The sequence below is a fragment of the Pseudomonas sp. WC2 genome, assembly GCF_050586545.1.
GTDB lineage: Bacteria > Pseudomonadota > Gammaproteobacteria > Pseudomonadales > Pseudomonadaceae > Aquipseudomonas.
In genome coordinates this window covers 55898-112594 of sequence record NZ_JBOBDR010000014.1, presented here as the reverse complement: position 1 = coordinate 112594, position 56697 = coordinate 55898, and the positions used below count along the sequence as shown (strand labels likewise).

General features: G+C 59.2%; 55 protein-coding genes (2 of these 55 only partly in view). 22 read left to right on the top strand and 33 right to left on the bottom strand.

Annotated features, from left to right (window positions below; genetic code table 11):
* The 5 genes in view from ACQ4OE_RS18360 to ACQ4OE_RS18340 are tightly spaced (at most 11 nt apart) and all read right to left on the bottom strand, a layout consistent with a single transcriptional unit that may run on beyond the window.
* Window positions 1-1343: the start of a pilus assembly protein gene (locus ACQ4OE_RS18360; RefSeq protein ID WP_430947469.1), read on the bottom strand. 1741 nt of this gene lie to the left of the window's left edge; 1343 of the gene's 3084 nt are visible here — the first part of the coding sequence; its start codon is at window positions 1341-1343; the stop codon falls past the left edge of the window.
* The gene (locus tag ACQ4OE_RS18355) at window positions 1330-1809 is read right to left on the bottom strand and encodes a PilX N-terminal domain-containing pilus assembly protein (protein ID WP_122592788.1); all 480 of its coding nucleotides are present in this window, start codon (window positions 1807-1809) and stop codon (window positions 1330-1332) included. Before ACQ4OE_RS18355 ends, ACQ4OE_RS18360 begins: the two co-directional genes overlap by 14 nt.
* An 11-nt stretch (window positions 1810-1820) precedes the next feature.
* Window positions 1821-2534: a prepilin-type N-terminal cleavage/methylation domain-containing protein gene (locus ACQ4OE_RS18350; RefSeq protein ID WP_430947468.1), complete on the bottom strand. Its 714-nt coding sequence runs from the start codon at window positions 2532-2534 to the stop codon at window positions 1821-1823.
* On the bottom strand, window positions 2531-2980 hold the full coding sequence (gene pilV, locus ACQ4OE_RS18345; protein WP_122592786.1) for a type IV pilus modification protein PilV: 450 nt from the start codon (window positions 2978-2980) through the stop codon (window positions 2531-2533). Before pilV ends, ACQ4OE_RS18350 begins: the two co-directional genes overlap by 4 nt.
* Complete coding sequence (locus tag ACQ4OE_RS18340) at window positions 2977-3450, bottom strand: GspH/FimT family pseudopilin (RefSeq protein ID WP_122592785.1); 474 nt, start codon at window positions 3448-3450, stop codon at window positions 2977-2979. Before ACQ4OE_RS18340 ends, pilV begins: the two co-directional genes overlap by 4 nt.
* Before the next feature lie 130 nt (window positions 3451-3580).
* Here ACQ4OE_RS18340 and ACQ4OE_RS18335 point away from each other — a divergent pair, with 130 nt between their 5' ends.
* A complete protein-coding gene (locus ACQ4OE_RS18335) occupies window positions 3581-4135 on the top strand; it encodes a GspH/FimT family pseudopilin (RefSeq protein WP_430947467.1) in 555 nt (184 codons plus the stop codon).
* Here ACQ4OE_RS18335 and ispH read toward each other — a convergent pair.
* From ispH to ribF, 5 genes are all read right to left on the bottom strand, one after another.
* On the bottom strand, window positions 4107-5051 hold the full coding sequence (gene ispH, locus ACQ4OE_RS18330; RefSeq protein WP_007959549.1) for a 4-hydroxy-3-methylbut-2-enyl diphosphate reductase: 945 nt from the start codon (window positions 5049-5051) through the stop codon (window positions 4107-4109). The two genes, ACQ4OE_RS18335 and ispH, sit on opposite strands and share 29 nt — an antisense overlap.
* Window positions 5052-5186: 135 nt before the next feature.
* Complete coding sequence (gene fkpB, locus ACQ4OE_RS18325; protein WP_430947504.1) at window positions 5187-5624, bottom strand: FKBP-type peptidyl-prolyl cis-trans isomerase; 438 nt, start codon at window positions 5622-5624, stop codon at window positions 5187-5189.
* 7 nt (window positions 5625-5631) lie between these two features.
* Window positions 5632-6144, bottom strand: coding sequence for a signal peptidase II (gene lspA, locus ACQ4OE_RS18320; RefSeq protein ID WP_430947466.1), 513 nt, complete (start codon window positions 6142-6144; stop codon window positions 5632-5634).
* Window positions 6137-8968, bottom strand: coding sequence for an isoleucine--tRNA ligase (ileS, locus tag ACQ4OE_RS18315; RefSeq protein ID WP_430947465.1), 2832 nt, complete (start codon window positions 8966-8968; stop codon window positions 6137-6139). Before ileS ends, lspA begins: the two co-directional genes overlap by 8 nt.
* Before the next feature lie 13 nt (window positions 8969-8981).
* Window positions 8982-9920: a bifunctional riboflavin kinase/FAD synthetase gene (gene ribF / locus ACQ4OE_RS18310; RefSeq protein WP_430947464.1), complete on the bottom strand. Its 939-nt coding sequence runs from the start codon at window positions 9918-9920 to the stop codon at window positions 8982-8984.
* On the opposite strand from ribF, the gene ACQ4OE_RS18305 reads away from it, so the two are divergent.
* The gene (locus ACQ4OE_RS18305; protein WP_430947508.1) at window positions 9828-10100 is read left to right on the top strand and encodes a hypothetical protein; all 273 of its coding nucleotides are present in this window, start codon (window positions 9828-9830) and stop codon (window positions 10098-10100) included. The genes ribF and ACQ4OE_RS18305 overlap by 93 nt on opposite strands.
* On the opposite strand, the gene murJ is transcribed toward ACQ4OE_RS18305, so the two are convergent.
* Entirely contained in the window at window positions 10050-11588 is a 1539-nt protein-coding gene (murJ, locus tag ACQ4OE_RS18300) for a murein biosynthesis integral membrane protein MurJ (RefSeq protein WP_122592778.1), read from the bottom strand. The two genes, ACQ4OE_RS18305 and murJ, sit on opposite strands and share 51 nt — an antisense overlap.
* Window positions 11589-11840: 252 nt before the next feature.
* Between murJ and rpsT the strand changes: the two genes are divergently transcribed.
* The gene (gene rpsT, locus ACQ4OE_RS18295; protein WP_003228351.1) at window positions 11841-12113 is read left to right on the top strand and encodes a 30S ribosomal protein S20; all 273 of its coding nucleotides are present in this window, start codon (window positions 11841-11843) and stop codon (window positions 12111-12113) included.
* 121 nt (window positions 12114-12234) lie between these two features.
* On the opposite strand, the gene ACQ4OE_RS18290 is transcribed toward rpsT, so the two are convergent.
* The 5 genes from ACQ4OE_RS18290 to rplU all read right to left on the bottom strand — a co-directional run bounded on the left by ACQ4OE_RS18290 (window position 12235) and on the right by rplU (window position 15978).
* Window positions 12235-12702: a CreA family protein gene (locus ACQ4OE_RS18290; RefSeq protein WP_007909822.1), complete on the bottom strand. Its 468-nt coding sequence runs from the start codon at window positions 12700-12702 to the stop codon at window positions 12235-12237.
* Window positions 12703-12712: 10 nt separating this feature from the next.
* Window positions 12713-13831, bottom strand: a complete 1119-nt coding sequence (gene proB, locus ACQ4OE_RS18285; protein WP_430947463.1) for a glutamate 5-kinase — start codon at window positions 13829-13831, stop codon at window positions 12713-12715.
* Between the two features lie 123 nt (window positions 13832-13954).
* The gene (gene cgtA / locus ACQ4OE_RS18280) at window positions 13955-15178 is read right to left on the bottom strand and encodes an Obg family GTPase CgtA (RefSeq protein ID WP_064392401.1); all 1224 of its coding nucleotides are present in this window, start codon (window positions 15176-15178) and stop codon (window positions 13955-13957) included.
* 193 nt (window positions 15179-15371) lie between these two features.
* Window positions 15372-15629, bottom strand: a complete 258-nt coding sequence (gene rpmA / locus ACQ4OE_RS18275; protein ID WP_007909818.1) for a 50S ribosomal protein L27 — start codon at window positions 15627-15629, stop codon at window positions 15372-15374.
* 34 nt (window positions 15630-15663) lie between these two features.
* Window positions 15664-15978: a 50S ribosomal protein L21 gene (rplU, locus tag ACQ4OE_RS18270; protein WP_003176051.1), complete on the bottom strand. Its 315-nt coding sequence runs from the start codon at window positions 15976-15978 to the stop codon at window positions 15664-15666.
* A 239-nt stretch (window positions 15979-16217) separates the two neighbouring features.
* Between rplU and ACQ4OE_RS18265 the strand changes: the two genes are divergently transcribed.
* From ACQ4OE_RS18265 to ACQ4OE_RS18255, 3 genes are all read left to right on the top strand, one after another.
* Window positions 16218-17186 (top strand): polyprenyl synthetase family protein, encoded by a 969-nt coding sequence (locus ACQ4OE_RS18265; RefSeq protein WP_034153846.1) that lies wholly within the window; start codon window positions 16218-16220, stop codon window positions 17184-17186.
* A gap of 125 nt (window positions 17187-17311) precedes the next feature.
* Window positions 17312-17653, top strand: coding sequence for a zinc ribbon domain-containing protein YjdM (locus ACQ4OE_RS18260; RefSeq protein WP_053123983.1), 342 nt, complete (start codon window positions 17312-17314; stop codon window positions 17651-17653).
* A 207-nt stretch (window positions 17654-17860) separates the two neighbouring features.
* On the top strand, window positions 17861-18118 hold the full coding sequence (locus ACQ4OE_RS18255; RefSeq protein WP_008078558.1) for a PA4570 family protein: 258 nt from the start codon (window positions 17861-17863) through the stop codon (window positions 18116-18118).
* A gap of 131 nt (window positions 18119-18249) precedes the next feature.
* Here ACQ4OE_RS18255 and ACQ4OE_RS18250 read toward each other — a convergent pair whose 3' ends face one another.
* The 3 genes from ACQ4OE_RS18250 to ACQ4OE_RS18240 all read right to left on the bottom strand — a co-directional run bounded on the left by ACQ4OE_RS18250 (window position 18250) and on the right by ACQ4OE_RS18240 (window position 19918).
* Entirely contained in the window at window positions 18250-18867 is a 618-nt protein-coding gene (locus ACQ4OE_RS18250; protein WP_008078561.1) for an FKBP-type peptidyl-prolyl cis-trans isomerase, read from the bottom strand.
* A gap of 122 nt (window positions 18868-18989) precedes the next feature.
* On the bottom strand, window positions 18990-19295 hold the full coding sequence (locus ACQ4OE_RS18245) for a DUF6482 family protein (RefSeq protein WP_430947462.1): 306 nt from the start codon (window positions 19293-19295) through the stop codon (window positions 18990-18992).
* Between the two features lie 134 nt (window positions 19296-19429).
* A complete protein-coding gene (locus tag ACQ4OE_RS18240; RefSeq protein ID WP_016773116.1) occupies window positions 19430-19918 on the bottom strand; it encodes a TIGR00645 family protein in 489 nt (162 codons plus the stop codon).
* 160 nt (window positions 19919-20078) lie between these two features.
* On the opposite strand from ACQ4OE_RS18240, the gene ACQ4OE_RS18235 reads away from it, so the two are divergent.
* The gene (locus ACQ4OE_RS18235) at window positions 20079-21908 is read left to right on the top strand and encodes a hypothetical protein (protein WP_430947461.1); all 1830 of its coding nucleotides are present in this window, start codon (window positions 20079-20081) and stop codon (window positions 21906-21908) included.
* On the opposite strand, the gene ACQ4OE_RS18230 is transcribed toward ACQ4OE_RS18235, so the two are convergent.
* Both ACQ4OE_RS18230 and ACQ4OE_RS18225 read right to left on the bottom strand, forming a co-directional pair.
* Window positions 21905-22225, bottom strand: a complete 321-nt coding sequence (locus tag ACQ4OE_RS18230; RefSeq protein WP_122592773.1) for a hypothetical protein — start codon at window positions 22223-22225, stop codon at window positions 21905-21907. The genes ACQ4OE_RS18235 and ACQ4OE_RS18230 overlap by 4 nt on opposite strands.
* A 312-nt stretch (window positions 22226-22537) precedes the next feature.
* On the bottom strand, window positions 22538-24976 hold the full coding sequence (locus tag ACQ4OE_RS18225) for a Lon protease family protein (protein ID WP_430947460.1): 2439 nt from the start codon (window positions 24974-24976) through the stop codon (window positions 22538-22540).
* A 301-nt stretch (window positions 24977-25277) separates the two neighbouring features.
* Here ACQ4OE_RS18225 and ACQ4OE_RS18220 point away from each other — a divergent pair, with 301 nt between their 5' ends.
* The 4 genes from ACQ4OE_RS18220 (at window position 25278) to ACQ4OE_RS18205 (ending at window position 28794) form a co-directional block, all read left to right on the top strand.
* Window positions 25278-25766, top strand: coding sequence for a DUF3015 domain-containing protein (locus ACQ4OE_RS18220; protein WP_007909797.1), 489 nt, complete (start codon window positions 25278-25280; stop codon window positions 25764-25766).
* A gap of 96 nt (window positions 25767-25862) precedes the next feature.
* Window positions 25863-27716 (top strand): DUF4105 domain-containing protein, encoded by a 1854-nt coding sequence (locus tag ACQ4OE_RS18215; RefSeq protein WP_430947459.1) that lies wholly within the window; start codon window positions 25863-25865, stop codon window positions 27714-27716.
* A gap of 156 nt (window positions 27717-27872) precedes the next feature.
* Window positions 27873-28229 carry a hypothetical protein gene (locus ACQ4OE_RS18210; protein ID WP_430947458.1) on the top strand — a complete coding sequence of 119 codons (357 nt, stop codon included), beginning with the start codon at window positions 27873-27875 and terminating at the stop codon, window positions 28227-28229.
* Between the two features lie 70 nt (window positions 28230-28299).
* On the top strand, window positions 28300-28794 hold the full coding sequence (locus ACQ4OE_RS18205; RefSeq protein WP_430947457.1) for a GreA/GreB family elongation factor: 495 nt from the start codon (window positions 28300-28302) through the stop codon (window positions 28792-28794).
* Here the strand turns inward: ACQ4OE_RS18205 and gdhA are convergent.
* Entirely contained in the window at window positions 28791-30128 is a 1338-nt protein-coding gene (gene gdhA / locus ACQ4OE_RS18200; RefSeq protein WP_430947456.1) for an NADP-specific glutamate dehydrogenase, read from the bottom strand. The genes ACQ4OE_RS18205 and gdhA overlap by 4 nt on opposite strands.
* A gap of 349 nt (window positions 30129-30477) precedes the next feature.
* On the bottom strand, window positions 30478-32142 hold the full coding sequence (gene ettA / locus ACQ4OE_RS18195; RefSeq protein ID WP_110720271.1) for an energy-dependent translational throttle protein EttA: 1665 nt from the start codon (window positions 32140-32142) through the stop codon (window positions 30478-30480).
* Between the two features lie 285 nt (window positions 32143-32427).
* Between ettA and morA the strand changes: the two genes are divergently transcribed.
* The 5 genes from morA to ACQ4OE_RS18170 all read left to right on the top strand — a co-directional run bounded on the left by morA (window position 32428) and on the right by ACQ4OE_RS18170 (window position 40825).
* Window positions 32428-36276 (top strand): cyclic di-GMP receptor MorA, encoded by a 3849-nt coding sequence (gene morA / locus ACQ4OE_RS18190; protein ID WP_122592766.1) that lies wholly within the window; start codon window positions 32428-32430, stop codon window positions 36274-36276.
* A 210-nt stretch (window positions 36277-36486) separates the two neighbouring features.
* Window positions 36487-37740 (top strand): serine hydroxymethyltransferase, encoded by a 1254-nt coding sequence (glyA, locus tag ACQ4OE_RS18185; protein ID WP_007909785.1) that lies wholly within the window; start codon window positions 36487-36489, stop codon window positions 37738-37740.
* A 280-nt stretch (window positions 37741-38020) separates the two neighbouring features.
* The gene (locus ACQ4OE_RS18180) at window positions 38021-39334 is read left to right on the top strand and encodes a C4-dicarboxylate transporter DctA (protein WP_122592765.1); all 1314 of its coding nucleotides are present in this window, start codon (window positions 38021-38023) and stop codon (window positions 39332-39334) included.
* 49 nt (window positions 39335-39383) lie between these two features.
* Entirely contained in the window at window positions 39384-40094 is a 711-nt protein-coding gene (locus ACQ4OE_RS18175; protein ID WP_430947455.1) for a FadR/GntR family transcriptional regulator, read from the top strand.
* Between the two features lie 20 nt (window positions 40095-40114).
* Complete coding sequence (locus ACQ4OE_RS18170; protein WP_430947454.1) at window positions 40115-40825, top strand: GntR family transcriptional regulator; 711 nt, start codon at window positions 40115-40117, stop codon at window positions 40823-40825.
* A gap of 113 nt (window positions 40826-40938) precedes the next feature.
* Here the strand turns inward: ACQ4OE_RS18170 and yjiA are convergent, their stop codons facing one another.
* The 3 genes from yjiA to ACQ4OE_RS18155 form a co-directional block, all read right to left on the bottom strand.
* Window positions 40939-41916 carry a GTPase gene (yjiA, locus tag ACQ4OE_RS18165; RefSeq protein WP_430947453.1) on the bottom strand — a complete coding sequence of 326 codons (978 nt, stop codon included), beginning with the start codon at window positions 41914-41916 and terminating at the stop codon, window positions 40939-40941.
* Window positions 41917-42081: 165 nt separating this feature from the next.
* Window positions 42082-42279 carry a YbdD/YjiX family protein gene (locus ACQ4OE_RS18160; RefSeq protein ID WP_003228401.1) on the bottom strand — a complete coding sequence of 66 codons (198 nt, stop codon included), beginning with the start codon at window positions 42277-42279 and terminating at the stop codon, window positions 42082-42084.
* A gap of 15 nt (window positions 42280-42294) precedes the next feature.
* Window positions 42295-44361 carry a carbon starvation CstA family protein gene (locus ACQ4OE_RS18155; RefSeq protein ID WP_430947452.1) on the bottom strand — a complete coding sequence of 689 codons (2067 nt, stop codon included), beginning with the start codon at window positions 44359-44361 and terminating at the stop codon, window positions 42295-42297.
* A 159-nt stretch (window positions 44362-44520) separates the two neighbouring features.
* Between ACQ4OE_RS18155 and ACQ4OE_RS18150 the strand changes: the two genes are divergently transcribed.
* Window positions 44521-44889, top strand: a complete 369-nt coding sequence (locus ACQ4OE_RS18150; RefSeq protein WP_122592760.1) for a PilZ domain-containing protein — start codon at window positions 44521-44523, stop codon at window positions 44887-44889.
* A 116-nt stretch (window positions 44890-45005) separates the two neighbouring features.
* On the opposite strand, the gene radA is transcribed toward ACQ4OE_RS18150, so the two are convergent.
* Entirely contained in the window at window positions 45006-46373 is a 1368-nt protein-coding gene (gene radA, locus ACQ4OE_RS18145) for a DNA repair protein RadA (protein ID WP_007909773.1), read from the bottom strand.
* Window positions 46374-47027: 654 nt separating this feature from the next.
* Between radA and mscL the strand changes: the two genes are divergently transcribed.
* Entirely contained in the window at window positions 47028-47441 is a 414-nt protein-coding gene (mscL, locus tag ACQ4OE_RS18140) for a large-conductance mechanosensitive channel protein MscL (protein ID WP_122592759.1), read from the top strand.
* Between the two features lie 46 nt (window positions 47442-47487).
* Here mscL and ACQ4OE_RS18135 read toward each other — a convergent pair whose 3' ends face one another.
* Window positions 47488-48264, bottom strand: coding sequence for a ferredoxin--NADP reductase (locus ACQ4OE_RS18135; RefSeq protein WP_430947451.1), 777 nt, complete (start codon window positions 48262-48264; stop codon window positions 47488-47490).
* A gap of 323 nt (window positions 48265-48587) precedes the next feature.
* Between ACQ4OE_RS18135 and ACQ4OE_RS18130 the strand changes: the two genes are divergently transcribed.
* Window positions 48588-49301 (top strand): autoinducer binding domain-containing protein, encoded by a 714-nt coding sequence (locus ACQ4OE_RS18130; RefSeq protein WP_430947450.1) that lies wholly within the window; start codon window positions 48588-48590, stop codon window positions 49299-49301.
* A 171-nt stretch (window positions 49302-49472) separates the two neighbouring features.
* Window positions 49473-50597 carry a methyltransferase gene (locus ACQ4OE_RS18125; RefSeq protein WP_430947449.1) on the top strand — a complete coding sequence of 375 codons (1125 nt, stop codon included), beginning with the start codon at window positions 49473-49475 and terminating at the stop codon, window positions 50595-50597.
* Between the two features lie 71 nt (window positions 50598-50668).
* Here ACQ4OE_RS18125 and ACQ4OE_RS18120 read toward each other — a convergent pair whose 3' ends face one another.
* From ACQ4OE_RS18120 to ACQ4OE_RS18110, 3 genes are all read right to left on the bottom strand, one after another.
* Window positions 50669-50836 carry a DUF2474 domain-containing protein gene (locus tag ACQ4OE_RS18120; protein ID WP_095048725.1) on the bottom strand — a complete coding sequence of 56 codons (168 nt, stop codon included), beginning with the start codon at window positions 50834-50836 and terminating at the stop codon, window positions 50669-50671.
* Window positions 50837-50923: 87 nt separating this feature from the next.
* Window positions 50924-51931 (bottom strand): cytochrome d ubiquinol oxidase subunit II, encoded by a 1008-nt coding sequence (gene cydB, locus ACQ4OE_RS18115; protein ID WP_122592754.1) that lies wholly within the window; start codon window positions 51929-51931, stop codon window positions 50924-50926.
* A gap of 3 nt (window positions 51932-51934) precedes the next feature.
* The gene (locus tag ACQ4OE_RS18110; protein ID WP_430947448.1) at window positions 51935-53383 is read right to left on the bottom strand and encodes a cytochrome ubiquinol oxidase subunit I; all 1449 of its coding nucleotides are present in this window, start codon (window positions 53381-53383) and stop codon (window positions 51935-51937) included.
* 459 nt (window positions 53384-53842) lie between these two features.
* On the opposite strand from ACQ4OE_RS18110, the gene ACQ4OE_RS18105 reads away from it, so the two are divergent.
* Window positions 53843-55081 carry an MFS transporter gene (locus ACQ4OE_RS18105; protein WP_122592752.1) on the top strand — a complete coding sequence of 413 codons (1239 nt, stop codon included), beginning with the start codon at window positions 53843-53845 and terminating at the stop codon, window positions 55079-55081.
* A 5-nt stretch (window positions 55082-55086) separates the two neighbouring features.
* Here the strand turns inward: ACQ4OE_RS18105 and ACQ4OE_RS18100 are convergent, their stop codons facing one another.
* Both ACQ4OE_RS18100 and ACQ4OE_RS18095 read right to left on the bottom strand, forming a co-directional pair.
* The gene (locus tag ACQ4OE_RS18100; RefSeq protein WP_430947447.1) at window positions 55087-55638 is read right to left on the bottom strand and encodes a DJ-1 family glyoxalase III; all 552 of its coding nucleotides are present in this window, start codon (window positions 55636-55638) and stop codon (window positions 55087-55089) included.
* A 66-nt stretch (window positions 55639-55704) separates the two neighbouring features.
* Window positions 55705-56088, bottom strand: a complete 384-nt coding sequence (locus ACQ4OE_RS18095; protein WP_240999194.1) for a DUF4879 domain-containing protein — start codon at window positions 56086-56088, stop codon at window positions 55705-55707.
* A gap of 281 nt (window positions 56089-56369) precedes the next feature.
* Here ACQ4OE_RS18095 and ACQ4OE_RS18090 point away from each other — a divergent pair, with 281 nt between their 5' ends.
* Window positions 56370-56697, top strand: partial view of an NCS2 family permease gene (locus tag ACQ4OE_RS18090; RefSeq protein ID WP_122592749.1) — the 5' portion only. 968 nt of this gene lie beyond the right edge of the window; 328 of the gene's 1296 nt are visible here — the first part of the coding sequence; its start codon is at window positions 56370-56372; its stop codon lies beyond the right edge, outside the window.

The window sequence follows — 56697 nt, the reverse complement described above, 5'->3', positions numbered from 1 at the left end:
GATTTGATCGTGCCGCGCCAATCCTTCGGGTCGTAACTGGTCTGAAAGTAACTGGTGCCGCTGGCCAGGGTGGTGCCGCTGGCGACTCCGCTGCCGCCGGAACCAGCCTTGGAGGTAATATCACTCAACGCCGAAGACAGCGCGGCATTGAGCCCGGTACTGTCCGTCGCCTGGTAATACTTGCCCTGCCCATAAGCAGCGGCGTCCGAGAGCATGTCGTTGGCCGCCGTGAAGCCCACGGTGTAGGTGTTCATGTTCTGCTTGGGAAAATCCACCGCATTCCAGCTCTTGCCGGCCGCATCGGTGCCGGTCGAACGCATGTCGATATCGAAGGCGAACTTGGCGATGTCGTCCAGATACAGCGTGTCGCCCTCACCGTCACCATTGAGATTGTTGCCGTCATTGTTGATGCCGTCCCAGTTCGGCAAACGACTGCCGCCCAGCGGATCGTTGGTGGGAAAAGTTCGATCAAAAGTGGGCAGGCCGTCGGTGATGACCACGCCGTAGTTCTTCTGACAGCGGTACTGGATCGGGCTGGTGTAAGTCGCGGGCGTAGTGTTGTAGTACGGCGCCATGCCGCGCATGTAACGGGTGATCTCGTAATAGGTTTCCGCCAATGGCGTATTGGCCACGGCGCTCAACCCGTTGATCGCTGCAATCAGCGCGTTGTAGTTGGTGTCGGCCTGACCCTGCGTCACGCTGCCGGACAGTGGCGCCAGATCGCTGATAGAACGGGCGATATACCCGCCGTTGCCGGAATTGTTGCTGGTGACCGGATTGAATGTCGACAGTCCGATACGCAAGGTGCGGTTGCTGGCGACCAGCGCCGTCGACACGTTACGCGCCACGTTGATGCGGTAGTCATTGGGGATCGCCCCGGTGGTGAAATCGCGGGTGCCATTGTTGATGGCCAGGCTGACCACGTAGGCAATGTAATCGCCCGAATAACGTGTGTTGCCGCTGCCGACCGGGTCCGGAAGTTTCAGGCACAGCGGTGCCAGACTGTTGTTGTAGAACGCGTAGGCGCCACCGGAACATCCCGAGGTCGGCAGACTTGAGAGGAATATCGAATCACCGGTGATCACAGATGAGCTCAGGCACAAGCCGAGCAACGCATTGCACTGCCGCGCCGGCGTACGATCCGCCGTCGGATCGAAACCGGACGCATAGATGATGCTGTTCATGCTCCCCGAATCATCGATCAGCAACATCACGTTCGGCGGCACCGCTGCGGCACTCAACAAGGGCGAATCCGATGGCGTGAACGCATACGCTGGCGCGGCCAGATAAAAACTCAGCAACAGGCCGATCAGCAGCGATCCGCAGCGCTCAATACTTCGCATATACACTCTCCACCACACTGCGCGAAGTGCCGACGATGCCGACCGCGGTGACCCGATACAGCGTCGCCGAGGTATTGCTCGGCACGTTCACTGCCGTGAGCGTAGTGCCGATGTTCTGCACACCATAGAAACCGTTGCCCGTCGCGATCCACGTCACGCCCGACGTTGAGTTGAGCCCCGCCGCACTGACCACCGTCGACTCCGCCGGCGGCGCGCATTGCGTCGTGCCGCTGCACACTGGCAGCGTGTAAGTATCGAGTTGCACCGCGCTCTCACCTACCCGCAATGCTGCTTCCGCCGTCTGGAACGACTGATTGCGCAGGCTCACGCTGCCGGCCATTTTTTCCTGCAGGTTGGCGCTCTGCATCGACGACAGCCCAACCAACGTCAGCAACAACAAAAACACCAGGCTGACCAACAGCACCATGCCGCGCTGAGCCCGCCGTTCATGAAGAGAGATCCGCATCACCCCGGCCCTCACTGCAAGCGGTTGCGCAAAGCGGCAACCACGTTGAAGGTTTGCGTGGCGACCCGGCTATTGGGATCGAGAAGAGTCAGGCTCAGGCGCACACTGCGAATACGTGCCGGATCGCTAGGGTTGGCGCTGTAAGTCGTGGCGGCTACATCCGTCGCGGAACTGGCCAGGCCGAACGTGACGTTGAATGCGCTAACGTTGTTCACCAGCACTTGCTGGGTCGGCGTGCCGCTGCCGGTGCCCATGAGAATCTGGTTGTTGCTGAAGCTGTAGACCAGACGCCGGATCGGGAACGCAATCTGCCCCGTCGTCGCGGCGCGTAAACCGGTGTAGGCCGTGGCGCTGTTGCGGCAATCGGACACCACGGTCCAGGTCGGCGTGCCACCACCGCTGCCGATATCGGCGGTGACCAAGGTCAATTTGAGACCGGCATTGTCCCAGCTGATCGGGAGGATCTGCGCAGCATTGAAATCCCCTCCCGCGCTGGCATCGGAAATGGTGCCGAGGCAACCGAACATGCCGACCATGCGGATTTCCTGAATCATTTTACTCAACACAAATCGGGCGTCTTCCTGCATCGCCGCGGCACTGTTCTGGCTGGCGTAAGTGTTTTTCGCCGCGATAAAAATCTGTACGACCCCCAGCACGACGACCAACCCAAGCGCCAAGGCGATAAGTAATTCGATCAGGCCGAAACCACGGTGATGGCGCTTCATGGCGTGGCCACCGGATCGACCGCCGCGCGGCTGCTGAGGACAAAACTGCGTGGCGCACTGGCGGTATTGGCCGCCCGAGCGTCGCTCCAGTTGATGGTGATGGTGTAGACCCGCTGATTCAGCGTGATGCTGCCGGTGGCGGTCGGGCCGCCGAAACTGGTGATGTTGGTGGTGAAGTCGTAGAGATCCTGATCGCGGGTGACGCTCAAATTGCCCGAGGTCGGCGGCGTGACGGTGTAGTCGGCGCCTGAGTTGGCACGAATGCGGTCCATCATGTCGTAGGCAATGAAACTGGCCTGACTGGTCATCCGCGAGCTGTCGGTGTACTTCAGCGCGTTCAGTTGCACTGCCGCCGCACCCAACAGGCCGACCGTCAGAATCAGCAACGCGACCAGCACCTCGATCAGCGTCATGCCCTCCTGTGCGTATTTACTCCCTGCCCTCATCCGCAACTTCCACCCCATTGAATTCGTCCGTTCAAACACACGTTCAGCGTCCTGCTTTGCGTGCCCAGCGTGTAACTGATAACCACCGCCGTGGCCGGTGCCGCCAGACCTCCAAGATTGTTGAAATCCAGCGCGGTCACTCCAGAGGTTAGCGTCAGAGTCGCGCCGCTGCTCATCGCTGGAACAACCCGCAATACATTGGCCGGAGTGCCAGTACTGTCGTAGACCGCCAATTCGCCGGTCCACACGCTGCCACCGGCGCTCGGTCGCAGGCGCAGGGTCGTGCCGCGATCGATGGCTTCGAGCCGGACGTAATTGATCGCGCGCCGCAGGTCGCCCATTTCGGTATCGGCTCTGCTGCTTTGTATGGATCGGGTAAACGACGGCACCGCCAAGGTGATCAGGATGACGAAAATCGCCAAGGCGATCAGCAACTCGATCAGCGTGAAACCTTTTGTACGAAGATCCATCGATGCCCTCCGTTGCCGTCGGCTATACCTGCCTCTACAAACCTAGAACATTCATCCGGCCTGTGTCGGTTGATTTGCCCTGCCCGGCGCACGGATTGCGCCGCGCTTCACGCTCCAGGGAGGAGTTTTCATGCCGCAACAAGGTTTCAGCCTGATAGAACTGCTTATGGGACTGGCGATTGGCGCAATTGTTCTGCTGCTGGTCAGTCCGGCGTTTGCCACGCTCAGAGAATCGAACCAGCGTGATCACGCCGCGCAGTCGTTGCTCGACGGCATTCGCAATGCGCGATCACTGGCGATCACGCGCAATCAGAGCGTAGTGATTCACGGCATCAATGGCGACTGGGGCCAGGGCTGGCGGATCATTCTGGATATCAGCGGCAACGGGGCGAAAGACAGCAGCAATCCGCTGCTGGTGGAGCACGCAAGCGAGGCGAAGGTGCCGGTGGTCGGCAATTGGCTGGTGAGTCGTTACATCAGATTCAGCAGTCTGGGACAACCGCTGATGCCCGGGCGGGCGTTTCAGGCAGGGACATTACATATCTGTTCGGCTCACGAGCCGGTCAGCCAACGCCAGATAGTGCTGGCGGCGACCGGTCGTGTGCGCCTGAGCAGCAAAAGCGCTGAACAGGCGTTGTGTCAGAAAGGCAAAAACGTCAGATCGAACGCACGCGCAGCTCTTTAGGCATGGAGAACGTGATGTTCTCTTCACGCCCGGCCAGCTCATCGGCACCGGTAGCGCCCCAGGCCTGCAATTGCTGAATCACGCCACGGACCAGCACTTCCGGCGCGGAGGCACCGGCGGTGATGCCGATACGCTCGACCCCATCGAACCAGCTCTTTTGCAGGTCTTCGGCGCCGTCGATCAGGTAGGCCGGCGTAGCCATGCGTTCTGCCAGTTCACGCAAGCGGTTGGAGTTGGAGCTGTTCGGGCTGCCGACGACCAAAACCACATCGCACTCGTCAGCCAGTTGCTTGACCGCGTCCTGGCGATTTTGCGTGGCGTAGCAGATGTCGTCCTTGCGTGGACCACCGATGGCCGGGAAGCGCGTGCGCAAGGCATCGATGACGCGACTGGTGTCGTCCATCGACAGCGTGGTCTGGGTGACGAAGGCGAGTTTGTCCGGGTTGTGGACCTGCAACTCGGCGACGTCTTTCTCGTCTTCGACAAGGTAGATCGCACCGCCATTGCTGGCGTCGTACTGGCCCATGGTGCCTTCGACTTCCGGGTGACCGGCGTGGCCGATCAGGATGCATTCACGACCGTCGCGGCTGTATTTCGCCACTTCGATGTGCACCTTGGTGACCAGCGGGCAAGTGGCGTCGAAGACTTTCAGGCCACGGCCGGCGGCTTCAGTACGCACGGCTTGAGAAACGCCGTGAGCGCTGAAGATCACGATGACGTCGTCCGGCACCTGATCCAGTTCTTCGACGAAAATCGCCCCGCGACTGCGCAGGTCTTCGACGACGAACTTGTTGTGCACCACTTCATGACGCACATAGATAGGCGGCCCGAAAACTTCCAGGGCGCGGTTGACGATTTCGATCGCCCGGTCCACGCCGGCGCAGAAGCCACGGGGGTTGGCGAGTTTGATTTGCATGCTGTGCCTCGTGTCTTGCGCGCGAAAACAATGAAAAACCACTGTAGGAGTGAGCCTGCTCGCGATCGCGGAGTGCCAGGCAACATAAATACTGAATGTCAGGCACTCATCGCGAGCAAGCTCGCTCCCACATTTTTACAGCGCTTTGACGGAAATGATTTCCACGTCAAAGGTCAGCGTCTTGCCCGACAGCGGGTGGTTGAAGTCGATGGTCACTTGCGTGTCATCGAACTCTTTCACCACACCTGGCAGCTCAGTATTGGCCGCATCGTTGAAGATCACCAGCAAACCCGGCGACAGCTCCATATCGACGAACTGCGAACGTGGAATGATCTGCACGTTCTGTGGGTTCGGCTGGCCGAAGGCGTTTTCCGGCTCGACGGTCAGCGTACGCTTGTCGCCAGCCTTGAAGCCGAACAGCGCTGCTTCGAAACCCGGCAGCAGGTTGCCGTCGCCGACCCTGAAGGTTGCCGGGGCTTTGTCGAACGTACTGTCGACCGTGTCGCCGTTCTCCAGGCGCAATGCAAAGTGCAAAGTGACTTCCGTGTTCTGGCCGATGCGTTGCTCAGCCAATACCTGTTCAGTCATGAACGGCCTCTTCGGTTTTCTTGGTTTTGAACATGTCCAGTGCCAGCATCACCGCGCCAACGGTAATCGCGCTGTCGGCAAAGTTGAATGCCGGGAAATAATGGCGGTTCTGCCAGTGCACCAGAATGAAGTCGATCACATGGCCCAGGGCAATGCGGTCATACAGATTGCCCAGCGCGCCCCCCAGCACCAGCGCCAAAGCGACGGCCAGCCAGGTTTCGTTGCGGCCCAGGCGCTTGAGCCAGACCACCAGCACCGCGCTGACCACAATTGCGATCAGGGCAAACAGCCAACGCTGCCAGCCGGAGCTGTCAGCCAAAAAGCTGAAGGCAGCGCCGGTGTTGTAGGCCAGGGTCCAGCTGAAATAATCGGGAATGATCACGATCTGCTGGAACATCTCGAGCTTGCCTTCGAAGTAGAACTTGCTGGCCTGGTCTATGACCAGAACCAGCAAACTCAACCAGAGCCAGCTCAACCGTCCGAAACGGCCAACGGCATTAGGCATAGTGGCGAACCTCGCCAGCGCCGCTGATGTTGTCGACGCAACGACCGCAGATTTCCGGATGCTCCGGGTTCACGCCGACGTCTTCACGGCAGTGCCGGCAACGGGCGCACTTCGGGAAGGCCGATTTGACGATCTTCAGCTTCAGGCCGCTGACTTCAGTGGCAACCGCGTCGGCCGGAGCCTGTACGAACGGCGCAACGCTGGCGGTCGAAGTGATCAATACAAAGCGCAGTTCGTTGCTCAGCTTGGCCAGATCGGCGCTCAGGGCGTCTTCGGCGTACAGCGTCACTTCGGCTTGCAGGTTGCCACCGACGGCTTTGGCCGCACGCTGGATTTCCATTTCTTTGTTGACCGCTACTTTGACCGCCATCACGCGTTCCCAGTAGTCGCGGCCCAGTTCTACGTCGGCCGGCAGTTCGGTCAAACCTTCGTACCAGGTGTTGAGCATCACCGATTCGTTACGCTCGCCCGGCAGGTATTCCCACAGTTCGTCGGCAGTGAAGGCGAGGATCGGCGCGATCCAGCGCACCAGCGCTTCGGAGATGTGGAACAGCGCGGTTTGCGCCGAACGGCGCGCCTTACTGTTGGCGCCAGTGGTGTACTGACGGTCCTTGATGATGTCGAGGTAGAAACCGCCCAGCTCCTGCACGCAGAAGTTGTGGATCTTCGAGTAGACGTTCCAGAAACGGTATTCGCCGTAGTGCTCTTGCAGCTCGCGTTGCAGCAGCAAGGTGCGGTCGACCGCCCAACGATCGAGCGCGAGCATTTCTTCCGCCGGCAGGATGTCGGTGGCCGGGTTGAAACCGCTCAGGTTCGAAAGCAGGAAACGCGCGGTGTTACGGATACGACGATAGGCGTCCGCACTGCGTTGCAGGATCTGATCGGAAACTGCCATTTCACCCGAGTAGTCAGTCGAAGCGACCCACAGACGCATGATGTCGGCGCCCAGGGTGTCGTTGACTTTCTGCGGGGCGATCACATTGCCCAGCGATTTGGACATCTTGCGGCCGGCTTCGTCGACGGTGAAACCGTGGGTCAGCAGTTCGCGGTACGGCGCGTGATTGTCGATGGCGCAACCGGTCAGCAGCGACGAGTGGAACCAGCCACGGTGTTGGTCAGAACCTTCCAGGTACAGATCGGCGCGCGGGCCGCTCTCGTGACCCATCGGGTGCGAACCGCGCAGGACGTGCCAGTGCGTGGTGCCCGAGTCGAACCAGACGTCGAGGGTGTCGCTGATCTTGTCGTACAGCGGCGCTTCGTCGCCGAGCAGTTCGGCAGCGTCCATCTTGAACCAGGCTTCGATGCCTTCGACTTCAACGCGCTTGGCCACTTCTTCCATCAGTTCAACGGTGCGTGGGTGCAGTTCGCCGCTTTCCTTGTTAAGGAAGAACGGGATCGGCACGCCCCAGTTGCGCTGACGCGAGATGCACCAGTCCGGACGGTTGGCGATCATCGAGTGCAGACGCGCCTGGCCCCAGGCCGGGACGAATTTGGTGTCTTCGATGGCTTTGAGCGAACGCACACGCAGGGTGTCGCCGCTGGTTGGCTCTTTGTCCATGCCGATGAACCACTGCGCAGTGGCGCGGTAGATCAGCGGGGTCTTGTGGCGCCAGCAGTGCATGTAGCTGTGTTCGATGACGGTGGTGTGCATCAGCGCACCGACTTCGGTCAGCTTGTCGACGATGGCCGGGTTGGCCTTCCAGATGAATTGGCCGCCGAAAAATTCCAGCGACGGCACGTAAACACCGTTGCTCTGTACTGGATTGAGGATGTCGTCGTTGACCATGCCGTACTTCTTGCAGGTCACGAAGTCGTCCACGCCGTAGGCCGGAGCGGAGTGAACCACGCCGGTGCCAGCGCCCAGTTCAACGTAGTCAGCCAGGTACACCGGCGACAGACGGTCGTAGAACGGGTGACGGAAGTTGATCAGCTCCAGCTCTTTACCAGTGGTGGTGGCGATGACCGAACCTTCCAGGCTGTAGCGCGCCAGGCAGGCTTCGACCAGCTCTTCCGCCAGCACCAGCAGCTTGTCGCCGACATCAACCAGCGCGTAGTTGAATTCCGGGTGCACGTTCAGCGCCTGGTTGGCCGGGATGGTCCACGGAGTGGTGGTCCAGATCACGATCGAGGCAGGTTTGCTCAGCGACGGCAGACCGAACGCAGCAGCCAGTTTGGCGTCGTCAGCGATCGGGAAGGCGACGTCGATGGTCGAGGATTTCTTGTTCTCGTACTCGACTTCCGCTTCTGCCAGGGCTGAACCGCAGTCGAAGCACCAGTTCACAGGCTTGAGGCCCTTGAACACGAAACCGCCCTTGACGATTTCGGCGAGGGCGCGGATTTCGCCGGCCTCGTTCTTGAAATCCATGGTCTTGTACGGGTTGGCCCAATCGCCCAGGACGCCGAGACGGATGAATTCGGACTTCTGCCCTTCGATCTGCTCGGTGGCATAGGCACGGCACAGTTCGCGGGTCTTGTCCGCGCCCAGATTCTTGCCGTGGGTCACTTCAACCTTGTGCTCGATCGGCAGGCCGTGGCAGTCCCAACCCGGAACGTACGGCGCGTCGAAGCCCGACAGGGTCTTCGAGCGGATGATCATGTCCTTGAGAATCTTGTTCAGTGCGTGACCGATGTGGATCGTGCCGTTGGCATACGGAGGGCCGTCGTGCAAAACGAACTTCGGACGATCCTTGCCAATCTCGCGCAACTTTCCGTACAGGCCAATACTGTCCCAGCGCTGCAGGATCTGCGGTTCGCGCTGTGGCAGGCCGGCCTTCATTGGGAAGGCGGTGTCCGGAAGGTTAAGCGTGGCTTTATAGTCGGTCATTTAAGGCTCTTCATTAGCGATGGGCGCTAGGTGCGGCTAGTGCACGGGCGGTGGCGACATCCGCATTGATCGCCGTTTTCAATGCCTCCAGGGAGGCGAAGCGCTGCTCTTCACGCAGCTTTTGGTGGAAAACCACCGTCAAACGCCGGTCATACAGATCGCCGGCAAAATCTAGAAGATGGACTTCAAGGTGGGCCTTGCCATCACCTTGTACCGTGGGCCGTACGCCGATATTGGCGACACCGGGCCAGGTCTTGCCGTCGATATCGACATTTACCAGGTACACCCCGGTGAACGGCACGCGACGACGCTTGAGTTGAATATTGGCAGTGGGCGTACCCAGTTGCCGGGCCAGCTTCTGGCCGTGCAGCACGCGACCGGCGATCCGGTACGGGCGACCGAGCAAGCGTTCGGCCAAGGCAAAATCGGCGGCGGCCAACGCGTTGCGCACTTGCGTGCTGCTGACACGAATGCCGTCCAGCTCGACGGTTTGCGCGGCTTCCACGGTAAAACCGTGAACCTGCCCGGCCTGCATCAGGAAATCGAAATCGCCGAGGCGGTCGCAACCAAAACGGAAATCGTCACCGACTTCCAGATGTTGCACGCCGAGGCCATCGACGAGGATGGTATCGACAAATTCACTGGCGCTGAGTTTGCTCAAGCGCTGGTTGAACGCCAGGCACAACACCCGGTCAACGCCTTCGGCCGCCAGCAGTTGCAGCTTGTCGCGCAACCTTGCCAGACGTGCCGGCGCGGTCTCGGGGGCAAAGAATTCCCGTGGCTGTGGCTCGAAAATCACCACGCAGCTGGGTACGCCCAACTCGAGCGCACGCTCACGCAGTCGGGCCAGGATAGCCTGGTGACCACGGTGAACACCGTCAAAGTTGCCAATAGTGGCGACGCAGCCCCGATGCTGGGGGCGCAAGTTGTGGAGGCCTCGAACCAGCTGCATAACGCGCTTCTTGCTCATAAAGTGGTCGATTATAACCACACCCGACGGTCGACGACAGGCAACACCGTAACGCAAAGTGAACGAGCCGACAAAACTGCCGGCCCGCGCCTGTTTATAAAGGGTAAAACCTCAGCTCAAGGCCTTGCGATTGAAATCGCGCAGACGGAAACCGAGCAGTAGCAACATACCGAAATACGCTACCACGCCGGCGACCACCAAAGCGCCCAAACGCAGGAAGCGCTCAAGCATGTGGCCTTGATCCCACGCTGGCATGAAATGCATACCGACCAGCAACACCGCGGACATCACCGCGACCGCCACCACCAGCTTGAACGCGAACTTGGCCCAGCCCGGTTGCGGCTGATACATCTGTTGCTTGCGCAGTTGATAGAACAACAGCCCGGCATTCAGACAGGCACCCGCGCTGATGGCCAAGGCCAGACCGGCGTGAGCCAGCGGGCCAATCAACACCAGGTTGAACAGCTGCGTAACCACCAGAGTGAAGATTGCGATTTTCACCGGGGTACGGATGTTCTGTTGCGCATAAAAGCCCGGCGCCAACACTTTGATCACAATAATCCCCAGCAGACCGACAGAATAGGCAATCAGCGCGCGCTGAGTCATCTCGGCGTCGAAGCCACTGAACTGACCGTACTGGAACAGCGAAACGGTCAGCGGTTCAGCGAGAATCCCCAGCGCCAGCGAGCACGGCAGCACCAGCACAAAGCACAGGCGCAGGCCCCAATCGAGGATCCGCGAATACTCGTGGCGATCCTTGCTGGCATAGGTTTTCGCCAGCGTCGGCAGCAGAATCGTGCCCAAAGCCACGCCCAGCACACCCGAAGGCAGTTCCATCAGGCGGTCGGCGTAATACATCCACGACACCGAGCCTGCGACCAGAAACGAGGCGAAGATGGTGTTGATGATCAGCGAGATCTGACTGACCGAAACACCGAGAATCGCCGGCAGCATCTGCTTCATCACTCGCCACACGCCGGTATCGCGCAGGTTCAGTCGCGGCAGCACCAGCATGCCGATCTTTTTCAAATGCGGCAGCTGATAGAGCAATTGCGCCAGACCGCCGACCAATACCGCCCAGCCGAGAGCCATAACCGGTGGGTCGAAGTACGGCGTCAGGAACAGCGAGAACACGATCATGCTGACGTTGAGCAGGGTCGGCACGAATGCCGGCACCGAGAAACGGTTCCAGGTATTGAGGATCGCGCCGGCCAGCGAGGACAGCGAGATCAGCAATATATAAGGGAACGTCACCCGCAACAGATCAGAAGTGAGCTGGAATTTTTCCGGCGTGTCAGTAAAACCGGGCGCGGTGGCCCAGATCACCCATGGCGCAGCGATCATGCCCAGCGCAGTGACAATCGCCAATACCAACGTCAGCAAGCCGGAAACATAGGCAATAAACGTGCGTGTCGCTTCCTCACCCTGCTGACTTTTGTATTCCGCCAGAATCGGCACAAAGGCTTGAGAGAACGCGCCCTCGGCGAAGATGCGCCGCAGCAGATTGGGCAATTTGAAGGCGATAAAGAAGGCGTCTGTCGCCATCCCGGCGCCAAATGTGCGGGCGATAAGCGTGTCACGAACAAAACCCAGAATCCGGGAAAGCATCGTGATAGAGCTGACGGCGGCCAACGATTTGAGCAGATTCATGGAGGGAATTTGTGCCTGTCGATAAACAGCAGGCGAATTAACCGCCTACTTATGCGATACTCCGCGCCGCAGCAGCACAGAGCCAAAGCTCGCGAGTTTACAGGTCAAGCGCCGGAAATAAATATCCCGCCTCTTAACACCTACCACTTAGCGGAACGTTTCAAGCGCCCTTGACAAGACATCTCTTCATCGGCATGATTCGCGGCCTATTTTGTTTGCTATTTCCTAAAAAGTCTTTCGAGGAGCTCGACGGTGGCCAACTCACCTTCCGCCAAAAAACGTGCAAAACAGGCTGAGAAGCGTCGCAGCCACAACGCCAGCCTGCGTTCCATGGTTCGCACCTACATCAAGAATGTAGTTAAAGCCATTGACGCAAAAGACGCTGAAAAAGCTCAAGCTGCATACGTTCTGGCTGTGCCAGTTATCGACCGTATGGCCGATAAAGGCATCATCCACAAGAACAAGGCTGCTCGTCATAAGAGCCGTCTGAATGGCCACGTTAAAGCGCTGAAAGAAGCCGCTTAATCGACGTAGTCATTAAAAAACCGACCTTAGGGTCGGTTTTTTATTGCCTGTGATTTAGTAAATCCAGCGCAAAAAAAATGTAGGAGCGAGCCCGCTCACCCCTACAGTTGTTTTTGCCGCGTTATTGCTGGACCGGCACCCACGGCAGGATCGGGATAGCCGTCACCGCATTCTGCGGACTGCCCTCAATCAGGCGATCGCTGTAGACCAGATACACCAGCGTATTGCGCTTCTTGTCGAGGAAACGCACCACCTGCATGGTCTTGAACACCAGCGACGTGCGCTCCTTGAACACCTCATCGCCATCCTTCAGATCACCCTTGAACTTGATCGGGCCGACCTGACGGCAAGCGATCGACGCTTCCGCGCGATCTTCAGCCAGACCCAGACCACCCTTCACGCCGCCAGTCTTGGCGCGCGACAAGTAGCACGTCACGCCTTCAACTTTCGGATCATCGAAAGCCTCGACGACAATCCGGTCATTCGGGCCGACAAATTTGAACACGGTCGACACCTGACCGATCTCTTCGGCCGAGGCCAGCAATGGCATCGCCATCAGCAAGCCCAACAATCCTTTCGCTAAACGCATCGAGTTTTCCTTAGACCAGAATCAGGTTGTCACGGTGAACCAGTTCCGGCTCCGCCATGTAACCGAGCAAACCGACAATCGCATCCGACGACTGACCGATGATTTTTTGTGCTTCCAGCGCGCTGTAGTTGGCCAGGCCTCGGGCGATCTCACGACCGTCCGGCGCCACGCAGACCACCATTTCGCCACGACGAAAACTGCCCTGCACCAGTTTGACACCCACCGGCAGCAAACTTTTGTTGCCCTTGGACAGTGCCGACACAGCCCCGTCATCCAGCACCAACGTGCCGCGAGTTTGCAGATGCCCGGCCAGCCATTGCTTGCGCGCCGCCAACATGCCGCGCTCAGGCGACAGCAAGGTGCCGATGCGCTCGCCCGCTTTCAGGCGATCGAGCACGCGCTCCAGACGACCACCGACAATAATCGTGTGCGCACCGGAACGCGCCGCCAGACGCGCCGCACGCAACTTGGTCTGCATGCCGCCACGACCCAGCGCACCGCCCGTACCGCCTGCCACCGCATCAAGTGTCGGATCATCGGCGCGCGCTTCGTAAATCATCTGCGCATCGGGGTTATTGCGCGGATCAGCGTCGAACATGCCATCGCGATCCGTGAGGATCACCAGCAGATCCGCCTCCACCAGGTTGGCCACCAGCGCCGCCAGCGTGTCGTTGTCGCCAAAACGGATTTCGTCGGTGACCACGGTGTCGTTTTCGTTGATTACCGGAATGACTTTCAGCTCGACCAGCGCACGCAAGGTGCTGCGCGCATTGAGGTAGCGCTTGCGGTCGGACAGGTCGTCGTGGGTCAGGAGAATCTGCGCAGTGTGCCGGCCATGCTCGGCGAAGCTCGATTCCCACGCCTGCACCAAACCCATCTGACCAATCGCCGCGGCCGCCTGGAGCTCGTGCATCGCACTGGGTCGTGCGGTCCAGCCCAAACGACTCATGCCGGCCGCCACCGCCCCGGAGGACACCAGCACCAACTCGACGCCAGCCTCATGCAAGGCCACCATCTGCTCAACCCAGACACTCATTGCCGCGCGATCCAGCCCTTTGCCATCAGCTGTCAGCAAAGCGCTGCCGATCTTCACGACCCAACGCTGCGCACCTGTCACCTTGCTCCGCATCATCTTCAACCTTAGCTTGAGGGCAGCGCGACCCAGCGCCACCCATGACGTTATTTGTGACTTGCGATTTCCAGATACTAAAACGCCGCTCGATTGAGCGGCGCTTAAGTTTACTGCAACGAATCAGTCACGCACGTAAATGATTTCCGGACCGTCTTCGTCATCCACATCTTCTTCGTCCCAGTCATCGTCGCCGATGTCGTGGACCGACTTCACGCCGCTGCGACGCAGGGCACGCTTGTCATCCAGCGCCTGCAGTTGCGCGCGGGCTTCATCTTCGATGCGCTGATCGAGATCGGCCAGCTCTTCCTTGTAGGCTGGATCTGCCGCCAGGCGATCGGCACGATCTTCCATGTAACGCATGATGTCGTGGCACAGACGCTCGGTACCGATCTTGGCAATGGCCGAGATCACGTAAACCGGGCCGGTCCACTCGAGGCGATCGACGATTTCCTTGACGCGCTCTTCGTGATCTTCTTCGAGGATCTGGTCGCACTTGTTCAGTACCAGCCAGCGATCACGCTCCGCCAGGGACGGGCTGAACTTGATCAGCTCGTTGACGATCACTTCAGCGGCGTCCGGTGCACTGGAATCATCCAGTGGCGCCATGTCGACGAGGTGCAGCAGCAGACGCGTACGCGCCAAGTGCTTGAGGAAGCGAATGCCCAGACCAGCACCGTCGGAAGCGCCTTCGATCAGACCCGGAATGTCGGCAACGACGAAGCTCTTCCAGCGATCGACACTGACCACACCCAGGTTTGGCACCAGCGTGGTGAACGGGTAGTCAGCCACTTTCGGTTTGGCGGCCGAAACGGAACGGATAAAGGTACTTTTACCGGCGTTCGGCAAGCCCAGCAGACCGACGTCTGCCAGCACTTTCATTTCCAGTTTCAGGTCGCGCTGCTCACCCGGCTTGCCCGGTGTGGTTTGGCGCGGCGCGCGGTTGGTACTGGATTTGAAACGGGTGTTGCCCAGACCGTGCCAGCCGCCCTGTACAACCATCAGCTTCTGACCGGCCTTGGTCAGGTCGCCGATCACTTCCTGAGTAGCGGAATCGATCACCGTGGTGCCAACCGGCACGCGCAGGATCAGGTCCTCGCCTTTTTTACCGGTGCAGTCGGTGCTGCCACCGTTGGAGCCACGCTCGGCATCGAAGTGCCGGGTGTAACGGTAGTCGACCAGGGTATTGAGGTTTTCGTCGGCCATCATGTAGATGGAACCGCCGTCACCGCCATCACCGCCGTTAGGGCCACCATTTTCGATGAATTTTTCCCGACGGAAACTCATGGCGCCATTGCCACCGTCACCAGCCTTTACGCGAATCGATACTTCATCAACAAACTTCATAACCAACGCCTCTCGCCGTACGGACGAGCCGAAAAACAATCAAGACATAAGACTCTTGCAAAAATGAGCGCAGCGACCCCAAAACACGACCTGCATCGCACGCCGACAGCCCATACAAACAGTTTTGCAAGAGACTCACCCCACAAACGAAAAAGCCCCGTCGCAAGACAGGGCTTCTCCAGCGATCTCGCGATTAAGCCGCGATTACGCTCACGTAACGGCGGTTGAACGCGCCTTTTACTTCAAACTTGATCACGCCTTCGATTTTCGCGAAGAGGGTGTGATCTTTACCCATGCCAACGCCGTAACCAGCGTGGAATTGGGTGCCGCGCTGACGCACGATGATGTTGCCGGCCTTGATGACCTGGCCGCCATACATCTTCACGCCAAGGCGTTTGGCTTCTGAGTCGCGACCGTTACGGGTACTACCACCAGCTTTTTTGTGTGCCATGAGTCAATTCTCCTAGTGAGGAATTAGGCTGAAATTAAGCCTGAATACCGGTGATTTTGATCTCGGTGTACCACTGGCGGTGGCCCATACGCTTCATGTGGTGCTTACGACGACGGAACTTGATGATGCGGACTTTATCGTGACGACCTTGGGAGATCACTTCAGCCACAACGGTAGCGCCAGCAACAACTGGAGCGCCGATATTCACGTCGTCGCCGTTGGCAACCAACAGAACGCGATCAAAGGTAACGGATTCGCCGGTAGCGATTTCCAGTTTTTCGATCTTCAGGTATTCACCTGGGGCGACTTTGTACTGCTTGCCGCCAGTAACGATTACTGCATAAGACATGGTATTTCTCCGATAATCCTGCTCACCCAGCTCTTTATAAGAAGAGGTATTGGCTGGCATGGCTGCATTGGGCTGGAAGGCCTGTTGCAATTGCGTAAGGCAGGTGCTGCCCAGGAAGTTCAGGGTGCGCGATTGTACGCAAGGCGCGGCAGGCTTGCAAGTAGCCGTCCATCGCGCCTTGACAGGTCTGGACGGGGGTCCTAGCATGCCGCGCAACCCTTCTGGAGCGACTCTCGCTGATGCAACCCCAAGCTTTCTACCGCGCGGTGGCGGACGATTTTAGCGCCGTCGACGGCATCATCAAGAAGCAGCTGACTTCCCGAGTACCGCTGGTATCGAAAATCGGCGATTACATCACCTCGGCCGGCGGCAAGCGTCTGCGTCCTTTATTAGTGTTGCTGTGTGGCAAGGCCCTGGGTCGCGAAGGCGACGACATGCGCCTGTTGGCTGCCACCATCGAATTCCTGCACACCGCGACCCTGCTGCATGACGACGTCGTCGACATGTCCGGCATGCGCCGTGGCCGCTCGACTGCCAACGCCATGTGGGGCAACGCCCCGAGCGTTCTGGTCGGCGATTTCCTGTACTCGCGCTCGTTCGAAATGATGGTCGAGCTGGGCTCGATGCCGGTGATGAAGATCCTCTCCCAGGCCACGCGCATCATCGCTGAAGGCGAAGTGTTGCAGTTGTCGAAGGTTCGCGACGCCAGCACCACCGAAGAAACCTACATGGAAGTCATCCGCGGCAAGACCGCAATGCTCTTCGAAGCTTCGACCCACAGTGCCGCGGCACTGGCCGGTGCCACCGCCGAGCAGAGCGAAGCCTTGCGCACGTTCGGCGATCACCTCGGTGTGGCGTTCCAACTGGTCGACGATCTGCTCGACTACAAGGGCGACGCCGAAACCCTGGGCAAGAACGTCGGCGACGATCTGGCTGAAGGCAAGCCGACTCTGCCGCTGATCTACACCATGCGTGAAGGTACGGCTGAACAGGCTGCACTGGTGCGCCAGGCGATCCAGAAAGGCGGGATCGAAGACCTGGAAAGCATCCGCATTGCTGTGGAAGCTTCTGGTTCGCTGGAATACACCGCGCAACTGGCCCGTGATTACGTGGCCCGCGCGATCAAGTGCCTCGAAGCGCTGCCGGCCAGCGAATACCGCGATGCGCTGGTTGAACTGAGCGAGTTTGCGGTCGCGCGTACGCACTGATTCTGCCTGGTTCAGCAAAAGCCGCAGCCTTCCTTTGAAGCCTGCGGCTTTTTGTTGCCTGCCCTCTTGCGATTAAAACCCTATACAATGTGCGACTTTTAGCGATCCACACCCAAGGAGCCTTAGTGAGCACGTTGCCACCCTGCCCGAAATGCAATTCCGAATACACCTACGAAGACGGTACCCAACTGGTGTGCCCGGAGTGCGCCCACGAGTGGTCTGCCAGCGGCGAAGCCGAAGCAGCCTCCGATGACACCGTGAAAAAAGATTCGGTCGGCAACGTCCTGCAGGACGGCGACACCATCACCGTGATCAAGGATCTGAAGGTCAAGGGCACCTCGCTGGTGGTCAAGGTCGGCACCAAGGTCAAGAACATCCGTCTGTGCGATGGCGACCACGACATTGATTGCAAGATCGACGGCATCGGCCCGATGAAACTCAAATCCGAGTTCGTCAGAAAAGTCTGATTCTGCTGTCATCCATCCCGCGCCCGCCGTGGGATGGAGCTTCGCCCTCCCCGCTACACCCCAGCAAAAACCGCGCAATAGCCAAACGCCAGCCGTTTTGACCTTACGCAATCTTTACCCGGAAAAATTCGCAATCCGCCAATAGGCGCTTGCTATTTGACGAATAAGAATTATTCTCATTGAAACCCTTTCAAGGAAATGAGAACCATGACTTATTTGATCGATGCTTGGCTGGATCGCCCACACCCTTACCTCAGAATCCTCCATCGGGAGACCGGTGAAGTCTGTGCAGTGCTTGAAGAAGAAGCCCTGCATGAGCTGCAAGATCAAGGGGATCTGGATGTCAGCAGCCTGAATTCCAGCGAGCCGCTGGTGCTCAAGGAGCTGGTGCGCAATCTTTTCCTGTTCTGCTATGCCCGGGCGTTGCGCCCGACCCATGAACTGCATCACAAGATCGAAATATGAAACCCGGTAAAACTGTAGGAGCGAGCCTGCTCGCGAAAACTGCTTAACATCCGACACATTTGTTAGCTGTCAGACCGCCAACGCGAGCAGGCTCACTTCTACATTAGCCCGCCATCAAGGCAGGCAAGATATTACAGAACGTCCAGCAGCTCGACGTCGAACACCAGAACGCTGTGCGGCGGGATGCTGCCAACGCCTTGAGCGCCGTAAGCCAGTTCGCTCGGCACGTACAGGCGCCATTTGCTGCCGGCATTCATCAGTTGCAGGGCTTCGGTCCAGCCAGCGATCACGCCGCCAACCGGGAATTCTGCAGGCTGGCCGCGCTCGTAGGAGCTGTCGAACACAGTGCCGTCGATCAGGGTGCCGTGGTAGTGAGTACGCACTTGGTCTTCACGGGTCGGCTTGGCGCCTTCGCCCTGAGTCAGCACTTCGAACTGCAGGCCGGAAGCCAGAGTAGTGATGCCGTCACGCTTGGCGTTTTCAGCCAGGAAGGCCAGGCCTTCGCCAGCAGCGGCTTCAGCTTTGGCAGCTGCTTCGGCTTGCATGATTTCGCGGATAACCTTGAAGCTGGCGGACATTTCTTCCTGACCAACACGGCTTTCCTTACCGGCGAACGCGTCGGTCAGGCCAGCCAGGATGGCGTCCAGGCTAACGCCCGGTGGCGGGTTGTCGCGCAGCTGGTCACCCAACTGACGGCCAATGCCGTAGCTGACGCGGGTTTCGTCGGTGGACAGATTTACTTCGGACATGACACTGCTCCGCTGTGCGGACGGCCACAAGACGTGCCGTGCGTGCACAGCGCGTCCCGGCGCGCCCGGAACCAAAAGGGCGAGCAGACTAGCACAGATGCTCAGGCGATGGCGCGCAAGGCCTACAGGGCTGAACGCCAGGCCAGCGGCACTTTCAGACTTTCCTCGCTGCTGGGTCCCAGGCCACACATTTCATCGTGTACCGAGGTGTGTACGAGGTTGAATGGCAGCACCGGAAACGCATGCAGCAAATCCCGCGCATGCTCGACCGAGCGCAGGGTCAGCATCCCACCCTTGAGATCGTGTAGCGGATAAGCCGCCCCGTGCATCCGTGCTTCGAGCAGATAGATCCCGCCTTCCATGGAGATCAGGTTCAGCTCATCGACCTTCCTGGCGATGGCAAACGCATTCAACTCTTGCAGATTCATGAACACACCTCGAGCGGTGACAAGTCCGGACGTCTACAGGGATATGCCCGCGCGGCCCAAAGCACAAGCCACAAACGACACCGCCCGTCTGTTTCGCAACAGGCGGGCGGTTTTTTGCAGCGATCAAACAGCGATCAGTGCTTGGTGACCTTGTCCAGATAACCCATGGCAAACGCCGAGACCACGAAGGTCATGTGGATGATCACGTACCACATCAAATGCTCGGGATCGACGTTCTTGGCATCCATGAAAATCCGCAGCAAGTGGATCGAAGAAATCGCCACGATCGACGCAGCGACCTTCATTTTCAGCGATGACGAGTCCATGGTGCCCAGCCAGCTGAGCTTCTCTTTGCCCTCATCGATATCCAGCTGCGAGACGAAGTTTTCGTAGCCGGAAATCATCACCATCACCAGCAGGCCGCCGACCAGCGCCATGTCGATCAGCGACAACAGCACCAGAATCAGGTCCGACTCGGCCATCGCGAATACATTGGGCAGGATATGAATGATTTCCTGGAAGAACTTCAGCGCCAGCGCCAGCAGCCCGAGAGACAGGCCAATGTAGATCGGCGCCAGCAGCCAGCGTGTGGCGTACATTGCATTTTCGATAAAGCGTTCCATTGAATCTCACACCGGGGGCTGGAAATGGCGGCGAGTATACCAGCGACCTGTGACCGCCATAAACCGCCCGGAAATCCGTCACCTGCGTGTGTGTGTCAAAGTTTTTCTGCTAGTGTCCAAACCATTGACAGCCCAGCGACAGTGGACAGGACGCGTAGAAATGGATGTGCGATTGCCGATAACGACTGCCGGAATTTGCCTTGCCCTGCTGCTGGGCGGTTGCTCGCCCGACGACGAAAAACACGCCGCCAGCCTTGAAGAAAAAACCACGAAGTTCGAACAATCACTGGATGCCATCACCGACCCCAAGCTCAAGGACGCTGTCAGCGAACTCGGCGGTTCGCTGCTGTTGCTGGAACGTGCGCAACTCAAACTCGACGACATCGCGCCGCGCACCGAGTACGGCGAAGATGCCCTCGCCGTGCTCAAGCACTACTCTGCCCCGCAGGACTTGGTCGACACGTTCATCAACGGCTTGTTCGTGCTGCACAAGGATTCCAGCTCCGACTACCTGACGGATCTGCAACCGGTGTTCCCGTTCAACCTGAACATCCCCGGCGGCTTCCTGTTTCCCCATGGCGTGGAATGGCAGTCGGTCACGTTGAGCAACAAACGCGTGATTGCGTATCAGCCAGAGTGGTCGGAGACCGACCCGGGGATCCAGCTCAGCCCGTCCAGTTCCAACGTCACTAACCCCGATGACCTGACGGTGACCTACCCGTTCATCGACGGCCTGAATGTGGACAAGAAGTCCCTGCCGCAACCGGTCAGCCTGCAAGGCCAGATCGAAGTCATCGCGCCGCGTCGCCTCTACAGCTTTGACCTGACGCAGAAAGACATTGGCCAGACCCGCACCAATGACAACCTCAGCGTCAAACTGCTTAAGCTGGAAAACAACTACGCCGAAGTCGAAGTCAGCAACAACCTGCCATTGGCCCCGCAAGTCGCCGGCGCCCAGCTCAATCCGCTGATCCTCCAGGCCCGCGATAAATCCGGGCAATATCTGTTGCGTGCCGGTTCGATCAACGAAAGCCCGGAACAGGTGACCTTTTACCAAAAACAACTGACGCAACTGCAACAACAGAAAGCCTGGAGCGACAGCCTGGAAAAGCAGCTCAGTGATGATCAGCAGGCATTCGAGCAGCAACATCCGCGGCGCTACAACAAAGTCTATTTCCACGGGCCGATCGAAACACTCGAAGTCAGCGTGCTGGATTTCTCTACGGTAACCGTCACGCGCAAAACGCTGGACCTGCCGATTCGCGCGTTCAATCAGCACACCACGGAAAAAACCATTCAAGCGCTGGACCCCGCCGTCGTGGTTTACGACGATCAGGCTGCCAACTGGCTCAAAGGGGCGAGCCTGACCGAGGATCAATTGAAGGCCGGCATCCGTATCCACCAATCGGTGGAAGATCCGAGCGCCGCGCGAATCGAGTTTTCGCACCGCCGCACCTTCAACGATGAATTGCTCGGTGACGATTTCAGCCCTGGCGAAAGCCCGGTGACGTTCTTCACCGAAAAACACAACGGCAAACTCGACGAACCGATCGAACTGCCGCCCGAGGCGTATCAGGTCGATCCGCTGCAAGCGACCATCACCTACGATCTGAACCTGTTCCCGGAAACCCCGGCGATCGCCGTCGGCTCGATGCCGCTGTTTCTCGCCACCGTTGCCAAGCAAGCGTACGACGCCCAGTCGTTGCCCAAAGGTCTGGAAATCAAAAACAACACATTGGTCGCGGACCTGAAAGTGTTTCCGCCCAACGAATGGCGCTTCTTCGTCAAGGACGACAGCGGCCACTACCTCAAGCAGATTCTTTCGGTCAGCCACGATGCGGGCGCAGAAGGCCCGGCGTTATTTGGCGTGCATTACTTTTATGGCCATCCAACCCATGTGGAGGCCTATCAGCGAACCGAGCTCAGCACCGTGCAATACGGCTTCGAGGTCAAGCTCGACAAGGCGCATACAGCCGACACGGCGCCCTAGCTGTTGAGGCTGCGGCCACGCCCACCGTTGATCTGCCGCAGTTGAGCTTGCAGGTGCAGACTCCAGATCTGCGGATCGTCGGCCAGCTCATAGCCGTGCAGCGTCAGACTTTCAACGATGGTGTCGAGGATCGACTCGGCGGCAATCGGTCCGTGAAACGGGCCTTGGGCTTTGATGGCGGAAGGTTGTTCGCCGGCCATACCGGCGGCGAAGAGCAGCGTCCACATGCCGGTATCGCCGGCCAACGGCTTGATGGCGCATTCGATTCGGGTCACAAGACCCAGGCATTGACGGGTGAGGCAGAGGTTGCGCGACATGGCGGCGACCCTCGGTGAAGCCGGTATTCAGCCCTCACGGGAGGACTGGCTCGATCCAGTGATACTGTCGATATCCTTGAGCTGAGAATAGAAGAAAAGTCCGCCGAGCAAGCCAGATAGAACCAGAAGGCGCCGAATGGTCATTGTGTGAAGTTTGGCGCCAGAGTAGTGGCGAATTTTCGATGGATTCACACAAAACAAATGTGGGAGCGAGCCCGCTCGCGAATGCGGAGTGTCAGGCAACCTATTCGTTGACTGATACAGCGCTTTCGCGAGCAGGCTCGCTCCCACAGTTTTTGACCGCGTTAAGGTTTAGGCCGGTTTGGCTTCGGCTAACGCCTCTTGGGCCAATTCCTTCTCAGCTTCCTTGAGATCTTCTTCGCTGATCATCTCGGCGATGTCGCGCAAGCGCTCGACCACCCGCGCATTGATGCTGCCTTCCGGGAATTCGCCGTCGGCATTCGGCTCGCCCGCCGGCTCACCGACCAGCAGACTCAACGCTTCATCCGCCTGACGCACCGCATAAACGTGGAACTGCCCGGCGCGCACCGCCGCCAGCACTTTCTCATCGAGCATCAGCGTAGCGACGTTGGCCTGTGGAATGATTGCGCCCTGCTCTCCGGTCAGCCCGCGTGCTTCGCAGAGACGGAAGAAGCCTTCGATCTTCTCGTTGACCCCGCCCACCGCCTGCACTTCACCGAACTGGTTGATCGAACCAGTGATTGCAAAGCACTGCTTGAGCGGGGTTTTCGACAGCGCCGAAATCAGCGTGCACGCCTCGCCCAGCGACGCACTGTCGCCATCAACGTAACCGTAGGATTGCTCCAGGGCGATGCTCGCGGAAATCGCCAACGGGAATTCCTGAGCGTAACGGCTGCCCAGATACCCGGTGAGGATCATCACACCTTTGGAGTGGATCGGCTGGCCGAGATTAACCTCACGCTCAATGTCGACGATGCCGCTGCCGCCGGGGTACACCGTGGCGGAAATCCGCGCCGGCACACCGAACGCCGAGTCGCCGACTTCGAGCACGGTCAGGCCGTTGCACTTGCCGACCGCTGCACCATCGGTGTCGATCAGGATGATCCCGGCGAGCATGTCGTCGAGAATCCGCGCCGACACACGTCCAGTGCGCGTGGCTTTGGCTTTCAAGGCACGTTCGATGTGCCCCGCATCGGTCATTTCATCGCCGGCCAGATGCCGGATGAAATCCGCCTCGCTGACCAGTTGGAACAGATCGCCAATGCGCGCCGACAAACGCCCCTGATGCTCGGCCAGTCGTGCGCTGTAAGTCGCCAGACGCGCCACCGCATCGGCGGTCAGCGGCGCCATGCCTTCTTCCGAGGTGCGGGTTTTCAACAGCTGGGCAAACTGCTCCAGGCTCTCGTCGACCATCGGGATGTCTTCGTCGAAATCAACCAGAACGCGGAACATCTCCTGGAAGTCCGGATCGAGATCCTGCAGCGTGTAATACAGCGACCGCGCGCCGATGATGATGACTTTGACCTGCAACGGAATGTGCTGCGGGTTGAGGGTCACCGTCGCAAAGCGGCCCATCTCACCGAGCGGCGATTCCATTTTCAGCTTGCGCGATTGCAGGGCGCGTTTCAGCGCATCCCACACGAACGGCTCGCTGAGCATTTTCTCCGCTTCGAGAATCAGGAAGCCGCCATTGGCACGGTGCAAGGCCCCCGGACGCAACTGCCGATACGTGGTGTAGAGCGCGCCCTGATCGGTGGTGTATTCGATACGGCCGAAGAGGTTTTCGTATGTCGGGTGCGGTTCGAACACCACCGGCGCACCGCCGCTGGACGGATGACCGACCACCAGACTCGGTGCGTACTGCTCTTCCAGCAGCTTGCGCGCCACGGCGTCGGTCTTGCTGTCGTCGACCAGTTGCTCGACCACAGTTTTCAGCAAGTACACCTGCATGGCTTGCAGGTAACCGCACACCGCAGCGTTCTCGGCGTACTTCTCTGACAGCGGCGACAGCAACGGCTGCAGCGCCAACGTGATGGTTTCTTCGTTGAGCGCACGCAGTTGATTGTTCGACTCGCGTTTCCATTGCGGCAGGCTGGCGAGTTCTTCGTTCAGGCGCTCTTCGAGACCGGAGATGTCCTCGTGGAAACGATCACGATCGGCTTCCGGCAACTGGGCGAATTCGGCTTCGTCCAGCGCCTTGCCGTCGAGCATCGGCGTGAAGGCGATGTTGCTGCTGTCGCGATACAGGGCGACGTCTTTTTCCAGGGCCAGCCGCTCGATGATGTCGAGGGCCTTGTCATAGCGCTGGTTGAAGGCGCGGTCGATGGCGCTTTTCTTCTGCTGGTAGGACGGATGCTCGAACACCGCTGGGAATGTTGCCAGCAGGTTGTCGATCAAGCCGTTGATGTCACCGATGAACGCGCCGGCAGTGCCCGAAGGCAATTCCAGTGCACGCGGCTCGCGCGGCTCATCGAAATTGTTCACATAGACCCAGTCCGCCGGGGTCTGCAGGCGTTTGCCTTCGGCCTTCAGGTAGCGTTTGACGAACGAGAACCGGCCGGTGCCGGGCTCGCCCATGACAAAGACGTTGTAACCGGGGCGTGGCATCGCCACACCGAACTGCAAGGCTTCGACCGCGCGTTCCTGGCCGAGCACACCGCGAAAGGGCTCCAGATCATTGGTGGTAGTGAAGCTGAACTGTTCAGCGGAAAACGGACGGGTCAGCGCTTCGGGCGCAAGACGCAAGCTGGCAGCAACAGGATCAGGCATCGGGCTTCCTTAACAATCAGGCGGGGCAGATAGCGGCATTCTGGCGCTGCCCGTGCCCCACTGGCAAGGCGCGCCATGTGACAAAGCATAGACAACCGGCCAACCCTGCGGCGCGCCCCCGGAAACCGGGGTTTATTCCAAATATTTTGCAAAAACTCACGGAACCCCTGGAACGTGCCTAAACTCCAAACTGCGCGGCTGGAACTAATACCGGCCCACTGGCTTCGTTTTGATCTGTCTCGTACAGAGCTTGGGGGGCCAGAACCCTGTCCATTGGTATGCACACAAAGAGAACAAAGCTATGAAACGGATTCTTCTCGGTACTCTCTTCACCGCTGTATCCATCAACGCAATGGCGCAAGCTCCAGGCGGCCCGGATTGCGGTTGGGGCAACATGCTGTTCGAAGGTCAGCGTGGCACCCCTGCTCACTTCCTCGCTTCCACCACCAACGGCACTTCCGGTAACGCGACGTTCGGTATGACGTCCGGCACCAACGGCTGCTCGACCAACGCTTCGCTGACCTATGGCGGCAAATCCTGGTTTGCCATGAATGGCATGATGAACGAGCTGTCGGAAGACATGGCCAAAGGCAACGGCGAAGCGCTGACGACTTACGCCGTGGTACTGGGCGTGGCGCCGGAAGATCGCGCGCATTTCGCTGCCGTGACTCACGAGCACTTCCAGCAGATCTTCAGCAAAGCTGACGTGACCGCTGAAGACGTGCATACCAACACCCTGGCTGTACTGAAATCGGATCCTCGTCTGGCCAAGTACGCAACTCAGGCTTAAGCTCGACCCCGCCCGCTTCTTTCGGGAAGCGGGTTTTATTTTTTTGGCCCGTCCCTCTTTGGGTCTTTTATTTCTTTCCTGTTCAAGTTGCCGACTATGCTCAAACGCCTTGCCTGGCTGGCGCTCTGTGTCTGCGCCCCGCTGTCCGCCGCGCCAAACATCGACCCTCAACGTTTGCAGCAACTGGCCAACGACCGCTTCTGGATTTCCCTCGGTCACTACGAAACCGCCAAGCTTGGCGGCTGGCGCAGCTATGTCAGCGACAAGAAATTCTTTCTCGCGCCCGACGGCAATGAACATCCCGATCACGAACTGGCGGCGACTGTACAAGCGCTGTACGCCCCGGTCAGCCTCGGCGAGCAACATGCCCAATGCGTTTACCCGGCCCGCACCCGTTGGCTGAAAGCGCAACTGAACCTGACCGACCTACCGACGCCCGAGTGCGCCGATTACAAAAAGTGGATCAAGGACGTCTCGCCGCACAGCGCGGTGATGATCTTCCCGGCGGCTTATTTGAACAGTCCGTCATCGATGTTCGGCCACACTCTGCTGCGCATCGACCAAGCTGACGTGCAGGCCGACAAGACCTCGCTGCTCAGTTACGCGATCAACTTCGGCGCCTACATCGAAGGCTCGGACAACAGCATTCTGTATGCCTGGAAAGGCTTGATGGGCGGCTATCCGGGGCTGTTCGCGCTGGTGCCGTATCAGGAAAAACTCTCCGAATACCGCAGCCTGGAAAACCGCGACCTGTGGGAATACCGGCTCAATCTGACCCAGGAAGAAACCGCGCGCATGGTCGAACATGTGTGGGAATTGAAGCAGATTCAGTTCGACTATTTCTTCTTCGATGAAAACTGCTCGTACCGTTTGCTCGAACTGCTGCAAGTCGCGCGGCCGAGCCTGCGTCTGACCGAGCAATTCCCGCTGACCGCCATCCCCACCGACACGGTTAAAGCGGTAAAAGAAGCCGGGCTGGTGGAAAGCATCCAATATCGCCCGTCCCGCGAGCGTGAGTTGCTCAGCCGTGCCGAGCCGCTCAACAGTGACGAACAGCAATGGGTGCTGAAAGTCAGCGCCGATCAACAGGTATTGCAAGATCCGACCTTCAAAGCCCTGCCCCGCGACCGCCAGGCGTTGATCATCGATGCGGCGTATCGTCTGGAGCGTTATCGCGCCAACGGCCAGGAACGTGATCCGCAACGGGCGCAACGCAGTTTCGAACTGCTGCGGGCGATCAACAAGAACCCCGCGCCTGAGCTGGATATCCCGCAACCGGGCTTGCCTGAAGACGGCCACGAATCGCGCACCTGGCAGGCCGGTCTCGGCACCCGTGGTGATCGCGCGTTTGGTGAATACGGTTTGCGCATGGCCTATCACGACCTCAACGACAACGCCGAAAGCTTCCCGCTCGGCGCGCAGATCGAGATCTTGCAGATGAAGTTGCGTCAGTACGAAGGCAATCACTGGCAGTTCCAGCAACTGGATCTGGCGACGATTCGTTCGCTGACGCCGCGCAATGAGTTATTGCAGCCGCTGTCGTGGCAAGTTACCGGTGGCCTTGAGCGGGTACCGGGCAAACACGATGACGAAACGCTGGTCAGCCATGTGAATGGCGGCGGTGGCGGCACGTGGGCGCTGGGCGACGATGTGCTGGGGTTTGCCCTCGGCACCGTGCGGGTTGAACACAACAATGACTTCGCCGAGTTCGTTTCTCCCGCAGGCGGCTTCAATACCGGCGTGCTGTGGAAAAACCCGCTGGGCAATCTCAGCCTGGAAGCCAAGGGCGATTACTTCTTCAATGGCGAAGTGCGGCGCAGTTTGAGCCTGAATCAGCAGTGGGAGTTGTCGCGCAATCTTGGTTTGCGCCTGAGTGCGCAGCGTGAGTTCAGCCACCTAGCTACGCCTGAAACCGAAGTCATGCTTGAAGTGAAGTGGTATCACTACTGATCCCGAACACAGCACATCCCCTGTGGGAGCGAGCCTGCTCGCTCCCACATTTGGATTTGCGGTGTTAATGGATTTTTCACTCGCCTTCGACAGCCGTCTCATGAATCCCCTTCTAGACTTTCCCCATAAGCCGGACAACCGGCTCGGGAGAGTGCGATGTGGCGGTGTGCAGGATTACTGGGGATTGTGCTGTTGCTGGGCGGTTGCCAGACCACTCATGACGATTTGATCGCCAAGGGTTATCCACCGGCCTTCGCCGATGGTTTCGATGACGGTTGTGTCAGCGGCCGCCAGGCTGCCGGCTCGATCAGCGGCGAATTTCGCAAGAACGTGCCGCGCTATCTTAAGGACAAGCAATACGCTGACGGCTGGACCGACGGTTTCCGCCAATGTCAGGCGATGCTGGAAAACAAGGATCGCCAAGACTATCGCAACGAGCATTGGGACGAACGCGAGCGCGCCTGGCAGCAACAGAAAGATCAGGACGTCGGGCGGGCTTATCGCTCACCCTAGGTCGCTCCCAGACATCCAGTGAAACCAAATGCCTGCGAGCATGGCCCAAACCTCATACGAGGAGGACACCATGAGTCGCGCATTCGTCAACGAAGACAACGCCGCCGCACAAGCCGATCAACCCGTCGAACGGCAGGTCAGTGAGCAACCCAATTACGTCACGCCGCAGGGGCTGGCGCAGTTGCAGGCGAAAGTCGCCGAGCTGCAAAGCCTGCATGCCGAGCAAACCGCCAAAGGCGAGCAGGCCGACAAGCAACGGCAGGCGGATCTGCAAAGGGATCTGCGTTATTTCAATCAGCGCCTGAGCAGCGCGCAAGTCGCCGTCGCGGCAACGTCCAGAGACAAAGTGCAAATTGGCAGTTGGGTGACCTATGCCGATGAACACGACGCCGAACGTCGCGTGCAACTGGTCGGCGAGGATCAGGCCGATGCAAACAACGACCTGATCAATTGGGCTTCACCGCTGGGCCGGGCGCTGCTTGGCGCCCGACTCAACGACGAGGTGCTGTGGCAGCGCCCCGCCGGCGATCAAGTGATCGAGGTGATCCGCATCGAACCGGCTTAAACCACGCCCTGCGCCAACATCGCGTCGGCGACTTTGACGAAGCCGGCGACGTTCGCGCCCTTGACGTAGTTGATCCGCCCGTTCTCTTCGCCGTAATGCACACAAGCGTGGTGGATCGACTGCATGATCGCGTGCAGCTTGCTGTCCACCTCGCCCGCCGTCCACAGCAGACGCATGGCGTTCTGCGACATCTCCAGACCACTCACCGCCACGCCGCCGGCGTTGGATGCCTTGCCCGGGGCGAACAGAATGCCGGCCTCGATAAAGATATCCACAGCCTCCAGCGTGGTCGGCATGTTCGCGCCTTCGGCCACGCACACACAGCCATTGCGCAACAACGTGCGGGCAGATTCGGCGTCGAGTTCGTTCTGCGTGGCGCACGGCAGCGCGATGTCGCACGGCAGCGACCACGGCAACTGACCGGCGCGGAATTCCAGACCGAACGCTGTCGCCAGTTCGCTGATGCGTCCGCGTTTGACGTTTTTCAGTTCCAGCAGCGCCGACCACTGTTCCTCGCTCAGGCCCGCCTCGCAATACAGCGTGCCTTCGGAGTCGGACAGGGAAATCACCTTGCCGCCCAGATCCATCACCTTGCGCGCGGCGTATTGCGCGACGTTGCCGGAGCCGGAGATCGCCACGCGTTTGCCTTCGACGGTCTGCTCGCGACGCTTGAGCATTTCCTCCGCGAAATACACACAGCCGAAACCGGTGGCTTCCGGACGAATCAGGCTGCCGCCGTAGCTCATGCCTTTGCCGGTCAGCACGCTGGTGAACTGGTTGCTCAGACGTTTGTACTGGCCAAAGAGGAAGCCGATCTCGCGCGCACCAACGCCGATATCTCCGGCCGGCACGTCAACGTCGGCGCCGATGTGGCGATACAACTCGCTCATGAACGCTTGGCAGAAACGCATGACTTCGGCGTCGCTTTTGCCCTTCGGATCGAAATCAGAACCGCCCTTGCCGCCGCCCATGGGCAACGAGGTCAGCGAATTTTTGAAGGTCTGTTCGAAGGCGAGGAATTTCAGCACGCCCATGTTCACCGAAGGATGGAACCGCAAGCCGCCCTTGTACGGGCCGATGGCGCTGTTCATCTGGATGCGGAAACCGCGATTGACCTGGACCTTGCCCTGATCGTCGACCCACGACACCCGAAACACCACCGCCCGCTCCGGCTCGCAAATACGCTCCAGAATCCCCGAGGTCAGGTAATGCGGATTGGCTTCGAGAAACGGCCACAGACTGCGCAACACTTCTTCGACAGCCTGATGAAATTCGGGTTGATCCGGGTCGCGTTGTTTCAGACGGGCAAGGAAGGATTCGACGGATTCGATCATGGAAAAAGTCTCGGCAAATTTATTGTCGTTGGAAGAGATTGGGCCGGACTGTAACAAACGAAATACGCACAGGAACAGAGCAAAATGTCGCAGTTATGAAATTAAATGGTGCACAGGATATAAATCAGGGCGATTTTTTGGTGTGTTTTGCACCTGAATGGTGAATTCCATTCCAAGATTTGCACCAACAATTATTCCGCTTTCGCGAGCAGGCTCGCTCCCACAGGGGAATGCATTTCAAATGCGGGAGCGAGCCTGCTCGCGAAGGGGTCACCACTGTCTGTCTGAAAAAAACCGGGCAAAAAAAACGGAGCCCGAAGGCTCCGCTTTTCCTGCAACCAACCCGATATCAGGCCAGTTTCTTGTGACGTACGCGGTGTGGCTGGGCAGCCGCTTCGCCGAGGCGTTTCTTGCGATCCGCTTCGTACTCGGTGTAGTTGCCTTCGAAGAAGATCGCTTGCGAATCGTCTTCGTACGCCAGGATGTGGGTCGCCACGCGGTCAAGGAACCACCGATCGTGAGAGATCACAATGGCGGCGCCCGGGAAGTCCAGCAGGGCTTCTTCCAGGGAACGCAGGGTTTCAACGTCGAGGTCGTTGGACGGTTCGTCGAGCAGCAGGACGTTGCCACCCTCCTTCAGAGTCAACGCCAGGTGCAGACGACCGCGCTCACCACCGGACAGATCCTTGACGAACTTCTGCTGATCGCCGCCCTTGAAGTTGAAGCGACCGACGTAGGTACGCGACGGGATCTCGTAATTACCGATGCGAATCTGGTCGGAACCGTCGGAGATCTGCTGGAACACAGTCTTGCTGCCGTCCAGGTCGTCACGGCTCTGATCGACGCAGGCCAGTTGCACGGTTTCGCCGACTTCGATGCTGCCCGAATCCGGTTGTTCCTTGCCCATCAGCATGCGGAACAGGGTCGATTTACCGGCGCCGTTACCACCGATCACGCCGACGATGGCGCCCTTCGGCATCGCGAACGACAGGTTGTCGATCAACACGCGATCGCCGTAGCCCTTGGTGACGTTTTTGAATTCGATGACCTTGTCACCCAGGCGCGGACCGGCCGGAATGTAGATCTCGTTGGTTTCGCTGCGCTTCTGGAATTCCTGCGATTGCATTTCTTCGAAGCGTTGCAGACGAGCCTTGGATTTCGACTGGCGGGCTTTCGCGCCTTTGCGCACCCACTCCAGTTCTTCTTTCATGGCTTTTTCGTGGGCCGACTGCTGCTTGGATTCGGCGGCCAGACGATCGGACTTGGCTTCAAGCCAACCCGAGTAGTTGCCTTCGTACGGAATGCCCGCGCCGCGGTCGAGTTCGAGGATCCAGCCGGCGACGTTGTCGAGGAAGTACCGGTCGTGCGTGATCGCTACCACGGTGCCCGGGAAGTCGTGCAGGAAGTGCTCCAGCCACGCTACGGAATCGGCGTCCAAGTGGTTGGTTGGTTCGTCGAGCAGCAGCATGTCCGGCGCGGACAGCAGCAGACGGCACAGGGCCACACGACGTTTTTCACCACCCGAAAGGTGTTCCACTTTCGCGTCCCACGCTGGCAGACGCAGCGCATCGGCGGCGACTTCCAGTTGGCGCTCAAGGTTGTGACCGTCGCTGGCTTGCAGGATCGCTTCGAGCTTGGCCTGCTCAGCAGCCAGTTTGTCGAAGTCGGCATCCGGGTCGGCGTAGGCCGCGTAGACCTCGTCCAGACGCGCTTGCGCATCCTTGATCACGCTGACCGCTTCCTCGACCACTTCACGCACAGTCTTGGTCGGATCAAGTTGTGGCTCTTGCGGCAGATAACCGATATTGAGGTCCGGCATCGGACGGGCTTCGCCTTCGAACTCGGTGTCGACGCCCGCCATGATTTTCAGCAGCGTGGACTTACCCGAACCGTTGAGGCCGAGTACGCCGATCTTGGCGCCCGGGAAGAAGGACAGCGAAATGTTTTTGAGGATTTCCCGCTTCGGCGGAACAACTTTGCCCAGCCGATGCATGGTGAAGACGTATTGAGCCATGGAGAACCTTGGGTCAGTGACAGATGAATGATTGCAGCGCAGGCGAAGCCCGGCCAGACCATGCGCGTCGTTCACTTGATGGTTATCAATGCGTGCGCGCTGAAAAAGTCTGAGTCTAGGAGCTGGAACGCTCCCGCGTAACCGGCAAAGCTACCTGAATGACCGGTGGCAGTCCAGCCGAGCGGGGCTGGCACTTCGCCACAACTCAAGGCATGCTAGCCGCCCTCTGGGCGTCCGGCATATAGTGCACGTCGCGCCAGTCCAGCCAAACCGCAGGATTACAGCTTGTCCAACGTTACCCCGCCAGCTTCCGTGAGCGCGTCCAACCCGGCGAACGGCTCGCCCCTGCGCGGAACATTAAAGGGTGCGCTGGCGACATTGGTGTTGTTGCTGCTGGCCTTGCTGTTCTGGCAACTGCTCGATCAACTGCGCGAAACCCAGAAAAACCAGCGCCAGTACACCATCGACTACACCGCCGACCTCGCCTCGCAGGTCAGCCTGAACATGGCGCTGAATGCGCAAATCGCCCTCAACCTGCTACCGATCGTCGAGCAGCCGCAGTCAGCCGACGAACAGCAGGCCTTGCTGCGCAAACTCCAGCGGTCGCTGCCTGATCTGCGCAGCATGGCGCTGCTCAGTCCTTCCGGGCGGATTCTCAGCGACAGCGCCGCGGACAGCAACGACGCCGATTACCTCACCGAACTGGTTCGCCGCAGCCGCTCCCAGGCGCACTACTTCAGCAATGCCGATGACGGCTCCATGGTGCACCTTTTGCTGCATCAGGCCAGCGGCAGTACCCGCGGCTATTGGGCCTTGCGCCTGACCCCAACGTTTTTCGACGAACTGACCAAACAAAGCGAGACTGGCCTGCGTCCACTGTGGCTGGTGGAAAACCGCGTCAACCATCAGATCGTCAGCCGCGACGAAGCCTTGTCCTCGGCCAAGCCCGGCGTGCTGAGCCCGGACGATCTGGCCAACACCGTGCTGACCGTGCCGCTGAGCAGCAGCGACTGGCAACTGCGCGGCCTGTTCGACCGTCAGCGCGTCCTCGAAGAATTGCTGCCGGCATTCATCGGCAAATGCTTGCTCGGTCTGGCGTTCTCGATGCTGCCGGTGATTGCGCTGTTGAACATGCGCCGCCGTCAGCGCCAGTTGCATGAAGGGCGCCGGCGTTATCAGGACATCTTCGAAGGCACTGGTGTGGCGTTGTGCGTGCTCGACTTGTCGGGCCTCAAGCAAACATTCGACAAGGCACAGATCCAGACCAGCGATCAGCTCAAGGCCTGGCTCGATCAACCAGCGCAACGTCAGCAACTGCTGCAGGAACTGCGCATCACCGAGGTCAATCAGGTCGCGCTGCAACTGCTCAACGTCAATTCCTGTGAGGACGCCTGGCAACTGCTGATCGACGGCCATCCGCACCGCCACTGCGCCATCGGCAATCAGGTGCTCGACGCCGTACTGCAGCAGCAAAACCAGCTGGAACTGGAAATCAAACTGCCGGACATCAATGGCCGTGACCAACACCTGTGGATGGTGCTGCGTCTGCCGCAGGAGCATCACGATTACAAAGCGGTGATCCTCAGCATCAACGACATCACCAGCCGCAAGCTGATCGAACTGTCGTTGCTGGAGCGCGAAGGTTTCTGGTCGGACGTGGTGCGCACCGTGCCGGATCATCTGTATGTGCAGGACGTGATCAGCCAGCGGATGATTTTCAGCAACCACCATCTCGGTCAGACCCTCGGCTACAACCGCACCGAACTGCACCAGATGGGCGAGTATTTCTGGGAAATCCTTCTCCACCCGGAAGACGCTGATTACTACCACCGCTCGCGCCAGATGCAGCGTCACGCCGGTTACAGCCAGTTACTGCAATGCCAACTGCGTTTCCGTCATCGCGATGGCAAGTGGCGGCGCTTCGATATCCGTGAACAGGCACTGGCCCGCGACAAGCACGATCAGGTCACACGGATCATTGGCGTGGCCAAGGACATCACCGAGCAGATCGAAGCCAGCGAATCCCTGCGCGACAGCGAACAGCGCTATCGCATGCTCGCTGAAAGCATCAGCGACGTGATTTTCTCCACCGACAGCAAGCTCTCGCTGAACTATGTCAGCCCGTCGGTGCAAGCCGTGCTGGGTTACGACGCTGAGTGGATTTTCCAGAACGGCTGGCAATCGACCATCGCCAACCCGCAGCAACTGAGTGGTATCTACACGCTGATGGATCGGGTCAGCAAATCGTTGGACAAACCCGAGCAATTGGCCATTTTGCGCAGCCAGGTGCAGACGCAACTGTTTTTGTTCGACTGCTTGCGCGCCGATGGTCGCAAAATTCCGATCGAGCTGCGTCTGGTGCTGGTGTGGGACGAACATGGCGCGTTCGAAGGTGTGCTTGGCGTCGGTCGCGACATTAGTCAGCAGCGCCGCGCCGAAAAAGACCTGCGCATGGCGGCCACAGTATTTGAACATTCGACATCGGCGATTCTGATCACCGACCCGGCCGGCTACATCGTTCAGGCCAACGAAGCCTTCAGCCGCGTCAGCGGTTACGCGGTCAGCGAAGTGCTCGACCAGTTGCCGAACATGCTCACCGTCGATGAGCAACAGGACGCGCACCTGCGCTATGTGCTCAAGCAATTGCACCAGCACAACACCTGGGAGGGTGAAGTCTGGATGAAGCGGCGTAATGGCGAGCATTATCCGGCGTGGGTCGGCATCACCGCCGTACTCGACGACGAAGGCGATCTGGCCAGTTACGTGTGCTTCTTCAGCGACATCAGCGAGCGCAAGGCCAGCGAGCAGCGCATTCACCGCCTCGCCTACTACGACGCCCTCACGCATTTGCCGAACCGCACGCTGTTCCAGGATCGCCTGCACACCGCGCTGCAATCGGCCGAGCGGCAGAAGTCGTGGGTGGTGCTGATGTTCCTCGACCTCGACCGCTTCAAACCCATCAACGACTCCCTCGGCCACGCTGCGGGCGACCGCATGTTGAAAGACATGGCCACGCGCCTGCTGGCCTGCGTCGGCGATGACGACACCGTGGCGCGCATGGGCGGCGATGAATTCACCTTGCTGTTGCAACATCGCTCCAGCCGTGAACTGGCGCTGAACCGGGCGATTCATGTCGCCGAGCAGATTCTTGCCAGTCTGGTGCGCCCATTCGTGCTCGAGGGCCGCGAGTTCTTCGTTACCGCCAGTATCGGCATCGCCCTGAGTCCGCAGGACGGCAACGAACTCAGCCAGTTGATGAAGAACGCCGACACCGCGATGTACCACGCCAAGGAGCGCGGCAAGAACAATTTCCAGTTCTATCAGGCCGACATGAACGCCAGTGCACTGGAGCGTCTGGAGCTGGAAAGCGACTTGCGCCACGCCCTGGAGCAGAACGAATTCGTCCTGTATTACCAGCCGCAATTCAGTGGCGACGGCAAACGCTTGACCGGCGCTGAAGCGTTGCTGCGCTGGCGTCATCCGCGTCGCGGGCTGGTGCCGCCAGGGGATTTCATTCCAGTGCTGGAAGAACTCGGGCTGGTGGTGGACGTCGGCGACTGGGTGATCAGCGAGGCCTGTCGCCAATTGAAGACCTGGCACCAGAATCGCGTGCGCGTGCCGAAGGTGTCGGTGAACATCTCGGCGCGGCAATTCTCCGACGGCCAGCTCGGCACGCGGATCGCCACGATCCTGCGCGAAACCGGCCTGCCGCCGGCGTGTCTGGAACTGGAGCTGACCGAAAGTATTTTGATGCGCGAAGTCAGCGAGGCCATGCAGATTCTCGCCGGGTTGAAAAACCTCGGCCTGAGCATTGCGGTCGATGACTTTGGCACGGGTTATTCATCGCTGAACTACCTCAAGCAATTCCCGATCGACGTGCTGAAGATCGACCGCACGTTTGTCGACGGTCTGCCGTCGGGTGAGCAGGATGCGCAGATCGCCCGGGCGATCATCGCCATGGCGCACAGCCTGAATCTGGCGGTGATCGCCGAGGGCGTGGAAACCCATGAGCAACTGGACTTCCTGCGTGAGCATGGCTGCGATGAGGTTCAGGGGTATCTGTTCGGACGGCCGATGCCGGCGAGCCGGTTTGAGGCGCAGTTCAGTAATGATGCGCTCTTCATGTTTGATTGACGGAGCTAACAGCTCCGATCAATCAAACATGAAGAAAGCTGCAAGCTTCAAGTAGCAAGCGACGAACAAGCGCGAATCGGCTTTTACTTGCCGCTTGTGGCTTGCTGCTTGAAGCCCGCTTATCCACAACCTGATTGTGTTTCATAGCCGTTCTAAAAGCGGTTGGGTTAGAATGCCTCCCTTTTCTGCCCCCGATCCTTGAGGACCGCCATGTTCAGCCGTGATTTGACTATTGCCAAGTACGACGCCGACCTTTTTGCCGCCATGGAGCAAGAAGCTCAGCGCCAGGAAGAACACATTGAGCTGATCGCTTCGGAAAACTACACCAGCCCAGCGGTGATGGAAGCTCAAGGCTCGGTCCTGACCAACAAGTACGCTGAAGGCTACCCAGGCAAGCGTTACTACGGTGGTTGCGAGTACGTCGACATCGTTGAGCAACTGGCCATCGACCGCGCCAAAGAGCTGTTCGGCGCCGATTACGCCAACGTTCAGCCGCACGCCGGTTCGCAAGCCAACGCTGCTGTTTACCTGGCCCTGCTGCAAGGTGGCGACACCATTCTGGGCATGAGCCTGGCCCACGGCGGTCACCTGACCCACGGCGCCAGCGTTTCCTCCTCCGGCAAGCTGTACAACGCGGTTCAATACGGCATCGACGCCAACGGCCTGATCGACTACGACGAAGTCGAGCGTCTGGCAGTTGAGCACAAGCCGAAAATGATCGTGGCTGGTTTCTCTGCCTACTCGCAGATTCTCGACTTCCCACGCTTCCGTGCCATCGCTGACAAGGTTGGCGCTTACCTGTTCGTCGACATGGCTCACGTGGCCGGTCTGGTCGCCGCGGGCGTCTACCCGAACCCGGTGCCTTTCGCTGACGTCGTGACCACCACCACGCACAAGACCCTGCGCGGTCCACGTGGCGGCCTGATCCTGGCGCGCGCCAATGCTGACATCGAGAAGAAGCTGAACTCCGCGGTATTCCCGGGCGCCCAGGGTGGCCCGCTGGAGCACGTGATCGCTGCCAAGGCGATCTGCTTCAAGGAAGCGCTGCAGCCTGAGTTCAAGGCCTACCAGGAGCAAGTCGTGCTGAACGCCCAGGCCATGGCCGAAGTGTTCATCGAACGTGGTTTCGACGTGGTGTCCGGTGGTACCAAAAACCACCTGTTCCTGCTGTCGCTGATCAAGCAGGACATCTCCGGTAAAGACGCCGACGCCGCTCTGGGCAAAGCGTTCATCACCGTGAACAAGAACTCCGTGCCAAACGATCCACGCTCGCCGTTCGTCACCTCCGGCCTGCGCTTCGGTACTCCGGCTGTGACCACTCGCGGCTTCAAGCAAGCCGAGTGCAAAGAGCTGGCCGGCTGGATCTGCGACATCCTGGCTGACCTGAACAACGAGGCGGTGATCGACGCCGTTCGTGAGAAAGTCAAAGCCATCTGCAAGAAACTGCCGGTGTACGGCGCTTAATTGCGACGTTAAACCCGCAGCATGAAAAACCGGCCAAGTGATTGGCCGGTTTTTTTTCGCCCGCAATTATTTTCAAACGCCTGAACCGCTCAAGAATGGGACCTGCCGCACAACTGGTCAGACCGGTCATGCCGATTCGTCATTTTTCACTTGCGACCATGGAAATTCAGCGCCTAGACTGCGCCTGCACTGGACATACCGGTAAGACCACAATAATTAAGTCCTGAATCTGATGCGCTCAACGCGCTCGGCAGCCAGGACACCGACCAGGATTCCTCCCATGCTCAGATGGTGCTCGCGATCAATCTTCCTCCAAGTGGTTCTCGGACTGGTGCTCGGCATCGTCTGCGGGCTGACCCTTCCTGAATACTCGGCCCAGCTCAAACCGCTCGGCGACGGCTTCATCAAACTGATCAAGATGCTCATCGGCCTCATCGTGTTCTGCGTGGTGGTCAGTGGAATCAGCGGTGCCGGCGATCTGAAGAAGGTTGGGCGCATCGGCCTCAAATCGGTGATCTACTTTGAAGTGTTGACCACCATCGCACTGGTGATCGGTCTGGTCTTCGCCTTCAGCACCGGGATCGGCAGCGGCGCGAATATCCACCTGGAGCAATTGTCTGCGGCCGACATGGGTGACCTGGCCGAACGCAGCCAACACATGCACACCACCACGCAATTCCTGATGGACCTGATCCCGACCTCGGTGATCGGCGCCTTCGCCGACAACAACATTCTGCAAGTGCTGCTGTTTTCAGTGCTGTTCGGCAGCGCGTTGAATCTGGTCGGTGAAGCGGCCTCCGGGATCTCGCGACTGATCAACGAGCTGAGCCATGTGATCTTCCGCATCATGGGCATGATCGTGCGTCTGGCGCCAATCGGCGTGTTCGGCGCCATCGCGTTTACTACCAGCAAGTATGGCCTCGATTCGCTGCAACACTTGGGCAGTCTGGTCGGCTTGTTCTACCTGACCTGTATGGCTTTCGTCAGCGTGATTCTCGGCGTCGTGATGCGCGCCTCGGGCCTGCGTCTGTGGCCACTGCTCAAGTACCTGCGTGAAGAGCTGCTGATCGTCATGGGCACCGCCTCGTCCGACGCCGTGTTGCCACAGATCATGCGCAAACTCGAACACCTCGGCATCGGCAGCTCGACCGTCGGTTTGGTGATTCCGACCGGCTACTCGTTCAACCTCGACGGTTTTTCGATCTACCTGACGCTGGCCATCGTATTCATCGCCAACGCCACCGGCACACCGCTGGCCATGACCGATCTGCTGACGATTCTGCTGGTGTCGCTGATCACCTCCAAAGGTGCCCACGGTATTCCCGGTTCGGCACTGGTGATTCTGGCGGCGACGCTGACGGCAATTCCGGCGATCCCGGTAGTCGGTCTGGTACTTGTGCTGGCGGTGGACTGGTTCATGGGCATCGGCCGGGCGCTGACCAACCTGATCGGCAACTGCGTCGCCACCGTGGCCATCGCTCGTTGGGAGAAGGACATCGACGTGCAGCGGGCGAACAAGGTGCTCAACGGCGAACAGGGCTATAGCTTTCAGCCGCGAAAAAACGTCGCCCAAGCGGCGGCCAAAGAATTCTGATTGATCGCCGTGCCTGCTGACTGGCAGGCACGGCTCATGGAGCCAACACGTGATAAGCACATCAACCGTCGTCAACTCAGTGGTCGAAAAACTGCGGGCCGCGTTGGCCCGGGGTCAGTGGCGCTCCGGCGACATGCTGCCGGGCCAGCGCGAACTGGCCGAACAACTGGGCATCAGCCGGCCGAGCCTGCGCGAAGCGGTGATCGTCCTCGAAACTCTCGGTCTGGTGCGTTCGATGCCGGGCAAAGGCGTGGTCGTACTCGACGCGCACATCGGCGACAGCCAGAGCCACGACAGCGCCGTCGCCGTCGCCGGGGCCAGTCTCGAAGACGTGCTGCAACTGCGCTACACCCTTGAGCCGTTCATCGTCGGTCTGGTCGCGCAGTCGATCAGCAGCAAGGAAGTCGGCCAGTTGCGCCTGACCCTCATGGACATGCGTGAAGCCCTTGAAGCCGGCGACAGCGAAGCCGGGGTGAGCGCCTACATCGCCTTCCACGAAGAATTATTCACCCTGACCTCAAACCCGATCTTCCAGAGCGTCGTGCAGCAAACCAGCAACGCCCTCAAGCAAAGCGCCGAAGTGCTGCGCAACTCACCGGAACACCTCGCTGAACGCCTCGACGAAAACGAAGCCGTGGTGCGTGCGATCCGCAGCAAGAACAGCGCCCAGGCCAGCGCTGAAATGCGCCGGCACATTCTGCGTGAAGGTCAGCGGATGGGCATCGAGCTGAATATTCCGGATGACCACTTGAGTCGCTGATCCCTCATAGGAGACAGGCCATGAACAGTTTCGCCTCACCCTCGCATGCCCAGCCGACGGCTGCGCCCCTGCCCTTTTCGCGATTGCGGGCAGCGGTGGAGGATCTCTATCCGCGTTTGCTGGATGCGATTCTCGAACAGCGCATTGATGCGGACAGCCGTTTTACCGAAGACAGTTTGAAAGAGATGTTCGGCGTCAGTCGTGCAGATGTGCGGCGGGTGCTGACGCAGTTATCCCATGAACACATCGTGGTGCTGCGGGCCAACCATCGCCCGCGCGTGGCGGCGCCGAATCTGGAGCAGACGCGGCAGGCTCTGCATGCGCGGCGACTGACCGAAAACACCTTGGTGCGCTTGGCGTGCCAGCGTCCGCAAGCTGACGGTTTGAAACGCTTGCGCGGGTTGATCGAGCGCGAACGTCAGGCCGTTGACCAAGATCGGCGCGGTGCGGCGATTCGTTTGTCCGGGGAGTTTCATCTGACGTTGGCGCAGATGGCGGGGAATGCGCCGTTGGCGCATTTTCTTGGCAGCCTGGTGCCGCTGACGTCGTTGGCGATTGCGCGGTGCGCGGGCTCTACGCACAGCTGTTGCGCGTGGCAGGAACATAAGGCGCTGGTTGAGGCAGTGGAGCGTGGCGATGCTTCCAAGGCTGGAGTGCTGATGAATCAGCATTTGGATCATCTTGAGCAAACATTGCTGGGTTCAGACCTTGAGCATTTTGCTGTCGGTTAGATCGCCTTCGCGAGCAGGCTCGCTCCCACAGTAGACCGCATTCTGTCAGTTGGAATGCAATTCACTGTGGGAGCGAGCCTGCTCGCGAAGAGGCCCTTCCAGCCACCACAAATTCAGTTTTGCGGTGCCGCCACTCTGGCAAACCCCGCCCGAATCTTCTCTTCCGGCAACTCATCGGCAATAAATACAATTACGCTTTCCCGCGCCTCGCCCTCGGCCCATTCGGTGTCCCAGTCGAAACCGTAGAGCTTCAACACGCCCTGAAACACCAAGCGCCGATCTTCGCCGGCAATGCTCAGCACGCCTTTGTAGCGCAGCAATTGCTTGCCGTGCTCTTCGAGCAGTTCATTCATGAATTCGCTGAGCTGATCGATATCCAGCGGCTGGCCGGTGCGCAGCACCAGACTGGAAATGCGATCGATCGACGGCGCTTTGCTCACCGGGCGCAGGCTCAAGCCGCCGCCAAGGTCGGCGTTGAGATTGAAGCCGCGGACATCGAGCAATTCCGCCAGATCGATGTTGCCGTGATCAACCACACGCACCGGCGCGCGCCGGTTGATCCGCGTCAGGCGTTCGCTCAACGCGTTGAACGTGGCCTCGTCGACCAGATCGGTTTTGCTCACCAACAAGCGGTCGGCAAAACCGATCTGCGCCTGAGCGATGGTCTGGCTCAGATGCACGTCGGCGTGGGCAGCATCGACCAGGGTGATGATGCCGTCGAGCAGATAACGCTCGCGCAGTTCTTCGTCGATAAAAAATGTCTGCGCGACAGGCGCGGGATCGGCCAGACCGGTGCACTCGATGACCAGCCGATCGAAGGCGATCTCGCCGCTGTCCAGCCGTTCGAGCAGCAAGTACAGGGCTTTGGTCAGGTCGGTGTGGATGGTGCAGCAGACGCAGCCGTTGGCCAGGGTCATGACTTGCACCGGTTCGTCACCGAGCAACTGAGTGTCGATACCGGCGTCGCTGAATTCGTTTTCGATTACGGCGATTTTCAGGCCGTGCTCGGCTTTCAGAATATGGCGCAGCAAGGTGGTCTTGCCGGCGCCGAGGAAACCGCTGAGGACCGTGACCGGGATGGGAGAGGACAAAACTCGATCTCCTTCACAAGATGAATGAACAACACAAAAACAACTGTGGGAGCGAGCCTGCTCGCGAAAGCGGTGTGCCAGTCAAATCATTCATCAACTGACACTCCGTATTCGCGAGCAGGCTCGCTCCCACAGGGGGGATTGCATCAACCGCAGGCTGTCAGCTCAACAGCACTTCGGCCCACCCTTGCCACCGTAACGGGCTTCCTGACGTTCGCGGAAGAACATCTCGTAGCTCATCACCGGTTTGTCCGGGTGTTTGGTTTGCATATGCTCGACGTAGGTGTCGTAGTCGGGCATGCCGACCATCAGGCGCGCGGCCTGACCGAGGTATTTACCGAGGCGACTCAGGTCATTGAACATGCTGCAATCCTCTGGTTACGCATCCGGCAGAGCCTGGAATGGCGATTCTTTATCCGTACGCTCTTTTTTGCCCCAAGCGGCGATGCCGACCTTGAGCGCATAGAACAGGATACTGAAGACCACGAACAGGAACAGCGCGGTGAGCGTTGCGTTGGTGTAGGCATTGAAGATCACATGCTGCATCTGCTCGACGCTTTTTGCCGGTGCCAGCACCTGACCATTGGCCAGCGCATCGCTGTATTTCTTCGCCAGCGACAGGAAGCCGATCGCCGGGTTGGCATCGAACAGTTTGATGAAGCCCGCGGTCGTAGTGCAAATCAGCAGCCAGGTGGCCGGCAGCAAAGTGACCCAAATGTAGCGCTGACGCTTCATTTTGATCAGAACCACGGTGCCGAGCATCAGCGCGATACCGGCCAGCATCTGGTTGGAGATACCGAACAGCGGCCACAAGGTGTTGATGCCGCCCAGTGGATCGATCACGCCCTGGTACAGCAACCAGCCCCACATCGCCACACAACCGGCGGTGGCGATCAGGTTGGCGGTCCACGATTCGGTACGTTTCAGCGCCGGCACGAAGGAGCCGAGCAGATCCTGCAGCATGAAACGTCCGGCACGGGTACCGGCGTCGACAGCGGTCAGAATGAACAGCGCTTCGAACAGGATCGCGAAGTGGTACCAGAACGCCATGGTGTTTTCACCCGGCAGGACACTGTGCAGGATCTGCGCGATACCGACCGCCAGGGTCGGCGCACCACCCGCACGGGCCAGAATGGTGGTTTCGCCAATGTCATGCGCCACGGCTTGCAGCGCTTCCGGCGTGATCGCAAAGCCCCAGCTGGAGACCACTTGCGCAACCGAAGCGACATCACTGCCGACCACGGCGGCCGGGCTGTTCATGGCGAAGTACACGCCAGGCTCGATCACCGAAGCGGCGACCATGGCCATGATCGCCACGAACGACTCCATCAGCATGCCGCCGTAACCGATGTAACGGGCGTTGGTTTCGTTATCCAGCAGCTTCGGCGTAGTGCCCGAAGAAATCAGCGCGTGGAAACCGGAAACCGCACCGCAGGCGATGGTGATGAACAGGAACGGGAACAGACCGCCCTTCCACACAGGGCCAGTGCCGTCGACGAACTGGGTCAGCGCCGGCATTTTCAGCTCGGGCATGGTCACCAGAATACCGATCGCCAAGGCGATGATGGTGCCGATCTTGAGGAACGTGGACAGGTAATCGCGCGGCGCCAGAATCAGCCACACCGGCAACGATGCCGCGACGAAACCGTAACCGACCAGCATCCAGGTAATCTGCACGCCGGTGAAAGTGAACGCCTTGGCCCACACCGGATCAGCGGCAATCTGCCCACCGAGCCAGATCGAACCGAGCAGGAGCAACACGCCGACCACGGAGATTTCGCCAATGCGGCCCGGGCGGATGTAGCGCATGTAAATGCCCATGAACATCGCGATCGGGATGGTCGCCATCACGGTGAAGATGCCCCATGGGCTCTCCGCCAGTGCTTTGACCACGATCAGCGCTAGCACCGCGAGGATGATGATCATGATCAGGAAGCAGCCGAACAGGGCGATGGTGCCGGGCACGCGGCCCATTTCTTCACGCACCATGTCGCCCAAGGAACGGCCGTTGCGCCGGGTCGACATGAACAGAACCATGAAGTCCTGCACCGCGCCCGCCAGCACCACGCCGGCAATCAGCCAGAGCGTGCCGGGCAAGTAGCCCATCTGCGCGGCCAAAACCGGGCCGACCAGAGGTCCGGCGCCAGCGATCGCGGCGAAGTGGTGACCGAAAAGAATGTGTTTGTTGGTCGGCACATAGTCCAGACCGTCGTTGTTGAGCACGGCGGGGGTGGCCCGACGCGGATCAAGTTGCATCACATGGTTAGCGATGAACAGACTGTAGTAACGGTAAGCAACCAGATAAATGGCCACTGCTGCGACCACGATCCACAAGGCGTTGATCGCCTCGCCGCGGCGCAATGCCACTACGCCCAGGGCGCACGCTCCTACGATTGCCAGCACTAGCCAGGGTAAGTGGCGTAGCAGGCTATTATTATTTTTCATTTTATTATTCCAGCCAGGGTGGACAAGAAAGACAGCCACCCCGAGTTTAGCGCTTACGGCGCCAAAGGCCATACCCCGACGTTGGTCTAGACGCTTTACCGATTGGCTGGCGCCCGCATTCGCGGTCTATAGTCAGCGAACCTTCATGAGGATTGCGCCATGAGCGAGCACCCAGCCAACCGTCGTCGCTTCAAACGTATTGCGTTCGATGCCAGAACCGAGCTGAGTCAGGGCGAATACATCTGGCCGGTCAAACTGATTGATCTGTCGCTCAAAGGATTGCTGATCGAACAGCCGGAACCCTGGCTAGGGGACAAGTCGCAGGACTTTCTCGTCGACATTCATTTGAGCGATGACGTCGATATCCAGATGGATGTGCACTTGGCCCACGAAGAAAACGGCCAGCTGGGGTTTGTCTGCCGGCATATCAGCCTGGAATCCATCCAGCGCTTGCGGCGGTTGATCGAGCTGAACCTGGCTGACGAAGCCGAACTGGAGCGCGAACTGGGTGCCCTGATCGAAATCTAGGCGCGACATCAAACCCTGTGGGAGCGAGCCTGCTCGCGAAGACGGTGTGTCATTGAGCAATGATGCCGACTGACACGGCCCCTTCGCGAGCAGGCTCGCTCCCATAGGTCAGGCGTTCACTCAAACAATGCGTCGAGGGCTTGTTCGAGGCGGGTGACGGCGATGATCTGCAAGCCCGGCGGGGATTCCTTCGGCGCATTGCCCTTGGGCACGATCGCCCGTTTGAAGCCATGCTTTGCCGCTTCCTTCAAGCGCTCTTGACCGCTTGGCACTGGGCGCACTTCGCCGGACAGGCCGACCTCGCCAAACACCAACAAATCATGCGGTAACGGCCGATTACGCAAACTCGACATGACCGCGGCCATCAGCGCTAGGTCAGACGCCGTCTCCAGCACCTTCACCCCGCCGACCACATTGAGAAACACGTCCTGATCGTGGGTCGGAATCCCGCCATGGCGATGCAAAACCGCGAGCAACATCGCCAAACGGTTCTGATCCAGACCCAACGTCACCCGTCGCGGGTTGGCCAGATGACTGTCATCGACCAGCGCCTGCACTTCTACCAGCATCGGCCGTGTGCCTTCCCACGTCGCCATGACCACACTGCCCGGGACTTCTTCCTGCGCGCGAGTGAGAAAAATCGCCGAAGGGTTGGAGACTTCTTTCAAACCTTTATCAGTCATGCCGAAAACGCCCAACTCGTTGACCGCCCCGAAACGGTTTTTCACCGCGCGCAGCAAACGTAGACGCCCATCCGATTCGCCCTCGAAATACAAAACGGTGTCGACCATGTGCTCGAGAACCCTAGGGCCGGCGAGCGCGCCTTCCTTGGTGACGTGGCCGACAAGGAAAATCGCCGTGCCGCTCTGTTTGGCATAACGCACCAGCAGTGCCGCGCTCTCACGCACCTGGGAGACGCCGCCGGGCGCCGATTGCAGTTGTTCGGTGAAAATCGTCTGGATCGAATCGATCACCATCACCTTGGGCTTTTCCTGGCGGGCGGTGGCGATGATGGTTTCGATGCAGGTTTCGGTCATCACCCGCAGTTGATCCTGCGGCAAGCCGAGGCGGCGGGCGCGCATCGCCACTTGCTGCTGGGATTCTTCGCCGGTGACGTAGAGGGCCGGCATGCTCTTGGCGAGGTTGCACAAGGTCTGTAACAGAATCGTCGATTTGCCGATGCCTGGATCGCCGCCGATCAACACCACCGAGCCGTCGACCAGACCGCCGCCGAGCACACGGTCCAGTTCGCCGGAAGCCGTGGAGAAACGCGGAATTTCTTCAATGCTGACCTCGGCCAGCGTCTTGATCTGTGCCTGCTGCCCCGCCCAACCGGTGCGACCGGTGGGCGCCGTGGCGCCGCCACTTTCAATCATGGTCTCGGTCAGGGTGTTCCACGCGCCGCACTCACCGCACTGGCCCGCCCATTTGGGAAAGGTTGCGCCGCACTCGGTGCAGCCATACATGCGCTTGGCCTTGGCCATCTGAACCCCCGGCAAAACCGCGATGATAACGCAGACATGGGGGTGGACGTGATGTCGTCAATCGCCGCCTCGTACTGAACACACTTCAAAGCCTTCAATAAAGTGGGTGTATATGTAGCGAAACAACTGTAAGAGAGCTGAAACAACTAAATGACCCAGTCAATTGAACACACCTTGGACTCACCAATACTATCTGTATAACTTTTCCCGTCAGTTCGCTCCAATTGCAACCATTAGTTCCGACAATCAATCGCGCAAGCCTTAACTCATTAGCCGCCAGATATATTTCAAATTGTAAATGAACGACAAAGCAACGATTCGCCCAATTAACTATATCGTTCGTAATAGCTTCGAACGTGCTGCATATCTGACGACTTACTCTATAAACCCCACTCAGATCAAATGAGCAGAATCCATCTGTCAGTTTCAGCACTCATGAAAAGGTGCTGCCTGCCTTCCTGAAGGCAACGTTGATGGCTGCACAACAGGCGTTCCAAAGGGCTCGAACGGGTGCGCCGGTGCTGGCGTTTTGTAAACTTTCGGGGGATCTGCCGGTCGATAACTGGCAAGCTGTGTAAGCAGGTGTGTCGAGCGAGATGCGCTTGGCTGTCTTACACTGCGTTCACCAACCTCATCTGTAACAAGGAATAACCTATGGGCGTGCTAAGTGAGTTCAAGGCCTTCGCGGTCAAAGGCAATGTGGTCGACATGGCCGTCGGTATCATCATCGGTGCTGCCTTCGGCAAGATCGTTTCGTCGTTTGTCGGCGACGTGATCATGCCTCCAATCGGCCTGCTGATCGGCGGGGTGGACTTCAGTGACCTGGCTGTCACCCTCAAGGCTGCAGACGGCGCTACCCCCGCAGTAGTGCTGGCTTACGGCAAGTTCATCCAGACCGTTCTCGACTTCATCATCGTTGCCTTCGCCATTTTCATGGGCGTCAAAGCCATCAACCGCCTCAAGCGCGAAGAAGCCGTGGCGCCTAGCCTGCCGCCGGTTCCGACCAAAGAGGAAGAACTGCTGGGCGAAATTCGTGACCTGCTCAAGGCACAGAACAACCAGCCCTGAGGCCCGCGCTCAATAGCCAACGGCACCTGCACGGTGCCGTTTTTTTTTACCAATAATTTTCTACCGCGACCTGGCCAGGCTTGCGGCTCAGGCTCAAGCGCATCTGCCGCTGCTTTAATAGCGCGCGAGTGTCATCGATCATCTGCGGATTGCCACACAACATGACCCGTGAGTGCTCCGCGCTCAGTTTCAGGCCAGCTGCCCGCTCCAGTTCTCCGCTTTCGATGAGGTCGGTAATCCGCCCATTCAGCGCGCCTGGATGTGTTTCGCGGGTGACGGTAGGGATGAACTGCAATTTGTGGGCGTGCTCAGCCAGGTAATCACGTTGGCTCAGCTCGGCAATCAGCGACAGATAAGCCAGCTCCCGCGCCTCGCGCACGCTGTACACCAGAACGATCCGTTCGAATTTCTCCCACACCTCGAAGTCTTGCAGGATCGACAGAAACGGCGCCACCCCAGTCCCTGTGGATAACAGCCACAGGTCACGGCCATCGACGAACCGATCCAGGGTCAAGTAGCCGAATGCCTGGCGTTCCACGAGCAAGGTGTCGCCGGGCTGCAAGCGGCTCAGCTCACTGGTGAACTCCCCGCCGGGCACCACAATGGAGAAGAATTCGAGGAACTCGTCGAACGGTGACGAGACCATGGAATAGGCACGCCAAACCGTGCTGCCATCGGCTTTGGTCACGCCCAGACGGGCGAACTGGCCGGCGCGAAACCTGAATCCGGCGTCACGAGTCGTACGCAACGTGAACAGGCTGGGCGTCAGGGGTCGCACTTCAAGCAAGGTCTGGCGAGTGAACTTCTCTGCACTGTCGGTCATGGACAACTCCGTTTCAGGTCGTGCCCAGTGTCGCGCAAAGGTGTCGTTTTAAACACCACCAATTAGTAATGTTATTAAAAGGTGTTACAGCTGCATAACAACACGGCGTATTGAATTAATTTAGAGCAAAAGACCCAATCTCTTTGAATGTCAGCTGCAATATCAAATTATTATTCTTTTAATAACCCTTTCAGCAAAACACGCTCTATCTCAAGAGCGAAAAAATTCGAGCCAAAGATAAGAAATCTCCTACACTCCGTTCCGTAACATCTTGGATCCAAATCCCTCCCCCGCCTATGGATAAACCCCACGGAGTGATCGCAATGGAAATGTGGAAGGAATCACAATTAAAACAGCTGACGTTTGCCAGGGAGGTCGATACTGCTTATCCGATTCTGCTGCGGTTCGCCGAAAACATTGGCTTTAACTTCTGCTCAATCACCCTGACCGCGTCAAATCCCCAGTCACGCTTCAATGCCTTGCAAATCAATAACTACCCGAAAGCCTGGAACCTGCAGTACGAGCAGGAGCATTACGAAAACATCGACCCGATCATTGCTCACTGCAATCACTCAATGCAGCCGATCGTCTGGAGCGACACGGCCTACGCTAATTCACCCAGCCTGTGGAAGGGTTTGCAAGAGAACGGAATTCGACATGGTTGGTCACAGTCGTTCCATCACGAAGAAAGCGGCCTGTGCAGCATTATCAGCCTGGCCAGGAAGCATTCCCCGATCAGCCCGTTCGAGCTCTATGAGCATTTCGGCTACATCTTTTATGCGACCAGTCATCTGAGCGAGCTGTTTGCCCGCACCTTGCCCAACCGTTCAACCAAGGCTCGGCCACCCCAGCTGTCGCCTCGCGAACTGGAAGTGCTGCAATTGTCCGCCGGCGGCAAAACTGCTCATGAAATTTCGCGGATCCTCAGCCTGAGCGAGCGGACCGTGAATTACCACGTCCAGAACGTGATCGAGAAACTGAACGTCTGCAACAAGATTTCTGCGGTGATCGCCGCGGCACGCGCCGGAATCATCTAAACCGGATCTGCTCGCCGGCGTGAAAACAGGCGGGTATTGGCGGAGAAAAAAACGTACCATTTACGGCCTTCCTGAGTGTTGACGCAAGATTGCGTCGCAGTGCACTCGGTCGGTTCCGCCGCACATCATCAGGGCCGCGGAACACCCGTTGATCACCTGAGTTCCCGCCCCATGCCTTTGCTCGATACGCCCTTCGCCCAGCTTGACCTGATTCGCCAGCCCGAACAGCAAAACGAACCGCTGCAAGCGTTCGATGCCGCCGACGAATACCTGCTCAATCATCTCGCTGCCCAGCAACCGGCGGCCAGTACCCGGGTCCTGGTGCTCAATGACAGCTTTGGTGCACTGGCCGCCAGCCTGCTGGGCAAGGTTGAGGTGAGTACGAGCGGCGATTCTTTCCTCGGCTTTCTGGGACTGGAAAAAAACCTCCTGCGCAATGGCCAGGCATTCGACGCCATCCGCCCGATTGCGGCGAGTGAACCTTTGGTCGGGCCGTTTGACCGCGTGCTGATTCGCGTACCGAAAACCCTGGCACTGCTGGAAGAACAACTGATTCGTCTGCAAGGGCAACTTGCCCCCGGTGCCGAAGTGATCGCGGCCGCCATGGTCAAACACCTGCCGCGTGCAGCCGGTGACCTGCTGGAGCGCTACATCGGCCCGGTTCAGGCCTCGCTGGCGGTGAAAAAGGCCCGCCTGTTGATCGCGACGCCGGAGCCGAAAGCCCCCGCGGTCTCGCCCTACCCGACCCGCTACAGCCTCGACGAGCCGGCCATTGAACTGCTCAATCACGCCAACGTGTTCTGCCGCGAAGGCCTGGACATCGGCACGCGCGCGTTCCTCCAGCATCTGCCGAAAAATCTTGGCAGCGCACGGGTAGCCGATCTGGGCTGCGGCAACGGCGTGTTGGCGATTGCCAGCGCCCTGCACAATCCGGATGCGCATTACACGCTGGTCGATGAATCCTTCATGGCGGTGCAGTCAGCCGAGGAAAACTGGCGCGCTGCGTTGGCTGATCGCGACGTAGTTGTGCGGGCCGGCGATGGTCTCGCCGGTCAGGAGCCGCAGTCGCTGGACATCGTGTTGTGCAATCCGCCGTTCCATCAGCAGCAAGTGGTCGGTGACTTCCTCGCCTGGCGCATGTTTCAGCAGGCCCGCGAAGCGCTGGTGGTGGGCGGTGCGCTGTACATCGTCGGCAACCGTCACCTGGGCTATCACAGCAAACTGGCGCGGCTGTTCCGTGGCGTCGAACAAGTCGCGGCCACTCCGAAATTCGTCATTCTCAAAGCACGCAAGTAATTCGCAAGGCAAAAAAAACCCTCCATTCGGAGGGTTTCAAATCCGTGCCCGAAGGCGCCGGGACGGAATCTCTAGTGAGTGGTCAGGCCTGCGGCGTTCATGAACAGGCGCATCAGGCTGGCGGCAATAAACAGCACGCCAACGCTGCCGACCCAGATCAAGGCCAACCAGCCGAGCCGCTGCCATAGCGGTTTTTTTTCGGCTTCTTCAATGTCGTGCAAGGAATGTTTGCCGGTCATTGCATCGATCCTCTGTTAAGCAATGGCGTCCCTGAGGACGCCTTCGCGGGCAGGCTCGCTCCCACAAGAAGGGAGCGCAGCAGCAGACTAGTGATAACCGTCTTCATGGGTAACCTTGCCGCGGAACACGTAGTAGCTCCAGAAGGTGTAGCCCAGGATAAACGGGATGATGAACAGCGTGCCCACCAGCATGAAGCCCTGACTCTGCGGCGGTGCGGCGGCGTCCCAGATCGAGATCGACGGCGGCACGATGTTCGGCCACAGGCTGATGCCCAACCCGCTGTAGCCGAGGAAGATCAACACCAAGGTCAGCAGGAACGGCATGTAGTTGGCATTGCGCGCCACGGCGCGGATCAGACCGTACATCGTCACCAACACCAGAATCGGCACCGGCATGAACCAGAACAGATTCGGCATGCTGAACCAGCGGGTCGCGATGTCCGGGTGCGCCAACGGCGTCCACAGGCTGACGATACCGATGACCGCCAGCAGGACGAACGCCAGTGGCCGGGCCAGATTGTGCATCTGCTCCTGCAACTTGCCTTCGGTCTTCATGATCAGCCAGGTACAGCCGAGCAAGGCATACGCCACCACCAGCGCGGCGCCGCAGAACAAGGTGAACGGCGTCAACCAGTCCAGTGAGCCGCCGGCGTATTGCCGATTGACCACTGGCAACCCGTCGATGAACGCACCCAGCGCCACCCCTTGAAAGAACGTCGCGGCCACGGAACCGCCGATAAACGCCTTGTCCCAAAGATGACGCTTGTCGTCCTTGGCCTTGAAGCGGAACTCGAACGCCACACCACGGAAAATCAAACCGATCAGCATGAAGATCAGCGGCAGGTACAACGCCGACAGCACCACCGAATAGGCCAGCGGGAACGCGCCGAACAACGCCGCGCCGCCCAACACCAGCCAGGTTTCGTTGCCGTCCCAGACCGGGGCGACGGTGTTCATCATCACGTCACGGTCGACTTTGCCGGGGATGAACGGGAAGAGAATCCCGATGCCCAGATCGAAGCCGTCCATGACCACGTACATCATGATGCCGAAGATGATGATCACGGCCCAGATCAGCGGAAGATCAATACCCATGAGTCAAATCTCCTTGGTCAGGCGAACGTCGTCGTCGCCGTGATCGGCATCCGCCGAATCGTCGGCCGCGGACAGCGGACGAGCCGGCGTGCGTTTCTTGCCTGGACCACCGTCCGGCGTTTCTGCGCCTTCGCTGATTTTCGGCCCTTTGCGCACCAGACGCATCATGTAGCCGAGACCGGCACCGAACAGCGCGAAATACACCACCACAAACATGATCAGCGTGATGCTCATCTGCATGAAGCTGTGGTTGGAGGACGCGTCCGCCGTGCGCATCAGCCCGTAGACCACCCACGGCTGACGGCCGATTTCAGTGGTGAACCAGCCCGCCAGAATCGCGATCAGACCGGACGGCCCCATCCACAACGCCAGGTACAGGAAAGGTCGCGAGGTATAGAGCGTGTCGCGTTTGCGCAGCCACAGGCTCCACAGGCCGGTGAAGATCATCAGGAAGCCAAGGCCGACCATCACCCGGAACGACCAGAACACGATGGTCGAATTCGGCCGGTCTTCTGGCGGAAATTCCTTGAGCGCCGGCACCTGTTTGTCCAGCGAGTGAGTGAGAATCAGGCTGCCGAGGTACGGGATCTCCACTGCGAACTTGGTTCTCTCTTCTTTCATGTCCGGCCAGCCGAATAGGATCAGCGGCGTCGCTTCGTCGCCTTTGTTTTCCCAGTGCCCTTCGATCGCAGCGATTTTCGCCGGTTGATGTTCGAGGGTGTTAAGGCCATGGAAGTCGCCAATCACCGCTTGAATGGGTGCAACGATCAACGCCATCCACATCGCCATCGACAGCATGGTGCGGATCGCCGGGTTGTCCTTGCCGCGCAGCAAGTGCCAGGCCGCCGACGAACCGACGAAGAACGCCGTCGCAACGAATGCCGCCGTCGCCATGTGCATCAGGCGATACGGGAACGATGGGTTGAAGATGATCGCCAGCCAGTCGGTCGGGATCACCTGACCGTTGACGATCTCGAAACCTTGAGGGGTTTGCATCCAGCTGTTGGAGGCGAGAATCCAGAACGTCGAAATCAGCGTGCCGATGGCCACCATGACCGTGGAGAAAAAGTGCAGCCCGCGCCCGACCTTGTTCCAGCCGAACAGCATCACGCCGAGGAAACCGGCCTCGAGGAAGAACGCCGTGAGCACTTCATAGGTCAGCAACGGCCCGGTGACGGCGCCGGCGAAGTCCGAGAAGCGGCTCCAGTTGGTGCCGAACTGATAGGCCATGACCAGACCGGAGACCACACCCATGCCGAAGTTGACGGCAAAGATCTTCGACCAGAAATGGTAGAGGTCACGGTAGGTGTCGTTGTGGGTTTTCAGCCACAGGCCTTCGAGTACCGCAAGGTAGCTCGCCAGACCGATGGTGATGGCCGGGAACAGGATGTGGAACGAGATGGTGAACGCGAACTGAATTCGGGCGAGATCTAGTGCCTCTAAACCGAACATATGGCTTCCTCTGTCAGGTAGTACCGGCTGCGGACCCGAGGGCCTGCACCCACTGCCCCCACGGATATGGAGTGCGGCGAATTCTGATTCGTTCTTTTTAAACAACCATCGCAACGCAGGGAGTCTGGCCAACTGGCCACCAGATCAATTCCTTTTGGGTCTTGATCTGGATCAAGCAACGTTGAAAGAGTAGTCCCATTTTTGCCGATGAACCGCGTGGTCGTTTGCCGCGTGACAAGTTGCCTCATAACCGTGGCAAAGCCCTGCAACAAATCCACAGGGGGCTGGCGGAGCGCAAAACAGTACAGATCTTGAGCGCGGCACAAATCTGCGAACAGTCGAATCCATCTGCACCGCAAAAAATTCGATGTCTTCCTAACTAAATTTTTTGTCATAGCAACTTCCTGTTACAGACTGGTGATAACCTCGGCATTCCCCTCGACCCAGACCTGCCCTCAGATGCCCAGCCAAGAGCCCCTGCTGTTACGTCACCACCGCCCGTTTCTTGCGTTCTGGATGGCGCGGATTTTCACCGCCAGCGGTTTTCAGATGCTCACCGTGGCGATCGGCTGGAACCTCTATCAGCTGACCGGCAACGTCCTCGATCTGGGCTTGGTCGGTCTGGTCGAGTTCGCGCCGCGTGTGCTGTTCATGCTGCACACCGGGCATGTCGCCGATCGCTACGACCGACGCAAAGTCGCGGCGATCTGCCAGTCGTTGCAGGCATTGATCGCACTGGCGCTGGCCATTGGCAGCGCGACCGATCACGTTACCCGCGAGATGATTTTCATCCTGGCCTTCCTGCTCGGCGCGGCGCGTTCGTTCGAGATGCCCACCACCCAAGCCTTGCTGCCGAGCATTGTGCCCAGCGCGCTCTTTCCGCGAGCCGTCGCCGCGGCGCAGTCGGCGCAACAGTCGGCGACCATCGTCGCCCCGGCCCTCGGCGGTTTGCTCTACGCCTTCGGCAGCGTCTGGGTCTACGGCCCGACGGTGCTGCTGTACGTGATCGCCTGCACGCTGATGCTCAACCTGCCCGCGCGGCAAACGCCGTTGAACAAAGGCAAAGCCACACTGGATTCGTTGCTGGCGGGGATTCGCTTCATTCGCAGCCGCCCGGACATCCTCGGAGCAATTTCGCTGGATCTGTTTGCGGTGTTGCTCGGTGGCGCCACGGCGCTGCTGCCGGTGTTCGCCAAAGACATTCTGCTGACCGGCCCGTGGGGCCTCGGCCTGTTGCGTTCAGCGCCGGCGGTCGGCGCGCTGGGGATGTCGCTGTTCCTCGCCCGGTTCGCCGTGGAACGTAACGTCGGCCGGGTCATGTTCACGGCGGTCGGCATCTTTGGCGTCGCGACCATCGCCTTCGGCCTGTCGACCTCGTTCTGGTTCTCGCTGGCGGTGCTGGTGGTGCTCGGCGCGGCGGACATGATCAGCATGGTCATCCGCGCGTCGTTCGTACAACTGGAAACTCCGGACGAAATGCGCGGCCGGGTCAGCGCGGTGAACGGCCTGTTCATCGGCGCCTCGAACCAGCTGGGCGAATTCGAATCCGGCGTCACCGCCCACTGGTTCGGCACCGTGCCCGCGGTCGTCATGGGCGGGATCGGCACGCTGGTGGTGACCGGGACGTGGATCAAGTTGTTTCCAACACTGGCGAATCGCGACCGGATGCATGTGCCGGTGGAAGAGGTGAAGGTCTGAGGCCTTCAAACCAACAACTCCCCCGCCACCTTCGCCCGCAACGCCTTGCCGCCCAGTTGCTCGACCAGCGTCAGGGCAAATTCGAGCGCAGCGCCGGAGCCCTGCGCGGTGATGCAGTTGCCATCCACTACCACGGGTTGATCAACAAACGTACAGCCGGACAATTGATGGCTGGCACTCGGCAGACAGGTCATCCGCCGCTGGCGCAGCACGCCAGCCGCTTGCAGGGCGACAGCCGGGGATTCGCCGATGCCGGCGAACAGGCGTCCGGCGCTGGATTGATCCTTGAGCAGTTGTTGCAATGGTTGATGCGCTGCCAAGTGTTGCGAACCCACGTCGCCGCCGGGCAAGACAATCAGGTCAAAATGCTGCGCCAGCACATCGACCAGCATGCCGTCGGCGGTCAGACGGGTGCCGCGAGCGCAGGTGAGCATGCGCCGGCCTTCGATGCTCGCCGCGACGACTTCAATCTCGGCTCGACGCAATACGTCGATCAGGGTCACACTTTGCAGATCATCGATGCCCTCGGCGAGGGTAATCAGGGCTCTAAAGGTCATGGGCGCTATCCGCTGGGTGGTCTTTAAAGCGTAGTCAGCTTCCCCCGGATCGCGCAGTATGAGCCGTTACTTGATGTAAAGCTGAGTGGAAATGGTGTTGCCCGGCGCGTTGAGCGATGTGTTGCTGAAAGTGAACGTGCCTTCCTGCTTGCCGCCCAGATCATAAATGTACAGAGCGCCGACGATTCTCGTCGCCGCGCCAGTGCACTCCGTCAGGTTGCCGTTACCAAAGGCGCACACCTGGGTTTTCATGCCGTCGAGGCCGAAACCGTCCAGCGCAACATGAGGCACGCGACCGTAACCCATCTCCAGCACATAGACCTTGATGTTCGCCCCGCCGTGGTCGCAAGCGGTCTTGTCCTGGCCCTCGGAAATATTTTCGATGCCACAGGCCGCCGACTGCACCTTGAGCACCTGGGCGCTGGACAGCGGTGGAGCCGAAGCCGCCATTACCGCAGGGACACCGGCCAAAAACGCACAAAACAGACCCAACGTTCGAACGATATTGCGCTGCACAGCCACCATGACCACCTCCCCAAAACTGGCGCGCAGTATGTCTCACTTCGCCTGACTGCAAAACATCGCCGACGATCGCAGCCAATCCCCCACGCTGCTGGTATGATGCGCGGCTTTTTCCGGCCCACCACAATTTTCCAGGCGCTTGCGACGGTCTGTGCTTTGCTGTTGAGGTCGATACATTCACGGCGCCACGCGCGCCACGGGGAGCAGACATGCTGGAAAGGCTGTTTCAACTCAAGGCACACAACACCAACGTGCGCACCGAGATTCTTGCGGGCATCACGACGTTCCTGGCCATGGCCTACATTCTGTTCGTCAACCCGAGCATTCTCGGCGAGACCGGCATGGACAAGGGCGCGGTATTCGTTGCCACCTGCCTGGCCGCCGCGATCGGTTCGACGATCATGGGCCTGATCGCCAACTACCCGATTGCCCTCGCTCCGGGCATGGGTCTGAACGCCTTCTTCACCTATACCGTGGTTTTGCACATGGGCCACACCTGGCAAGTGGCGCTGGGTGCGGTGTTCATTTCGGCGGTGT

Coding starts and splice junctions, on each gene's coding strand:
- ACQ4OE_RS18355 (WP_122592788.1), bottom strand. CDS start 1,809: ATGCGGATCTCTCTTCATGAACGGCGGGCTCAGCGCGGCATGGTGCTG.
- ACQ4OE_RS18350 (WP_430947468.1), bottom strand. CDS start 2,534: ATGAAGCGCCATCACCGTGGTTTCGGCCTGATCGAATTACTTATCGCC.
- pilV (WP_122592786.1), bottom strand. CDS start 2,980: ATGAGGGCAGGGAGTAAATACGCACAGGAGGGCATGACGCTGATCGAG.
- ACQ4OE_RS18340 (WP_122592785.1), bottom strand. CDS start 3,450: ATGGATCTTCGTACAAAAGGTTTCACGCTGATCGAGTTGCTGATCGCC.
- ACQ4OE_RS18335 (WP_430947467.1), top strand. CDS start 3,581: ATGCCGCAACAAGGTTTCAGCCTGATAGAACTGCTTATGGGACTGGCG.
- ispH (WP_007959549.1), bottom strand. CDS start 5,051: ATGCAAATCAAACTCGCCAACCCCCGTGGCTTCTGCGCCGGCGTGGAC.
- lspA (WP_430947466.1), bottom strand. CDS start 6,144: ATGCCTAATGCCGTTGGCCGTTTCGGACGGTTGAGCTGGCTCTGGTTG.
- ileS (WP_430947465.1), bottom strand. CDS start 8,968: ATGACCGACTATAAAGCCACGCTTAACCTTCCGGACACCGCCTTCCCA.
- ribF (WP_430947464.1), bottom strand. CDS start 9,920: ATGCAGCTGGTTCGAGGCCTCCACAACTTGCGCCCCCAGCATCGGGGC.
- murJ (WP_122592778.1), bottom strand. CDS start 11,588: ATGAATCTGCTCAAATCGTTGGCCGCCGTCAGCTCTATCACGATGCTT.
- ACQ4OE_RS18290 (WP_007909822.1), bottom strand. CDS start 12,702: ATGCGTTTAGCGAAAGGATTGTTGGGCTTGCTGATGGCGATGCCATTG.
- proB (WP_430947463.1), bottom strand. CDS start 13,831: ATGCGGAGCAAGGTGACAGGTGCGCAGCGTTGGGTCGTGAAGATCGGC.
- cgtA (WP_064392401.1), bottom strand. CDS start 15,178: ATGAAGTTTGTTGATGAAGTATCGATTCGCGTAAAGGCTGGTGACGGT.
- rpmA (WP_007909818.1), bottom strand. CDS start 15,629: ATGGCACACAAAAAAGCTGGTGGTAGTACCCGTAACGGTCGCGACTCA.
- rplU (WP_003176051.1), bottom strand. CDS start 15,978: ATGTCTTATGCAGTAATCGTTACTGGCGGCAAGCAGTACAAAGTCGCC.
- ACQ4OE_RS18265 (WP_034153846.1), top strand. CDS start 16,218: ATGCAACCCCAAGCTTTCTACCGCGCGGTGGCGGACGATTTTAGCGCC.
- ACQ4OE_RS18255 (WP_008078558.1), top strand. CDS start 17,861: ATGACTTATTTGATCGATGCTTGGCTGGATCGCCCACACCCTTACCTC.
- ACQ4OE_RS18250 (WP_008078561.1), bottom strand. CDS start 18,867: ATGTCCGAAGTAAATCTGTCCACCGACGAAACCCGCGTCAGCTACGGC.
- ACQ4OE_RS18245 (WP_430947462.1), bottom strand. CDS start 19,295: ATGAATCTGCAAGAGTTGAATGCGTTTGCCATCGCCAGGAAGGTCGAT.
- ACQ4OE_RS18240 (WP_016773116.1), bottom strand. CDS start 19,918: ATGGAACGCTTTATCGAAAATGCAATGTACGCCACACGCTGGCTGCTG.
- ACQ4OE_RS18235 (WP_430947461.1), top strand. CDS start 20,079: ATGGATGTGCGATTGCCGATAACGACTGCCGGAATTTGCCTTGCCCTG.
- ACQ4OE_RS18230 (WP_122592773.1), bottom strand. CDS start 22,225: ATGTCGCGCAACCTCTGCCTCACCCGTCAATGCCTGGGTCTTGTGACC.
- ACQ4OE_RS18225 (WP_430947460.1), bottom strand. CDS start 24,976: ATGCCTGATCCTGTTGCTGCCAGCTTGCGTCTTGCGCCCGAAGCGCTG.
- ACQ4OE_RS18220 (WP_007909797.1), top strand. CDS start 25,278: ATGAAACGGATTCTTCTCGGTACTCTCTTCACCGCTGTATCCATCAAC.
- ACQ4OE_RS18215 (WP_430947459.1), top strand. CDS start 25,863: ATGCTCAAACGCCTTGCCTGGCTGGCGCTCTGTGTCTGCGCCCCGCTG.
- ACQ4OE_RS18210 (WP_430947458.1), top strand. CDS start 27,873: ATGTGGCGGTGTGCAGGATTACTGGGGATTGTGCTGTTGCTGGGCGGT.
- ACQ4OE_RS18205 (WP_430947457.1), top strand. CDS start 28,300: ATGAGTCGCGCATTCGTCAACGAAGACAACGCCGCCGCACAAGCCGAT.
- gdhA (WP_430947456.1), bottom strand. CDS start 30,128: ATGATCGAATCCGTCGAATCCTTCCTTGCCCGTCTGAAACAACGCGAC.
- ettA (WP_110720271.1), bottom strand. CDS start 32,142: ATGGCTCAATACGTCTTCACCATGCATCGGCTGGGCAAAGTTGTTCCG.
- glyA (WP_007909785.1), top strand. CDS start 36,487: ATGTTCAGCCGTGATTTGACTATTGCCAAGTACGACGCCGACCTTTTT.
- ACQ4OE_RS18180 (WP_122592765.1), top strand. CDS start 38,021: ATGCTCAGATGGTGCTCGCGATCAATCTTCCTCCAAGTGGTTCTCGGA.
- ACQ4OE_RS18170 (WP_430947454.1), top strand. CDS start 40,115: ATGAACAGTTTCGCCTCACCCTCGCATGCCCAGCCGACGGCTGCGCCC.
- ACQ4OE_RS18160 (WP_003228401.1), bottom strand. CDS start 42,279: ATGTTCAATGACCTGAGTCGCCTCGGTAAATACCTCGGTCAGGCCGCG.
- ACQ4OE_RS18155 (WP_430947452.1), bottom strand. CDS start 44,361: ATGAAAAATAATAATAGCCTGCTACGCCACTTACCCTGGCTAGTGCTG.
- ACQ4OE_RS18150 (WP_122592760.1), top strand. CDS start 44,521: ATGAGCGAGCACCCAGCCAACCGTCGTCGCTTCAAACGTATTGCGTTC.
- radA (WP_007909773.1), bottom strand. CDS start 46,373: ATGGCCAAGGCCAAGCGCATGTATGGCTGCACCGAGTGCGGCGCAACC.
- mscL (WP_122592759.1), top strand. CDS start 47,028: ATGGGCGTGCTAAGTGAGTTCAAGGCCTTCGCGGTCAAAGGCAATGTG.
- ACQ4OE_RS18135 (WP_430947451.1), bottom strand. CDS start 48,264: ATGACCGACAGTGCAGAGAAGTTCACTCGCCAGACCTTGCTTGAAGTG.
- ACQ4OE_RS18130 (WP_430947450.1), top strand. CDS start 48,588: ATGGAAATGTGGAAGGAATCACAATTAAAACAGCTGACGTTTGCCAGG.
- ACQ4OE_RS18125 (WP_430947449.1), top strand. CDS start 49,473: ATGCCTTTGCTCGATACGCCCTTCGCCCAGCTTGACCTGATTCGCCAG.
- ACQ4OE_RS18120 (WP_095048725.1), bottom strand. CDS start 50,836: ATGACCGGCAAACATTCCTTGCACGACATTGAAGAAGCCGAAAAAAAA.
- cydB (WP_122592754.1), bottom strand. CDS start 51,931: ATGGGTATTGATCTTCCGCTGATCTGGGCCGTGATCATCATCTTCGGC.
- ACQ4OE_RS18110 (WP_430947448.1), bottom strand. CDS start 53,383: ATGTTCGGTTTAGAGGCACTAGATCTCGCCCGAATTCAGTTCGCGTTC.
- ACQ4OE_RS18105 (WP_122592752.1), top strand. CDS start 53,843: ATGCCCAGCCAAGAGCCCCTGCTGTTACGTCACCACCGCCCGTTTCTT.
- ACQ4OE_RS18100 (WP_430947447.1), bottom strand. CDS start 55,638: ATGACCTTTAGAGCCCTGATTACCCTCGCCGAGGGCATCGATGATCTG.
- ACQ4OE_RS18095 (WP_240999194.1), bottom strand. CDS start 56,088: ATGGCGGCTTCGGCTCCACCGCTGTCCAGCGCCCAGGTGCTCAAGGTG.